The organism is Streptomyces sp. G-G2 (genome assembly GCF_030063135.1).
Classification (GTDB): domain Bacteria; phylum Actinomycetota; class Actinomycetes; order Streptomycetales; family Streptomycetaceae; genus Streptomyces.
Map to the genome: position 1 here is coordinate 11,868 of NZ_JASISO010000001.1, position 57,069 is coordinate 68,936.

The 57,069-nt window shown below is 72.3% G+C and carries 49 protein-coding genes (1 of these 49 cut by a window edge); 25 read left to right on the top strand and 24 right to left on the bottom strand.

The features are described from left to right. Nucleotides 1-63: 63 nt before the first annotated feature. The 3 genes from QMF80_RS00060 to QMF80_RS00070 form a co-directional block, all read right to left on the bottom strand. Entirely contained in the window at nt 64-261 is a 198-nt protein-coding gene (locus tag QMF80_RS00060; RefSeq protein WP_283448370.1) for a CstA-like transporter-associated (seleno)protein, read from the bottom strand. Continuing rightward, nucleotides 258-2,462: a carbon starvation CstA family protein gene (locus QMF80_RS00065; protein WP_502962732.1), complete on the bottom strand. Its 2,205-nt coding sequence runs from the start codon at nt 2,460-2,462 to the stop codon at nt 258-260. The genes QMF80_RS00060 and QMF80_RS00065 overlap by 4 nt, the downstream gene beginning before the upstream one ends. A gap of 359 nt (nt 2,463-2,821) precedes the next feature. Beyond that, entirely contained in the window at nt 2,822-3,586 is a 765-nt protein-coding gene (locus tag QMF80_RS00070; RefSeq protein WP_283448373.1) for a GntR family transcriptional regulator, read from the bottom strand. A gap of 291 nt (nt 3,587-3,877) precedes the next feature. Here QMF80_RS00070 and QMF80_RS00075 point away from each other — a divergent pair, with 291 nt between their 5' ends. The 4 genes from QMF80_RS00075 to QMF80_RS00090 all read left to right on the top strand — a co-directional run bounded on the left by QMF80_RS00075 (nt 3,878) and on the right by QMF80_RS00090 (nt 8,616). After that, nucleotides 3,878-5,161: an extracellular solute-binding protein gene (locus QMF80_RS00075; protein ID WP_283448374.1), complete on the top strand. Its 1,284-nt coding sequence runs from the start codon at nt 3,878-3,880 to the stop codon at nt 5,159-5,161. Between the two features lie 74 nt (nt 5,162-5,235). Continuing rightward, complete coding sequence (locus tag QMF80_RS00080) at nt 5,236-6,234, top strand: carbohydrate ABC transporter permease (RefSeq protein ID WP_283448376.1); 999 nt, start codon at nt 5,236-5,238, stop codon at nt 6,232-6,234. Further along, nucleotides 6,231-7,118, top strand: a complete 888-nt coding sequence (locus QMF80_RS00085; RefSeq protein ID WP_283448378.1) for a carbohydrate ABC transporter permease — start codon at nt 6,231-6,233, stop codon at nt 7,116-7,118. Before QMF80_RS00080 ends, QMF80_RS00085 begins: the two co-directional genes overlap by 4 nt. Before the next feature lie 7 nt (nt 7,119-7,125). Then, complete coding sequence (locus QMF80_RS00090; protein ID WP_283448379.1) at nt 7,126-8,616, top strand: glycoside hydrolase family 3 protein; 1,491 nt, start codon at nt 7,126-7,128, stop codon at nt 8,614-8,616. Nucleotides 8,617-8,695: 79 nt separating this feature from the next. Here QMF80_RS00090 and nagB read toward each other — a convergent pair whose 3' ends face one another. Next, nucleotides 8,696-9,481, bottom strand: a complete 786-nt coding sequence (nagB, locus tag QMF80_RS00095; protein WP_283448381.1) for a glucosamine-6-phosphate deaminase — start codon at nt 9,479-9,481, stop codon at nt 8,696-8,698. A gap of 817 nt (nt 9,482-10,298) precedes the next feature. Between nagB and QMF80_RS00100 the strand changes: the two genes are divergently transcribed. Beyond that, complete coding sequence (locus QMF80_RS00100; protein WP_283448812.1) at nt 10,299-11,777, top strand: PAS domain-containing sensor histidine kinase; 1,479 nt, start codon at nt 10,299-10,301, stop codon at nt 11,775-11,777. Between the two features lie 173 nt (nt 11,778-11,950). Here QMF80_RS00100 and QMF80_RS00105 read toward each other — a convergent pair whose 3' ends face one another. Next, a complete protein-coding gene (locus QMF80_RS00105; RefSeq protein ID WP_004937597.1) occupies nt 11,951-12,208 on the bottom strand; it encodes a WhiB family transcriptional regulator in 258 nt (85 codons plus the stop codon). A 317-nt stretch (nt 12,209-12,525) separates the two neighbouring features. Continuing rightward, nucleotides 12,526-13,494 carry a diacylglycerol/lipid kinase family protein gene (locus QMF80_RS00110; RefSeq protein WP_283448397.1) on the bottom strand — a complete coding sequence of 323 codons (969 nt, stop codon included), beginning with the start codon at nt 13,492-13,494 and terminating at the stop codon, nt 12,526-12,528. Nucleotides 13,495-13,588: 94 nt separating this feature from the next. Here QMF80_RS00110 and QMF80_RS00115 point away from each other — a divergent pair, with 94 nt between their 5' ends. Further along, entirely contained in the window at nt 13,589-14,023 is a 435-nt protein-coding gene (locus QMF80_RS00115; protein ID WP_283448399.1) for a hypothetical protein, read from the top strand. A gap of 16 nt (nt 14,024-14,039) precedes the next feature. Here QMF80_RS00115 and QMF80_RS00120 read toward each other — a convergent pair whose 3' ends face one another. The 3 genes from QMF80_RS00120 to QMF80_RS00130 all read right to left on the bottom strand — a co-directional run bounded on the left by QMF80_RS00120 (nt 14,040) and on the right by QMF80_RS00130 (nt 16,083). Further along, nucleotides 14,040-15,197 carry an RNA polymerase sigma factor SigF gene (locus QMF80_RS00120; protein ID WP_502962727.1) on the bottom strand — a complete coding sequence of 386 codons (1,158 nt, stop codon included), beginning with the start codon at nt 15,195-15,197 and terminating at the stop codon, nt 14,040-14,042. Then, nucleotides 15,194-15,607: an ATP-binding protein gene (locus QMF80_RS00125; protein ID WP_283448400.1), complete on the bottom strand. Its 414-nt coding sequence runs from the start codon at nt 15,605-15,607 to the stop codon at nt 15,194-15,196. Before QMF80_RS00125 ends, QMF80_RS00120 begins: the two co-directional genes overlap by 4 nt. Before the next feature lie 215 nt (nt 15,608-15,822). Further along, a complete protein-coding gene (locus QMF80_RS00130) occupies nt 15,823-16,083 on the bottom strand; it encodes a UBP-type zinc finger domain-containing protein (protein ID WP_283448401.1) in 261 nt (86 codons plus the stop codon). Nucleotides 16,084-16,138: 55 nt separating this feature from the next. Here QMF80_RS00130 and QMF80_RS00135 point away from each other — a divergent pair, with 55 nt between their 5' ends. Both QMF80_RS00135 and QMF80_RS00140 read left to right on the top strand, forming a co-directional pair. After that, nucleotides 16,139-17,719, top strand: a complete 1,581-nt coding sequence (locus tag QMF80_RS00135; RefSeq protein WP_283448402.1) for a Na+/H+ antiporter — start codon at nt 16,139-16,141, stop codon at nt 17,717-17,719. A 101-nt stretch (nt 17,720-17,820) separates the two neighbouring features. Further along, entirely contained in the window at nt 17,821-18,654 is an 834-nt protein-coding gene (locus QMF80_RS00140) for a hypothetical protein (protein WP_283448404.1), read from the top strand. On the opposite strand, the gene QMF80_RS00145 is transcribed toward QMF80_RS00140, so the two are convergent. The 4 genes from QMF80_RS00145 to QMF80_RS00160 all read right to left on the bottom strand — a co-directional run bounded on the left by QMF80_RS00145 (nt 18,629) and on the right by QMF80_RS00160 (nt 22,233). Next, nucleotides 18,629-19,546 (bottom strand): 1-aminocyclopropane-1-carboxylate deaminase/D-cysteine desulfhydrase, encoded by a 918-nt coding sequence (locus tag QMF80_RS00145; protein ID WP_283448406.1) that lies wholly within the window; start codon nt 19,544-19,546, stop codon nt 18,629-18,631. The genes QMF80_RS00140 and QMF80_RS00145 overlap by 26 nt on opposite strands. A gap of 79 nt (nt 19,547-19,625) precedes the next feature. Beyond that, nucleotides 19,626-20,225 carry an N-acetylmuramoyl-L-alanine amidase gene (locus tag QMF80_RS00150; RefSeq protein ID WP_283448408.1) on the bottom strand — a complete coding sequence of 200 codons (600 nt, stop codon included), beginning with the start codon at nt 20,223-20,225 and terminating at the stop codon, nt 19,626-19,628. Between the two features lie 201 nt (nt 20,226-20,426). After that, nucleotides 20,427-21,623, bottom strand: a complete 1,197-nt coding sequence (locus QMF80_RS00155; protein WP_283448410.1) for a globin domain-containing protein — start codon at nt 21,621-21,623, stop codon at nt 20,427-20,429. A gap of 157 nt (nt 21,624-21,780) precedes the next feature. Then, nucleotides 21,781-22,233 carry an RrF2 family transcriptional regulator gene (locus QMF80_RS00160; protein ID WP_283448412.1) on the bottom strand — a complete coding sequence of 151 codons (453 nt, stop codon included), beginning with the start codon at nt 22,231-22,233 and terminating at the stop codon, nt 21,781-21,783. Nucleotides 22,234-22,482: 249 nt separating this feature from the next. On the opposite strand from QMF80_RS00160, the gene QMF80_RS00165 reads away from it, so the two are divergent. From QMF80_RS00165 to QMF80_RS00180, 4 genes are all read left to right on the top strand, one after another. Further along, on the top strand, nt 22,483-23,892 hold the full coding sequence (locus QMF80_RS00165) for a family 2B encapsulin nanocompartment shell protein (protein WP_283448413.1): 1,410 nt from the start codon (nt 22,483-22,485) through the stop codon (nt 23,890-23,892). A gap of 25 nt (nt 23,893-23,917) precedes the next feature. Continuing rightward, nucleotides 23,918-25,087, top strand: a complete 1,170-nt coding sequence (locus QMF80_RS00170) for a family 2 encapsulin nanocompartment cargo protein polyprenyl transferase (protein ID WP_283448415.1) — start codon at nt 23,918-23,920, stop codon at nt 25,085-25,087. A 202-nt stretch (nt 25,088-25,289) separates the two neighbouring features. Continuing rightward, complete coding sequence (locus tag QMF80_RS00175) at nt 25,290-25,874, top strand: GNAT family N-acetyltransferase (protein WP_283448814.1); 585 nt, start codon at nt 25,290-25,292, stop codon at nt 25,872-25,874. Nucleotides 25,875-25,979: 105 nt separating this feature from the next. Further along, a complete protein-coding gene (locus tag QMF80_RS00180; protein WP_283448416.1) occupies nt 25,980-26,300 on the top strand; it encodes a dihydrofolate reductase family protein in 321 nt (106 codons plus the stop codon). 116 nt (nt 26,301-26,416) lie between these two features. Here the strand turns inward: QMF80_RS00180 and snpA are convergent, their stop codons facing one another. Beyond that, nucleotides 26,417-27,082, bottom strand: coding sequence for a snapalysin (snpA, locus tag QMF80_RS00185; RefSeq protein WP_283448417.1), 666 nt, complete (start codon nt 27,080-27,082; stop codon nt 26,417-26,419). Nucleotides 27,083-27,293: 211 nt separating this feature from the next. Here snpA and QMF80_RS00190 point away from each other — a divergent pair, with 211 nt between their 5' ends. The 3 genes from QMF80_RS00190 (at nt 27,294) to QMF80_RS00200 (ending at nt 30,650) form a co-directional block, all read left to right on the top strand. Further along, nucleotides 27,294-28,235, top strand: a complete 942-nt coding sequence (locus tag QMF80_RS00190; RefSeq protein WP_283448418.1) for a LysR family transcriptional regulator — start codon at nt 27,294-27,296, stop codon at nt 28,233-28,235. A 545-nt stretch (nt 28,236-28,780) separates the two neighbouring features. Beyond that, nucleotides 28,781-29,737, top strand: a complete 957-nt coding sequence (locus QMF80_RS00195; protein WP_283448421.1) for a DUF4097 family beta strand repeat-containing protein — start codon at nt 28,781-28,783, stop codon at nt 29,735-29,737. 1 nt (nt 29,738) lies between these two features. After that, complete coding sequence (locus QMF80_RS00200) at nt 29,739-30,650, top strand: PadR family transcriptional regulator (protein WP_283448422.1); 912 nt, start codon at nt 29,739-29,741, stop codon at nt 30,648-30,650. A gap of 160 nt (nt 30,651-30,810) precedes the next feature. Here the strand turns inward: QMF80_RS00200 and QMF80_RS00205 are convergent, their stop codons facing one another. From QMF80_RS00205 to sodN, 4 genes are all read right to left on the bottom strand, one after another. After that, entirely contained in the window at nt 30,811-31,362 is a 552-nt protein-coding gene (locus tag QMF80_RS00205) for a Clp protease N-terminal domain-containing protein (protein ID WP_283448423.1), read from the bottom strand. Then, entirely contained in the window at nt 31,362-31,571 is a 210-nt protein-coding gene (locus tag QMF80_RS00210; RefSeq protein WP_283448424.1) for an RNA polymerase sigma factor sigma-70 region 4 domain-containing protein, read from the bottom strand. Before QMF80_RS00210 ends, QMF80_RS00205 begins: the two co-directional genes overlap by 1 nt. Before the next feature lie 146 nt (nt 31,572-31,717). Continuing rightward, nucleotides 31,718-32,680: a zinc-binding dehydrogenase gene (locus QMF80_RS00215; protein ID WP_283448426.1), complete on the bottom strand. Its 963-nt coding sequence runs from the start codon at nt 32,678-32,680 to the stop codon at nt 31,718-31,720. Between the two features lie 354 nt (nt 32,681-33,034). After that, complete coding sequence (sodN, locus tag QMF80_RS00220; protein ID WP_283448428.1) at nt 33,035-33,430, bottom strand: superoxide dismutase, Ni; 396 nt, start codon at nt 33,428-33,430, stop codon at nt 33,035-33,037. Between the two features lie 153 nt (nt 33,431-33,583). Here sodN and sodX point away from each other — a divergent pair, with 153 nt between their 5' ends. Then, nucleotides 33,584-33,985, top strand: coding sequence for a nickel-type superoxide dismutase maturation protease (gene sodX / locus QMF80_RS00225; RefSeq protein ID WP_283448429.1), 402 nt, complete (start codon nt 33,584-33,586; stop codon nt 33,983-33,985). Here the strand turns inward: sodX and QMF80_RS00230 are convergent. Further along, a complete protein-coding gene (locus tag QMF80_RS00230; RefSeq protein WP_283448431.1) occupies nt 33,889-34,518 on the bottom strand; it encodes a CGNR zinc finger domain-containing protein in 630 nt (209 codons plus the stop codon). The genes sodX and QMF80_RS00230 overlap by 97 nt on opposite strands. Nucleotides 34,519-34,612: 94 nt before the next feature. On the opposite strand from QMF80_RS00230, the gene QMF80_RS00235 reads away from it, so the two are divergent. Then, entirely contained in the window at nt 34,613-35,374 is a 762-nt protein-coding gene (locus QMF80_RS00235) for a class I SAM-dependent methyltransferase (RefSeq protein ID WP_283448433.1), read from the top strand. Nucleotides 35,375-35,527: 153 nt separating this feature from the next. On the opposite strand, the gene QMF80_RS00240 is transcribed toward QMF80_RS00235, so the two are convergent. The 3 genes from QMF80_RS00240 to QMF80_RS00250 are packed head-to-tail and all read right to left on the bottom strand — an operon-like array spanning nt 35,528 to nt 38,221. Further along, nucleotides 35,528-36,280, bottom strand: coding sequence for an amino acid ABC transporter ATP-binding protein (locus QMF80_RS00240; RefSeq protein WP_283448815.1), 753 nt, complete (start codon nt 36,278-36,280; stop codon nt 35,528-35,530). Between the two features lie 11 nt (nt 36,281-36,291). After that, the gene (locus QMF80_RS00245) at nt 36,292-37,242 is read right to left on the bottom strand and encodes an amino acid ABC transporter permease (RefSeq protein WP_283448435.1); all 951 of its coding nucleotides are present in this window, start codon (nt 37,240-37,242) and stop codon (nt 36,292-36,294) included. Nucleotides 37,243-37,276: 34 nt separating this feature from the next. Further along, nucleotides 37,277-38,221 carry an ABC transporter substrate-binding protein gene (locus QMF80_RS00250; RefSeq protein WP_283448436.1) on the bottom strand — a complete coding sequence of 315 codons (945 nt, stop codon included), beginning with the start codon at nt 38,219-38,221 and terminating at the stop codon, nt 37,277-37,279. Between the two features lie 523 nt (nt 38,222-38,744). Here QMF80_RS00250 and QMF80_RS00255 point away from each other — a divergent pair. Next, nucleotides 38,745-39,947, top strand: a complete 1,203-nt coding sequence (locus QMF80_RS00255; protein ID WP_283448437.1) for an NAD(P)-dependent malic enzyme — start codon at nt 38,745-38,747, stop codon at nt 39,945-39,947. A gap of 163 nt (nt 39,948-40,110) precedes the next feature. On the opposite strand, the gene QMF80_RS00260 is transcribed toward QMF80_RS00255, so the two are convergent. After that, a complete protein-coding gene (locus QMF80_RS00260; protein ID WP_283448438.1) occupies nt 40,111-40,296 on the bottom strand; it encodes a DUF6104 family protein in 186 nt (61 codons plus the stop codon). 171 nt (nt 40,297-40,467) lie between these two features. Between QMF80_RS00260 and QMF80_RS00265 the strand changes: the two genes are divergently transcribed. From QMF80_RS00265 to fxsT, 7 genes are all read left to right on the top strand, one after another. Next, on the top strand, nt 40,468-42,576 hold the full coding sequence (locus tag QMF80_RS00265; protein ID WP_283448439.1) for a VMAP-C domain-containing protein: 2,109 nt from the start codon (nt 40,468-40,470) through the stop codon (nt 42,574-42,576). Between the two features lie 48 nt (nt 42,577-42,624). Further along, nucleotides 42,625-43,635, top strand: a complete 1,011-nt coding sequence (locus tag QMF80_RS00270; RefSeq protein ID WP_283448440.1) for an AAA family ATPase — start codon at nt 42,625-42,627, stop codon at nt 43,633-43,635. A gap of 6 nt (nt 43,636-43,641) precedes the next feature. Further along, complete coding sequence (locus QMF80_RS00275; protein ID WP_283448442.1) at nt 43,642-47,016, top strand: SAV_2336 N-terminal domain-related protein; 3,375 nt, start codon at nt 43,642-43,644, stop codon at nt 47,014-47,016. Between the two features lie 114 nt (nt 47,017-47,130). Further along, on the top strand, nt 47,131-47,319 hold the full coding sequence (fxsA, locus tag QMF80_RS00280) for an FxSxx-COOH cyclophane-containing RiPP peptide (RefSeq protein ID WP_283448444.1): 189 nt from the start codon (nt 47,131-47,133) through the stop codon (nt 47,317-47,319). Between the two features lie 131 nt (nt 47,320-47,450). Then, a complete protein-coding gene (locus tag QMF80_RS00285) occupies nt 47,451-48,767 on the top strand; it encodes an FxsB family cyclophane-forming radical SAM/SPASM peptide maturase (protein ID WP_283448445.1) in 1,317 nt (438 codons plus the stop codon). Then, nucleotides 48,764-50,122, top strand: a complete 1,359-nt coding sequence (locus tag QMF80_RS00290; protein ID WP_283448447.1) for an aKG-HExxH-type peptide beta-hydroxylase — start codon at nt 48,764-48,766, stop codon at nt 50,120-50,122. The genes QMF80_RS00285 and QMF80_RS00290 overlap by 4 nt, the downstream gene beginning before the upstream one ends. Nucleotides 50,123-50,196: 74 nt before the next feature. Further along, complete coding sequence (gene fxsT, locus QMF80_RS00295; RefSeq protein WP_283448449.1) at nt 50,197-53,199, top strand: FxSxx-COOH system tetratricopeptide repeat protein; 3,003 nt, start codon at nt 50,197-50,199, stop codon at nt 53,197-53,199. A gap of 244 nt (nt 53,200-53,443) precedes the next feature. Here fxsT and QMF80_RS00300 read toward each other — a convergent pair whose 3' ends face one another. Beyond that, nucleotides 53,444-57,069 carry the 3' portion of a multifunctional oxoglutarate decarboxylase/oxoglutarate dehydrogenase thiamine pyrophosphate-binding subunit/dihydrolipoyllysine-residue succinyltransferase subunit gene (locus QMF80_RS00300; RefSeq protein WP_283448450.1) on the bottom strand. 316 nt of this gene lie beyond the right edge of the window, so 3,626 of the gene's 3,942 nt are visible here — the last part of the coding sequence; the start codon falls outside the window, past its right edge; it ends in the stop codon at nt 53,444-53,446.

The following is a 57,069-nucleotide window of genomic DNA, read 5'->3' on the forward strand; positions in this document are numbered from 1 at the left end:
GTGAGAGGCCCGCGCCTTGACCCGGGCGGGGGCAACCCCGGCGGCCTGCCGCTCGGTCGCGCCTCAGCAGCAGCGGAAGCCCTCGCGGGGGTCCGCCTCGCGGGAGTCGGTGCGGGCGCGCTCGAAGGCGCGGCGGGTCGGGACCTGGGCGTGCGGGTCGTGGGAGCGGGCGTGGGCGATGTAGCGGTCGTACGCCGCCTCGCCCGAGAACTCGCGCACGTAGAACCGGATCCGGCCCAGGGCCCGCCGTACGGCGCTCACGCCACCGGTTCCTTGACCCGGCCGCCGCCCGAGTCCAGTCCGGCGGCGGCGAGTTCCGCCTTCTCGGCGGCCGTCGGGATCAGTCCGGCCGGAGCGATGATCTTCGACTCGGACCACGGGACCTCGGAGAGCACGGCGGACTCCGGGTTCCGGACGGCCTTGAGGCAGGTGCGGGCCGCGTCCAGCAGGACGATGACGATCAGCAGCGCGAAGAGGACCGAGAGCACCCCGTCGACCGTGGCGTTGGTGACCACGGTGTGCATCTGGTCCATGGTCTTGGCGGGCTTGAGCACCTTGCCCGCGTCGATCCCGGCCACGTACTTGTCGCGCTGGGCGAAGAAGCCGATCGCCGGGTCGCTGGAGAAGATCTTCTGGTAGCTGGCGGTGAGCGTCACCGCCACGTCCCAGGCCAGCGGTGCGGCGGTCACCCAGGCCCACTTCAGCCGCCCCGACTTGACCAGCAGCGTGGTGCAGACCGCGAGGGCGACGGCGGCGAGCAGCTGGTTCGCGATGCCGAAGAGCGGGAAGAGCTGGTTGATTCCGCCCAGCGGGTCCTTCACGCCGACCCACAGGAAGTAGCCCCAGCCGCCGACGACGATCGCGCTCGCGATCCACACGCCGGGCTTCCAGCTGATGTCCTTGAAGGACTTGTGCACATTGCCCAGGGTGTCCTGGAGCATGAACCGGCCGACCCGGGTGCCCGCGTCGACCGTGGTCAGGATGAAGAGCGCCTCGAACATGATCGCGAAGTGGTACCAGAAGGCCTTCATCGCGGTGCCGCCGACCACGGACGAGAAGATCTCCGACATCCCGAGTGCGAAGGTCGGCGCGCCACCCGTGCGGGAGAGCAGGCTGGTCTCGCCGATGTCCTTCGCCGCCTGGGTCAGCGCGTCCGGGGTGATCGAGAAGCCGAGGCCGCTGATCGCCTGGGAGGCCTCCAGGGCGGTGGTGCCGATCCGGCCGCTGGGGGCGTTCACCGCGAAGAAGAGGCCCGGCTCGATGATGCAGGCCGCGATGACCGCCATGATCGCGACGAAGGACTCGGTCAGCATGGCGCCGTAGCCGATGACCCGGACCTGGGTCTCCTTCTGGATCATCTTCGGGGTGGTGCCCGAGGAGACCAGCGCGTGGAAGCCGGACAGCGCCCCGCACGCGATGGTGATGAAGACGAAGGGGAACATCGAACCGGCGAAGACCGGTCCGTCGCCGCGCGAGGCGAAGTCGGTGACCGAGGGCATCTTCAGGGTCGGCATGGCGATGACCACGCCCACGGCCATCAGCCCGATGGTGCCGACCTTCATGAAGGTGGAGAGGTAGTCGCGCGGGGCGAGCAGCATCCACACCGGCAGCACCGAGGCGAGGAAGCCGTACCCGATCATCCAGATGACCAGGGTCTCCTTGTCGAGGGTGAAGACGTCGGCGAAGGAGGAGTCGGCGACCCAGCCGCCCGCGACGATGGCGAGCAGCAGCAGCGCGACCCCGATGAGCGAGACCTCGGTGATCCGGCCGGGCCGCAGCACCCGCAGGTAGAAGCCCATGAAGAGGGCGATCGGGATGGTCATGCCGATGGAGAAGACGCCCCAGGGGGAGTCCGCCAGCGCGTTGACGATGACCAGGGCGAGTACCGCCAGCAGGATGATCATGATGACGAACACGGCGACCAGCGCGGCCGCGCCGCCGACCGGCCCGATCTCGTCCCGGGCCATCTGGCCGAGTGAACGGCCGTTGCGCCGGGTGGAGAAGAAGAGCGTCACCATGTCCTGGACGGCGCCGGCGAAGATCACGCCCGCGACGATCCAGATCGTGCCGGGCAGGTAGCCCATCTGGGAGGCGAGCACCGGGCCGACCAGCGGGCCCGCGCCCGCGACGGCGGCGAAGTGGTGGCCGAAGAGCACCCGGCGGTCGGTGGGGTGGAAGTCGACACCGTTGTTGAGGCGTTCGGCGGGGGTGGCGCGGGTCTTGTCCACCTTCAAGACGCGGTTCGCGATGAAGCGCGAGTAGAAGCGGTAGCCGATCGCGTACGAGCCCAGCGCGGCGGCGAGCAGCCAGGCGGCGGAGATCTCCTCGCCGCGGGAGAGGGCGAGCACGCCCCAGCCGACGGCGCCGACGAGGGCGACCGCGGCCCAGACGGCGATCGACTTGGGGGTGAGTCCCCCCACCCCCGACCGCCCGGCCGTTGCTTTGGGTTCAGCTTCCGGCATCATCCTCGTCCCCTCGTTGATCAGCTGCGTGAGCGCAGGGAATCTACGGGGACCGCCCGGTGAACGAAAGCCCCCGTCCGCATAGCGGTACGGAGTCAACTACGGTTCTGCGGACCGGTCGACGGTCTCGGGCGTCGAACGTATAACGATGGCCGCGGCCGTGGCTCGGGAACGCGCGACGGCGATGCGCGACGGTGACGTAAGGCGGCGATGCGCAGGGGTGAGGTAAGGCGGCGATGCGCAGCGGTGGGGTGCCACCGTGACGCTCAGCGGTGGGGTGCCACCGCGACGCGCGAGGGCGCGTGTGGTGCGAACGTGCACCGGGAACGCGCGAACGGTCGCCGCGTTCCCGGCCGTGATCAGACCGCGGGCCGCTTGAGGCGCGCGACGAACTTGTAGCGGTCGCCCCGGTACACCGAGCGCACCCACTCCACGGGCTCCCCCTCGGCGTCCAGGGAGTGCCGCGAGAGCATCAGCATCGGCAGCCCGACGTCGGTGCCCAGCAGCCCCGCCTCGCGCGGGGTCGCCAGCGAGGTCTCGATGGTCTCCTCCGCCTCCGCGAGCCGTACGTCGTACACCTCGGCGAGGGCGGTGTAGAGAGAGGTGTACTTGACCAGCGAGCGGCGCAGCGCGGGGAAGCGCTTGGCCGAAAGGTGCGTGGTCTCGATGGCCATCGGCTCGCCGCTCGCCAGGCGCAGCCGCTCGATGCGCAGGACCCGGCCGCCGGTGGTGATCTTGAGCAGTCCGGCGAGGGTGTCGTCGGCCGTCACGTAGCCGATGTCCAGGAGCTGGGACGTGGGTTCCAGGCCCTGCGCCCGCATGTCCTCCGTATAGGAGGAGAGTTGCAGGGGCTGGGAGACCTTGGGCTTGGCGACGAAAGTGCCCTTGCCCTGGATGCGCTCCAGGCGCCCCTCGACCACCAGCTCCTGCAGCGCCTGGCGGACGGTGGTCCGCGAGGTGTCGAACTCGGCCGCCAGGGTGCGCTCCGGGGGTACCGGGGTGCCGGGCGGCAGGGTTTCGGTCATGTCGAGCAAGTGCCGCTTGAGCCGGTAGTACTTGGGCACGCGCGCGGTGCGGGTGGCTGCCCCGCCTTCCGGCTCCGTGGTCGCCCCTTCGGTGGCCATCGCCGCCCGCCTTCCAGACTCCAGTTTCGCTGCCGTCACCGGCTCCTCCGATATGTGCGGTCACATCGTGACACGGGCCGCGGGGCTGGCCTCGCCCCCACCACAGGTGTCGGTCCGGTAACGGACCGAGCACCCGCTCATTAGACCCTTGACACCCCTAAAGGTCTAGGCCAAGCTCCCGTTACTGGTCTAAACCAATATGGATCAGATCCCGGCCCCACGTGCAGTACTTCGCGTATGTCACCGCGGCGGGCAAGGGAAGTGCAGGCAGGCATCCCTGAGGAGGGTGGCGTGAAGCGCAAGCTCATCGCGGCGGTTGGAGTCGCGGGCATGGTTATCGGCCTGGCGGCGTGCGGTGGCTCCGACAGTAAGGGGGGCACCGAGACCGACAAGGCTTCCGGTGCCAAGGAGCTGACCGTCTGGTTGACGGTTGACGCCCAGAACAACTGGCCGGAGCTGGTGAAGGCGGCCGACGACGCGATTGTCGCGAAGCACCCCGGCCTCACGATCAAGCACGAGTACTACGGCTGGCCGGACAAGAACGCCAAGCTGGACGCCGTACTGGCTACGGACAAGGCCCCGGACGTTGTCGAAATGGGCAACTCCGAGATGATCGGCTACACGTCGACCGGCGCCTTCGCCGAGCTCGACGCGTCGAAGTTCGAGAACTCCGGCACCTGGCTGGACGCCCTCAAGGAATCCGTCACCTACGACGGCAAGAACTACGGCGTCCCCTACTACGCCGGTGGCCGTGTCGGCACCTGGCGCAAGGACCTCGCCGCCGAGGTGGGCGTCACCGCCGCCCCGAAGAGCTGGGCCGACCTGACCGGCGCCCTGGACAAGATCCAGACCGCCAAGGGCGACAAGTTCAGCGCGCTGTACCAGCCTTCGCCGGACTGGTACGCCGCGATGTCCTTCGTCTACGACGCGAGCGGCAGCATCGCCAAGAAGGACGGCGACAAGTGGAAGGCGAACCTGTCTTCCCCCGAGTCGCTGAAGGGGCTCAAGCAGTACAAGGAGCTCCTCGACAAGTACATGCACGCGGACAAGACCAAGGACGAGTCGGACCGTCCGGTCGTCTTCGGCCAGGGCAACTCCGCCGCGATCTTCTCGGCCGGCTGGGAGGGCGCCGACGCCGCGAAGAACGACAAGGTGGGCGGGCTCAAGGACAAGATCGAGACCTTCGTGATGCCCGGCCCGAACGGCAAGGCCCTGCCGGTCTTCCTCGGTGGCTCGGACCTCGCGGTCCCGTCCAAGTCCAAGGCCAAGGACGTCGCGGCCGAGTGGATCGGCGTCTTCACCGGCGCCCAGGGCCAGAAGGGCCTGGTCGCCAAGGGCAACCTGCCCAACAACAAGACGGACCTCGCTCCGCTGAAGGCCGACCCGAAGACCCAGGTCTCGGCCACCGCCGCCGAGTCCTCCTGGTTCGTCCCGACCGCTCCCGGCTGGGGCCAGGTCGAGAAGGGCAAGCTCCTGCAGACGATGCTCGCGGAGATCGGTACCGGCAAGAAGACGGTCGAGGCCGCGGCGAAGGACGCCGACGCCGCGATCGACAAGGTCATCAACACCAAGTGACCTGAAGTGCAGGGCCCCGCCGGATCGGCGGGGCCCTGCTGGCCGTCAAGAGAGGGACCCCCGAGGAGCACGCGATGAGTGCCGCACAGACAACCACCGCCGACCTGCCGTCGGCGAAGCAGAAGCCTTCCACCGCGGTGAAGGCCGGGAACACGGGCGAGCCGGGGAAGACGGGCTCCCGCAAGGGTCCCGGATCCACTCCCTGGCTGCTGCTGGCCCCCTGCCTGCTGATCATCGCCCTGGTGATGGGGTACCCCCTCTTCAGGCTCGTCTCGCTCTCGTTCCAGAGCTTCGGCAAGTCCGAGCTGTGGGGCTTCAAGGAAGCCCGGTTCGTGGGCTTCGACAATTTCTCGAAGGTCCTCGGCGACGGGGTCTTCTGGACCGTGGTCCTGCGTACGGTGATCTTCGCGGCCGGGGCGGTCATTCTGACCATGGTCATCGGCATGCTGATCGCCCTGCTGCTCCAGAAGGTCTCCGGCTGGGTCAAGGCCCTCATCAACATCGCCCTGGTGGCGAGCTGGGGCATGCCGATCATCGTCGCCACCGCCGTCTTCAAGTGGCTGTTCGACGCCGGCTACGGCGTCCTCAACTACCTGTTGAGCAAGCTGCCCGGCGTGGACATGATCGGGCACAACTGGTTCGCCAGCGGCCCCGAGGGCCTCGCGGTGATCATGCTCCTGGTGGTCTGGGGCGCGGTGCCCTTCGTGGTCATCACCCTCAGCGCGGGCCTGACGCAGGTGCCCAAGGAGCTGGAGGAGGCCGCGCGCCTCGACGGCGCCGGCGCCTGGGGTGTCTTCCGGCACGTCACCCTGCCCATCCTGAAGCCGATCCTCGTCATGCTGACGACCCTCTCGGTGATCTGGGACATGGGTGTCTTCCCGCAGGTCTTCGTGATGCGCAACGGCAACCCCGAGGCCGAGTTCCAGCTGCTGACGACCTACTCCTACCAGCAGGCCTTCGTGGTCAACGACTACTCGGGCGGCTCCGCCATCGCCCTGGTGACCGTCCTGCTGCTGCTCGGAGTGGTCGCCGTCTACATGCGCCAGATGCTCAAGATCGGAGAGGTGGAATGACCGCCACCACCGCGCCGCCCGCCGCGACCCCGCCCGTCGCCCGCCGCGTCCCGAAGGCGAAGACGAGGAAGAAGTCCAAGCTCGGCTGGAACCTGTCCGGCCTGCTGGTCTTCGCCATCGTGGGCTTCCCGGTCTACTGGATGCTCAACACGGCCTTCAAGCCGGAGAAGGACGCGATCGACCCGCATCCGCGCTTCTTCCCGACCACCTTCACGCTGGAGAACTTCAAGCGCGCCCTGGAGATCTCCGACTTCTGGGGGCCGGTCGGCCGGAGCCTGATCGTCTCCTCGGTCGTGGTCGTCATCGGCATCGTGGTCGGCATGCTGGCGGCGCTGGCCATCTCCCGGTTCGCGTTCCGCGGCCGCAAGATCGTCATCGTCGGCATCCTGGCCGTCCAGATGATCCCGCTGGTCGCCATGATCATCCCGGTCTTCCTGCTGCTGAACGACCTCGGGCAGTACGACAAGCTCACCGGCCTGATCATCACCTACCTGACCTTCATCCTGCCCTTCACCGTCTGGACGTTGCGCGGCTTCATCGTCAACATCCCGAAGGAGCTGGAAGAAGCGGCCCTGGTCGACGGCTGCACCCCGACCGGCGCCTTCATCCGCGTGGTCTTCCCGCTGCTCGCCCCCGGCATGGTCGCCACCTCCGTCTACGGCTTCATCCAGGCGTGGAACGAGTACCTCTACGCCCTGATGCTGATGAGCCAGCAGAACCAGACGGCCACCGTCTGGCTCGGCAACTTCACCACCAAGCACGGCACCGAATTCGCGCCGATGATGGCGGGCTCCACCATGATGGCGCTCCCGATCGTCGTGCTGTTCCTCATCGTCCAGCGGAAGATGGCCGCGGGTCTCACCGCCGGCGCTGTGAAGGGATAACGGCCCCATGACTGTCCTCGCGCACCGCACCGATACGGTCACCCGCGACGCCCTCGCGGTCCTCCAGCCCGGCTTCGAAGGCACCACCGCCCCCGCGTGGCTGCTGCGCCGGGTCGGCGAAGGCCTCGCCTCCGTGGGCCTCTTCGGCCGCAACGTCGCCTCGGCCGAACAGCTCGCCGTGCTCACCGCCCAGCTGCGGGCCGAGCGGGACGACGTGCTCGTCGCCATCGACGAGGAAGGCGGCGACGTCACGCGCCTGGAGGTCCGGGGCGGCTCGTCCTTCCCCGGCAACCTCGCCCTCGGCGCCGTCGACGACACTAGGCTCACCCGCGACGTCGCCCGTGAACTGGGCCGCCGCCTCGCTGAATGCGGGGTGAACCTCAACTGGGCCCCGTCCGCTGACGTCAACTCCAACCCGGACAACCCGGTCATCGGCGTACGGTCCTTCGGCGCGGACACCCACCTCGCGGCCCGGCACACCGCCGCCTACGTCGAGGGGCTCCAGGCCTCCGGAGTCGCCGCCTGCACCAAGCACTTCCCCGGGCACGGCGACACCAACGTCGACTCCCACCACGCGATGCCCCGCATCGACGCGGACCTCGACACCCTCTACGCCCGCGAACTGGTCCCCTTCAAGGCAGCCGTCGCCGCCGGGACCAAGGCCGTGATGAGCGCGCACATCCTGGTGCCCGCGCTCGACCCCGACCGGCCCGCCACCCTGAGCCCGCAGATCCTCACCGGCCTGCTGCGCAAGGAACTCGGCTACGAGGGCCTGATCATCACCGACGGCATGGAGATGAACGCCATCGCCGGTACGTACGGCATCGAGCGCGGCACCGTGCTCGCCATCGCGGCGGGCGCCGACGCGATCTGTGTCGGCGGCGGCCTCGCCGACGAAGCGACCGTCCTCGGCCTGCGCGACGCCCTCGTCGACGCCGTGCGCGAGGGCACTCTCCCCGAGGAGCGGCTCGCCGACGCCGCCGCCCGGGTACGGGCCCTCGCCGGCTGGGCCCGGCAGGGCCGCGGGACCACCGCGCCGGGCGCGCCGCAGGAGGGGAGCGCGCCCGGCATCGGTCTCACGGCCGCCCGCCGCGCGCTGCGGGTGACCGGCACCCCGGTCCCCGTGGCCAGGCCCTACGTCGCCACCCTGGCCCCCGTCGCGAACAGCGCGGTGGGCGACGAGACCCCCTGGGGCCTGGCGGCGGCCCTGGCCGCGCTGGTCCCGGACACCGCCTCGGGGACCTTCCCGGAGGGCGCCGCGGCCGCGGAGATCCTGGCTGCCGCGGGCGCCCGTACGGTCGTCGCCGTGGTCCGCGACGCGCACCGCCACCCGTGGATGACCGCGGCCCTCGACGCGCTCGTCGCGGCCCGGCCCGACACGGTGGTCGTCGAGATGGGCCTGCCGCGGGCCCGCCCGCGCGGCGCCGTCCACATCGAGACGCACGGTGCGGCGCGGGTCTGCGGCCAGGCGGCGGCAGAGATCATCGCGGGGGCCTGACCAGCCCCGCGTGCGCGAAAGGCCGGGCACCCGTCACGGGGGAGCCCGGCCTTTCGCGTGTGCGGGACGATCCCCGGTGCTACAGGCCCTGCCAGGCGGGCTTGTCGGCGAAGGTGTGGCGGAAGTAGTCGGCCAGCTTCAGCTTCGAGGCGGCCGCCTCGTCGACGACGACGGTCGCGTGCCGGTGCAGTTGGAGCGCGGACGCCGGGACCAGGGCGGAGAGCGGGCCCTCGACGGTCTGCGCGACCGCGTCGGCCTTGCCCTCGCCGGTGGCCAGCAGGACCAGGTGGCGGGCGTCCAGGATGGTGCCGATGCCCTGGGTGATGACGTGGTGGGGGACCTGGTCTATGTCGTTGTCGAAGAAGCGCGCGTTGTCGACGCGGGTCCGCTCCGTCAGCGTCTTGATCCGGGTGCGGGAGGCGAGGGAGGAACACGGCTCGTTGAAGCCGATGTGGCCGTCCGTGCCGATGCCGAGCAGCTGGAGGTCCACCCCGCCCGCCGCGGCGAGGGCCGCGTCGTACGCCTCGCACGCGCCCACGATGTCCTCGGCCGAGCCGTCGGGGCCCATGAAGGACGCCTCGGACAGGCCGAGCGGCTCGACGACCTCGCGCAGCACGACGGCGCGGTAGGACTCGGGGTGACCGGCGGGCAGCCCGACGTACTCGTCGAGCTGGCAGATGCGGGCGCGGGAGGCGTCGACCTCACCGGCCTTGACCTTCGCCGCGAGGGCTTCGTAGATGGGCAGCGGGGTGGAGCCGGTCGCCACTCCGAGCAGCGCGTCGGCCTTGCGGCGGACGAGGGCCGCCATGGCCTCCGCGATGAGGTCTCCGCCTGCCTTGGCGTCCGGGACGATGACAACTTCCACGCGGGGCCTGCCGATCTGAGAAGGTGCGTATGGTATAGACCAATCTAGCAGAGCTGCGCCTTGCTGCCCCTTCCATGGTGAGCGGTTTCCCCCGCCCCGTCCTGCGGAACCGGGCCCGTGGTGTCGTGCCCCCGGGGGGCGGATCCAGCCTGCCCGGCGTTTGAGGGCCCGCCGGAGGCGTCAGCAGCCTGCCCGGCGATTGAGGGCGGGGAGCGGGCCGGTGCGCCCGCCCGTGCCTCCGGCGGCGCCTCAAACGCCGGCGGGGCTGGATGTGGGCCGGTGGGGCGGGTGTGGGCTGGCGGGGCCGGAAGGGGGTCGTCGACGCTGCCGCGGGGGGGCGGGACGGAAGCCCTGGCGCGGTGATCCAGGGCGGGTCGCAGCGGTCGCGCGACGGCGCGATCCGGGCCGAACCGGAATCGATGGGCACGTGGCCGGGCCAGAGGCGGCGGGCGGCGTTCCGCGTGCGCGTTCCTCTGGGCCACGGTGCCGGGACAGGACCCTCAGCCCGTCCGGCACCGTAGCCCGGAGTACTTAACGGCCGGTCGGGTGTGCGGTGCCCGGCGGCCGGTGGGAGGTGCCGACGCGGTCAGGGCAGAACGCGCGGCTTACCTCGATCCGTCCTCCTGTGCGGGGAGGACGGAAGCTCTTCGGCAATTGTGGACTAGACCAATCTGTTCTGTCCATCCAATGGCGGGTACTGCGATCCCGTCACTTCCTCCAACATTACGCGGACTCCACCGCTCCTGGGTACTCCTGGGTAATCTCCACCGGGGAAGTCATGACCCGGGCCCGGGGTACCCTCGCTGACGTGCCCTCCATGAACGACCTCGTACGCCAGCACACCGCTCTCAGTGAAACCGACCTGGAGTGGCTCCATCTGCTGGTCTCGGAGTGGCAGCTGCTCTCCGACCTCTCCTTCGCGGACCTCGTGCTCTGGGTGCCCACGCTCGACGGCGCCCGCTACGTCTCGGTCGCCCAGATGCGCCCGAACACCGGCCCGACCTCCTACCAGGACGACATGGTCGGCCACCTGGTGCCGCGGGGCCGCCGCCCGCTGCTGGACGCCGCCCTCGACGAGGGCCGGATCGTGCGCGAGGGCGATCCCGAATGGCGCGAGGAGGTCCCGGTCCGCGTCGAGTCGATCCCGGTCCGCCGCGAGGGCCGGGTCCTGGGCGTGATCGCCCGGAACACCAACCTGCTCACTGTGCGTACACCGAGCCGTCTGGAGCTGACCTACCTCCAGTCCGCCTCCGACCTGGCCCAGATGATCGCGGCCGGGTCCTTCCCCTTCCCGGGGCAGCAGGTCGACATGGACGCCTCCCCCCGGGTCGGCGACGGCCTCATACGGCTCGACGCCGAGGGCGTGGTGACGTACGCGTCCCCCAACGCCCTCTCCGCCTACCACCGGCTCGGCCTCGCCTCCGACCTGGTCGGTCAGCATCTGGGCAACGCCACCGCCGAACTCGCCCCCTCCCGGGGTCCGGTGGACGAGGCCCTGGTCAAGCTCGCCAGCGGCTGGGCCCCGCGCGAGACCGAGGTCGAGGGCAGCACCGGAGTGATCCAGCTGCGCGCGATCCCGCTCAAGCCGAAGGGCACCCGGATCGGTTCGCTCGTGCTGTGCCGGGACGTCACCGAACTCCGTCGTCGCGAACGTGAATTGATCACGAAGGACGCGACCATCCGGGAGATCCACCACCGGGTGAAGAACAACCTCCAGACGGTGGCGGCACTGCTGCGCCTGCAGGCCCGCAGAATGGATTCCGCGCAGGGCCGCGAAGCCCTCAACGAGGCCGTCCGCCGGGTCGGTTCGATCGCGATCGTGCATGAGACGCTGTCTCAGAACCTGGACGAGCGGGTCGAGTTCGACGAGATCGCCGACCGGGTGATCGCGATGGTCGCCGAGATCTCGCCGGGCAACGTGGCCTGCCGCCGTACCGGCCGGTTCGGCATCCTGGACGCCGAGATCGCGACCCCGCTGTCGATGGTGCTGACCGAGATCCTGCAGAACGCCCTGGAACACGCCTTCGTCCAGGGCGTCCAGGGCGGGGGCGGCACGGTCGAGGTGTCCGCGACCCGCACCGGCAGCAGGCGCGACGACGCGCGACTGCTGATCACCGTGCTCGACGACGGCTGCGGGCTACCCGAGGGCTTCGACCCTCAGCGTGCGGGCAACCTCGGACTCCAGATCGTCCGCACCCTGGTCGAGGGTGAACTCGGCGGCACCTTCGACATGGTCGCGGGCGAGCCGCGCGGCACCAAGGTCGTCCTCGACGTACCGGTCAGCCCGCAGAAGTGACCCCGCGGGGGTAACCGTAAGTAACGGGAGCCGCCCGCCCCTTCGGGGGGGAGGCGCCCGGCACAGCACTGAGCCCCGGACCGAAGGTTCTCGGTCCGGGGCTCAAGAGCACGTTGCTGAGCGCTGGTTGGTGCGGGTACTACGCGCTGCGGCTCGAGGCTCGAAAGTCGAAATCAGGCGGTGGCGTTACGCGCCCGGTTGCGAGCGGCGCGGCGCTTCATTGCGCGGCGCTCGTCCTCGCTCAGACCGCCCCAGACGCCGGAGTCCTGACCGGACTCGAGCGCCCACTGCAGGCACTGCTCCATAACGGGGCAGCGGCGGCAGACGGCCTTGGCTTCCTCGATCTGCAGCAGCGCAGGACCGGTGTTGCCGATGGGGAAGAAGAGCTCGGGGTCTTCTTCGCGGCAAACGGCGTTGTGACGCCAGTCCATGGCTGCTCCATCTCCTTGTATTGCGGGCAGGTTGCTTGTGAATGTGAACGCTTTCACGAATCCCCTGATGGGGGAAGGGCCGACGCCCAGTTTCCTGGTGCGGTCCGTTTCGTGGAGGGGTTCTGGCGATCTGTGCGGGTGCCGGGTGCTGCGGGCTGTCCCGATCGCCATGTAGAGATTCGCAAACCTCGGACGGGGATACAACCCCTTCCGGAAAGTTTTTTTTGATTCGTCGGTGTCTAGTAGGTCACAGCCGTACTTCCTAGGGGTGGACCGACGTTAAAACGTTCGAGTGAAAGGACTTTCGCCCCTTCCACTCACACAATCACACGCAGTGCACGGCGTACGCCTGTGAACCGAACGCTGGTACGCAGACCAAGGTGGTCGCCGTCCATCTGGAAGGGGAGCGGAACCTTGGAATGCAAGGTGAAGTCGGTCAGATCGTGCAGAGACACCGCATGCTTTCCGCGCGGGCCCCGCTCAGGAGTCGAGGTCAGCAGCTGTGTCGCGTAGCGCCAGACCGACGGAGTTGACAAACGGTCGAGTGCGAGCACGTCAAGCGCGGTATCGAATGATGCCTCGGGAGACGCGTACAGCGGGCGATTTCCCAGATACGTCCAGGGTGACGTGTTGCACACTATCGACAGCACAAGATCCGTCACGGGATCCGCGCCGGGACGCTCCAGCGTCACCGTGCCGTGACGCCGGTTCGGTTCCTCGAAGAATTGGCGCAGGAGCTGTCGTACATACAGGGCATGAGTCGAACGCTTGCCGCGTTCCCGCTGCTGTTCCACCCGGCCGACCACACCCGCGTCGAAACCGAATCCGGCACAGAACGTGAACCAGCGCGCGGGCACCGATTCGTCCTCCGTGCCCGGCGCGCCCTCCGCCAGACCCAGGCCGACCGTCCGCTCGCGCCGCTCCCGCAGCGCGTCCAGCAGCGCGCCGGTCGCCTCGACCGCGTCGTTCGGCAGCCCCAGGGCGCGCGCGAAGACATTGGTGGACCCCCCCGGCACCACGGCCAGCAGGGGGAGGCGGTCCGGATCCGGCCCGTGGTGCAGCAGTCCGTTGACCACCTCGTTGACCGTGCCGTCGCCGCCCAGGGCGACCACGAGGTCGATGTCGTCGCTCTCGGCCGCCCGTCGTCCCAGGTCCCGGGCGTGGCCGCGGTACTCGGTGGTGATCGACTCCAGCTTCATCTCGCTGGCCAGGGCATGGGTCAGGACATCGCGCGTGCGCGCACTGGTGGTCGTCGCTGCTGGGTTGGCCACGAGAAGTGCACGCATGAGCAGCAGACTACCCACCCCCAGTAATGCTCACCGCACTGCCCGGTCTGGACCGCCAGGCCGGAGGCCCGGAGCGCGCGGCTACCCTGCTGGAGTGAGTACGAAGCAGACCCCCGCCGCCGGACCGTCCGCCACCACCCCGCCGGGCGCGCTGACCGCCGCCGCCGCGCTCACCGCGCTGGAGGGGCTGGCCCTGGCCGGGCTCGGCGTCTACATGCTGTTCGTGGGCGTCTTCGGCGACCCCGACTCCCCCCAGCAGGCCGAAACCGGCGGGATCACCCTGCTGGCACTCGCCGCGCTGCCGCTGATCGCGGCCCGCGGGCTGCGCCGGGGCCGCCGCTGGAGCCGCGGCCCGGCGCTGATCACCCAGCTGATGGCGCTGCCCGTGGCGTGGACGCTGTTCCACACCGGCGGCGCGATGATCGCCGCCGCGGTGGCGCTGGCGCTGGCCGCGGTGGCCGTCGTGGCGCTGCTGCTCAACCCGGCGACGACGGAGGCCCTGGGTATCGGGCCACGCGACGCCGGCTGAGCGGAGCCCCCTCCTCCTACTCCTCGACGAGGAGCTTCTCCCGCAGCTGGGCCAGGGTGCGGGCCAGTAGCCGGGAGACGTGCATCTGCGAGATGCCGACCTCCTGGGCGATCTGCGACTGGGTCATGTTCCCGAAGAACCGAAGCAGCAGGATCCGCTTCTCCCTCGGCGGCAGCCCCTCCAGCAGCGGCTTGAGCGACTCGCGGTACTCGACGCCTTCCAGCGCCTCGTCCTCGGAGCCCAGTGTGTCCGCGACCGCCGGGGACTCGTCGTCCGTGTCCGGCACGTCCAGCGAGAGCGTGCTGTAGGCGTTGGCGGACTCCAGACCCTCCAGCACCTCCTCCTCGGAGATCCCGAGGCGCTCCGCCAGTTCGTGCACCGTGGGCGAGCGCTGGTGCTGCTGCGACAGCTCCGCGGTGGCCGTGGTCAGCGCGAGGCGCAGCTCCTGGAGGCGCCGGGGGACCCGTACCGCCCAGCCCTTGTCGCGGAAGTGGCGCTTGATCTCGCCGACGACCGTGGGAGTGGCGTACGTCGAGAACTCGACCCCGCGGTCCGGGTCGAACCGGTCCACCGACTTGATCAGGCCGATCGTCGCCACCTGGGTCAGGTCGTCCAGCGGCTCGCCCCGGTTGCGGAACCGCCGCGCCAGGTGTTCGACCAGCGGCAGGTGCATCCGGACGAGCCGGTTGCGCAACTCCGCCCGTTCCGGGGAACCCTCCGGCAGGGTGCGGAGTTGGATGAAGAGGGCCCGGGCGGCGCTGCGGTCGCGCGGGTCGCGCGTGTCGCGGACCTCCCGAACCTCCTCGGGCTCGGCCACGATGTCGGCCGCGATGTCGGCCGCGATCTCCGCCATCGCGGCGTCGGCCAACGCGCCCTCGGCCAGCGCGCCGTCCACCGGCGCCCCGTCCGTCAGCGCGCCGTCCGCCGACGCGCCCCGCGCCACGGGGGTGACCGCCTCCGGGGCGGCCTCCCGTGGCTCGTGCCGCTGCGGCTCGTCCTGCTGGGTCTCGCTCATAGGGCCCGCCCGTCGCTCCGCCGAGTCCGAAAAGCCGTCTTCCGCATCCGCCTCGGCCGGGTGCGGGCGGGCGTCCTGCTGCTCCGGGATGCCGCCGTCGACCTCGTGCCGTACTCGGGGCCGTTCCCCGCCCCGCACCGGGGTCTCCCCGCCGCTCACGCCGGGCCTGGTCCCGCGCCGCGCTGTTTGTAGAGACTGATGCTGACCGTGCGGTCCTCCTCGACCGTGGCCTCGACCTTGCCGGCCAGCGCCGACAGCACCGTCCACGCGAACGTGTCGCGCTCGGGCGCACGTCCGTCCGTGGTCGGCGCCGAGACGGTCACCTCCAGTGAGCCTTCCACCAATCGGAAGACGCAGCTGAGGACGGATCCTGGCACGGCCTGCTGGAGCAGGATCGCGCAGGCTTCGTCCACCGCGATGCGGAGGTCCTCGATCTCGTCGAGGGTGAAGTCCAAACGTGCCGCGAGTCCGGCCGTGGCCGTACGCAGCACCGACAGGTAGGCACCCGCAGCCGGCAGCCGGACTTCCACGAAGTCCTGGGTCCCGGGCTCGCCTGCGATCTGGGACACCCTCACCTCCAAGGTGGTACGAGCTGTGTTCGCCGGTGACGCTATCGCGATCCGGGTGATTGTGTCGCGGCACCCCTCGCGGACCGACAGCAGTGCACCCTCGGAGCACCCGTACCTACGGCCAGTGACTGATGGTAGGTCAACAGGTACACACAGTGGCTAGGGGTCTGCGGGCCCAAATCGGGGGAACCGGCGGAGGGTTGACCTACCCCACCTCAGACGATCGAACCGTCGGCGAAGCACCATCGCCAGGACTCGCCCGGTTCGAAGCTCCGCATCACGGAATGACCGGTCGACTCGTAGTGTGCCGTCGCGTGCCGGTGGGGTGAGGAATCGCAGCACGCCACGTACCCACACACCAGACACAGCCGCAACTGCACCGGGTGGCTGCCCAGCACCTCGCATTCCGGGCAGGTCAGGGCATGTGGGACCGGCTCGGGGCGCGGCAGTTCGGGAACATGCGTGCACTCGCTCATGATGGCCAGCGTACGACGACGGCGCGGGTGCGGGACGACTGAGAATGGATCTTCGATGGAGGTATTGCCGCTGGTGGCACTGGTGGCGGGTAGCGCCGCCATCGCCGGGCTGTCCCGCCGGACGCCGATTCCGGCGCCCCTGCTCCTGGTCGCGGCCGGGCTGATCGCCGCCTACGTCCCGGGCGTGCCGTCGTACGCCCTGGACCCGCACATCGTGCTGCCCCTGCTGCTCCCGCCGCTCCTGCACACCGCGGCCGTGGACAGCTCGTACCTGGACCTGCGGGCGAACTTCCGGCCGGTCGCGCTGCTCTCGGTGGGGTACGTGCTCTTCGCGACCCTCGCCGTGGGCTACGCCGCCTACCTGGTGGTGCCGGGCCTGTCGCTGCCCGTGGCGCTGGTGCTCGGCGCGGTGATCGCCCCGCCCGACGCGGTGGCGGCCACGGCGATCGCCCGCAAACTCGGGCTGCCGAGCCGGATCACGACCATCCTCCAGGGCGAGTCCCTGGTGAACGACGCCACCGCGATCACCGCCTACAAGGTGGCCCTGGCCGCTGCCGTCGGCGTCGGCGCGGGCTGGACGGAGGGCGTGACCGAGTTCCTGCTGGCCTCGGTGGGCGGGGTCGGGGTCGGCCTGGTGCTGATGGTGCCGATCCACCACCTGCGCAAGCGGCTGCGGGAGCCGCTGCTGCAGAACACCCTGTCGCTGCTGATCCCGTTCGTCGCCTACGCGGCGGCCGAGCGGGTGCACGCGTCCGGGGTGCTGGCCGTGGTGGTCGTCGCCCTCTACCTCGGGCACCGCAACTGGCAGGTCGACTTCGCCACCCGGCTCCAGGAGGAGGCGGTGTGGAAGGTGGTGGCCTTCGTGCTGGAGTCGGTGGTGTTCGCGCTGATCGGCCTCCAGCTGCCGGTGGTCCTCAAGGGGCTGGCGGAGTACGAGGGCCTGGACGCGGCCTGGTACGCGCTCGCCGTGTTCCTGGCGGTGGTCCTCGCACGGTTCGCCTGGGTCTTCCCGGCCACCTTCCTGCCCCGGGTGCTCTCGGAACGCATCCGCGGCCGGGAACCGGACACGAACTGGAAGGCTCCGGTGGTCGTGGGGTGGGCCGGGATGCGCGGGGTGGTGTCGCTGGCCATCGCGTTCTCGGTGCCGGTTCCGGTGCCGCACCGGAACCTGATCCTCTTCCTGACCTTCACGACCGTGATCGGCACGCTGGTGGTGCAGGGGCTGACCCTGCCCCCGCTGATCCGGCTGCTGAAACTGCCGTCGCGTGACACGCACGCGGAGACCCTGGCCGAGGCGCAGGCCCAGAGCGAGGCCTCGCGGGCGGCGGAGGAGCGGCTGGCCGAGCTGCTGGCCGCGCCGGAGAACGCGCTGCCGCCGCCGCTGGCCGAACGGCTGCGGACGGTGCTGGAGCGGCGCCGCAACGCGATCTGGGAGCGCCTCGGCGAGGTCAACGCGGTGACGGGGGAGTCGGCGGACGACGTCTACCGGCGCCTCTCGCGCGAGATGATCGCGGCCGAGCGGGAGGTCTTCGTCTCCCTGCGCGACGCCCGGCGCATCGACGACGAGATGCTGCGGGCGCTGCTGCGGCGCCTGGACCTGGAGGAGGCGGCGGCCTACCGCGAGGACGCGCCTTAGGTGTTTTGCCCCGGGAGGGCGTGCCCTGCCCCCCCGCGCGGGGGAGACGGATGGCCCCGGGGGCTGACGCGCGGCGGCGCGCCCGCCGCGAGTCTCGGGGCATGACGGTTGACGCGCCGGGTGCGCTGAGTGCGGGACTGCTGGTGGCGGCGCTGGCCGTGCTGGCGGTGACGGTGTCCGGGCGGGTCCCGGCCGGGCGGCGGCCGCCGCTGTGGGTGGCGTGCGGGCTGTTCGCGGCGGCGGGGTGCACCCTGCTGATGGACGTGGTCGGGCTGCTCTTCGGGCAGGGGGTCGACAGTTGGTTCGGCGCCGCCGTGCATGCGCTCGGGCTGGCGGGGGCCGTACGGACCGCGGTGGCCGCGGGCCGGGAGCCTGGCCGGGAGCGGGCCGCCGTCCCCGTCCGGCCCGGGCGGTGGACCGGGTACGTGGGAGTGGTGAGCTTCCTGCCGTACATCGCGATGAAGCTCCACTGGGCGCTCGGCGGCACCTTCGCGGGGGTCCGCGGCGACGAGGTGCTGGCCGCCTCCGAGCGCAACGGCGCCTCGGGGCTGTGGCTCACGCTGGAGTGGTGGGGCCTGGACGGCACCGTGCTGCTGGCCCTGGCCGGGATCCTGCTGCTGTTCTGCCTGCTCCGGCCGTGGGGGCCGCGGCTGCCGCGGTGGCTGGTGCTGACCCCGGCCCTGATCGGGGCGGGGACGCTGGTGCCGTACGGGCTGCTGGGGCTCGGCTACCTGGTACTGGCCCAGGCGGGGGTGGTCACCGTGCGCACGGGGGACTTCCACTCGACCGGCGCCGTGCTGCTGGTGGGGTGGATCGGGTTCGCCGCCTTCGCGGGCTACGGGGTTGCCCTGCTCTCGGCGACCCGCTGGTACTGGCGGCGTACGCGACCCGGCGCGGGGGCGGGCGCGGTCAGACCGCCGCGGGGCGCCCGGTGATCACCGCGGTCAGGGTGGTGCCGCGGGGGAAGGCGGCCGCCTCGGTGAGGGACGCCAGGGCCCAGAGCAGCTTGGCGACGTAGATCCGCTCGACCGGCAGCCCGTGCCGGTCCTCGAACCCGGTGGCGAAGGCCTCCAGGGCGGCGGGGATCCGGGCGTAGCCGCCGTGGTCGAAGCCCTCCGCCAGGGTCCACCGCCCGGCCGGGCCGCCGAAGGCCGCCTGCTGGAGGGAACGTATCTCCCCGGCCAGGAAGCCGCCCGCCAGCACCGGGACCCCCAGCGCCCGCTGCCCGGGCGCGAGACCCGCCGCGAGCCCGGCCAGGGTCCCGCCCGTACCGCAGGCCACCGCGGCGACGTCGCAGCGGCCCCGCAGTTCCCGGCCCAGTCCGGCGCAGCCGTGCAGGGCGAGGGCGTTGCTGCCGCCCTCGGGGACGACGTACGCGGCTCCGGCGCCCGCCGCCGCCAGCAGCCGGGCCAGCACCTCCGGTTCGGCCTTGCGTCGGTACTCGGCGCGGGTCACGAAGCGCAGCCGCATCCCGTCCGCCGCGCACCGGGCGAGCGAGTCGTTGAGCGGGCGGCCCGCCAGTTCGTCGCCGCGCACGATGCCGAGGGTGGGCAGGCCCAGCAGCCGCCCGGCCGTGGCGGTGGCCCGCAGGTGGTTCGAGTACGCCCCGCCGAAGGTGGCCAGCTCCGGGAAGCCCCCCTCGACCGCGGCCCGCAGGTTCGGCGCGAGCTTGCGCCACTTGTTGCCGGGCAGCTCGGGATGGACCAGGTCGTCGCGTTTGAGCAGCAGCCGGACGCCGTACCGGTCGAACCGCTCGTCGCGGATCTCTCGCAGCGGAGAGGGCGGCCGGGGCCGGAGCAGCGCGTCGGGGTTCGGGGAACGGTCCACCCGCCCATTGTGTCCGCCGGGGGCGCGTGGTGATCGGCCATGCCCCGCGCCCCCGGCGGTCACCTCAGGAGTCCGGCCTTCAGGAGTCCGCCTTCAGGCGTTCGGCGACGCGCTCGCGCATCGACGCCATGGTGAAGCCCTTCGGGTCGATCTTGCCGGGCTGCCATTCCAGGTGGCCGATCACCGAGCGCGCCGTCCAGCCGTGCGCCCGGCAGACGGCCGCCGCCGCGCGGGCGATGGCGTCGAGCTGAACCTCGGGCCACGGGTCGTCGCCGTCGCCGAGGTTCTCGCACTCGAAGCCGTAGAAGTGGCTGTTGCCGTCGGTGTTCGCGTGGTGGTCCGGCGGCAGGGCCTTCTCGGCCACGACCGCGGCCAGGACGTCCGCGTCGCCCGCGCCCGCGTGGTTGGCGCGGCCGTATCCGACGAGGTGGACCCTGCCGTCCTTGGTGATGACCCCGTGGCACAGCGGGCCGGGGAGTTCGCTGTAGCCGTCTCGGCAGATCGCCACGGTGCGGTCCGTGCCGTGGGTGACGGTGTGGTGGATCATCACCCCGTTGACCGGCCCCCAGGGGCCCTTGTGGTTGCGGTTGTGGGTGCGCCAGGACCCGACTTCGACGACGGTCAGCTCCTCGCCCCGTAGTGCCCCGAGGAACCGGTCCGCGGACATGGGTGCGGCCATGAACGCCTCCTTCGCGGTGCGCGGACGGTCACCTTCCGTGTCCGTCCCGTTACGCCACGGGTGTAGCGGAGGTGCTCCCGCGGCGGCTACGGCGCTCGTACGGTGTGCGAGCGCCGTGCGAGCGGATCCGGCCATTGGCCCCGGCCGCCCCTCGCACCCCTTGCGGCGCTCACGTCCCCCGCACCCCGTCCGTCACCCGGTTCACGCCGTGGCGAGCCACAGGTCCGGGCCGAACACCTCGTAGTGGATGTCGGCGGCCGCGACGCCCTTGGCGAGCAGCTGCTCGCGGGTCGCCCGCATGAAGGGCAGCGGTCCGCACAGGTAGGCCCGGGTGCCCGGGGCGAGCGGTACGTCGCTCAGGTCGACCCGGCCCGCGCGGTCACCGGCCTCGGGCGCCTCCTCGTACCAGAACAGGGCCTCGCAGTCGGCGAGCTTGCCCGCCAGCGCCCGGTGCTCGGTGCGCAGGGCGTGGTCGGCCGGGGAGCGGTCGGCGTGGACGACGGTGACCGGAGCCGTGTGACCGGTGTGGGCGAGGTGGTCCAGCATCGACAGCATCGGGGTGCAGCCGATGCCGGCCGAGGCGAGCAGGAGCGGTGCTCCGGAGTCCTGGAGGACCAGGTCGCCGTAGGGGACCGAGACGCGCAGCCGGTCGCCGGGGTGGACGTGGGCGTGCAGGTGGTTGGAGACCTCGCCGTCGGGGCCCTGGGCGGCCGGGCCGTGCACCCGCTTGACGGTGATCGCCAGCTGCGGTGAGCCGGGGGCGTTGGTGAGGCTGTACTGGCGGATCTGGCGGGCGCCGTCGGCGAGGGCGACCTGGACGGAGACGTACTGGCCGGGCTTGAACTCCGGGGCCGGGGCGCCGTCGGCGGGGGTCAGCCGGAAGGAGGCGCAGTCGGCGGTCTCCTCGGCCCGGCCGCTGACCGTCCACTCCCGCCACACGTCACCGGCGGCGACGCGCGCCCCGGCGTACAGGCGGTCCTCGAGGGCGGCGAGGGCGTTGGCCATCAGCCAGTAGACCTCGTCCCAGGCCTCGGCCACCTCGGGGGTGACGGCCTCGCCGAGCACCTCGGCGATGGCCGCGAAGAGATGGGTGCGGACCACCGGGTACTGCTCGCGGGTGACGCCGAGCGAGGCGTGCTTGTGGGCGATGCGGTGCAGCATCACGTCGGGGCGGGTGTCGGGGTGCGCGAGGAGGTGGGTCGCGAACGCGGCTATGGAGCCCGCGAGGGCCTGCTTCTGGAGACCCGCGGCCTGGTTGCCGCGGTTGAAGAGGTCGCGCAGCAGCTCCGGGTGGGCCTCGAACAGCTTCTCGTAGAACAGCTCCGTGATGTCGCCGATCGCCGCCCCGACGGCGGGCAGGGTGGCGCGGACGGTCGCGGTCGACTTCTCGGAAAGCACCTGGACACCTCGTGTTCGTCTGGTCGATCTGAATTGGCATCTGAAAGTCACATTTAAAGCCGTGCGGAGGTCCTGAGGTGACGCGCAATCATGTTCGAACGACCCTTTCGGAGTCGGCCCCGACGGCCGGACGGCCGCTCGATACCGGCCAGCGGCGCTACCGCTCCAGCGTCCGGGTCCCGACCCCGCCGATGCCCAGCAGGAGCGGGCCTGTCGGCGCCGCCACCAGGCTCTCCACCGTCAGCGGGTCCAGCGCGGCGAAGAACGCCTCCTGGGCCCGGCGCAGCGCGCCGCGCAGGACGCACGCGGAGCGCAGGGGGCACGGAGCCGCGCCGTCGCAGTCCACGACGTCGCCCGCGCCCTCCAGCTCGCGCACGAGCCCGCCGACGGACGCCGAGCGCCCGGCGGCGGTGAGCGTGAGCCCGCCGCCCCGGCCGCGCCGTGCCTCGACCAGCCCCAGGTGCTGCAACTTCGCGACCACCTTGGCCGTGTGGGTGTACGGAACCTCCATGGCGGCCGCCACCTCGCGGGTGGTGGGGAGGTCCGCCTCCTCGACGGCGAGGCGCATCAGGACGCGCAGTGCCAGGTCGGTGAATCGGGTGAGCCGCATGCCGTCACCCTAGGAAACTTGCATCTGATAGGCAAATTAACGGGCGGCACATTGGCAGGTGCGGGGAGGCGGGTCCGCGAGGTGGCCGGAACAGGTGGGTTCCGGGGACAGGGCGGGGCGCAGGGGAACTCAAGAGAGTGCCCATCCCCCGGAAGGAGTAGTCCCACCCTTTTGTGTAATGGTCCCACCACGCAACGTACTGGAAAGCTTCCGTCCCGCAGACCCATGGAGTGATCGAAAGGGAAATACATGTCGGTCCAGGCAGGTTCCGAGTCCGAGGCCCAGCCTCAGCCGCAGCGCAGTCTCGCGACAGCAGCCGCGCGGAACTTGGCAACCACCACCAAGTCCAAGCCGCAGATGCAGGAGATCAGCTCGCGCTGGCTGCTGAAGATGCTGCCGTGGGTCGCGGTGCAGGGCGGTACCTACCGGGTGAACCGCCGCCTCAGCTACTCCGTCGGCGACGGCCGAGTGGAGTTCATCAAGACCGGCACCCAGGTCCAGGTGATCCCGGCCGAGCTGGGCGAACTGCCCCTGCTGCGGGACTACGAGGACCTCGACGTCCTCACCGAACTCGCACAGCGCTGCCAGCAGATCGACTTCGAGGCCGGCCAGGAGCTGACCTCCTTCGGCAACACCTCCGACCAGGTGTTCCTGCTCGCCCACGGCCGCGTCGACCAGATCGGCCCGGGCCCCTACGGCGAGGACGCGGTCCTGCGCACCGTCGCCGACGGCGCCTACTTCGGCGAGGGCGCCCTCACCGACGAGGAGGCGATCTGGGAGTACACCGCCCGCGCCGCCACCTCCGGCACCGCCCTGGTCCTCTCCCGCCAGGACTTCCAGCTGCTGGCCGACCGGGTGGACTCGCTGCGGGCGCACGTGGAGCGCGTACGCTCCCAGCCCGCGCACGACACCAACAAGCACGGCGAGGCCGCCATCGACCTCTCCGCGGGCCACAGCGGCGAGGCCGTCCTGCCCGGCACCTTCGTGGACTACGAGGCCCGGCCCCGCGAGTACGAACTCAGCATCGCCCAGACCGTCCTGCGCGTGCACACCCGCGTCGCGGACCTCTACAACCAGCCGATGAACCAGACCGAGGAGCAGCTGCGGCTCACGGTCGAGGCGCTGCGCGAGCGCCAGGAATTCGAAATGCTCAACAACACCGACTTCGGCCTGCTCCACAACGCCGAGTACGACCAGCGCATCCAGCCGCACGACGGCGCGCCCAGCCCCGACGACATGGACCAGCTGCTCAGCATGCGGCGGGGGTCCAACATGTTCCTCGCGCACCCCAAGGCCATCGCCGCCTTCGGCCGCGAGTGCAACAAGCGCGGCCTGTACCCGGAGTCGGTCGACGTCGGCGGGCACCGGCTGCCGTCCTGGCGCGGGGTGCCGATCTTCCCGAGCAGCAAGATCCCGGTCAGTGACGCCCGTACGACCTCCATCCTCTGCATGCGTACCGGTGAGGACAACGCGGGTGTGATCGGCCTGCACCAGCCCGGGATCCCGGACGAGATCGAGCCGAGCCTGTCGGTCCGCTTCATGGGGATCAGCGAGCAGGCGATCATCTCCTACCTGGTCACGGCGTACTTCTCGGCCGCCGTGCTGGTGCCCGACGCGCTCGGTGTGCTGGAGAACGTCGAGATCGGGCGCTGGCGCTGAGCGGGCGCCCGGGGGAGGCGGCGGGATGACGGCCACCGAGGAGAGGCCGGTCGGCGCGGGAGTGCCGACCGGCGGCGGGGGACCGGCGGCCGTCGACGGGCTGCCGACCGCCGGAGGACCGTGCGCGCAGGACGGGCCGTCCGCCGGGGACGGGCACGGGGAGGGCGACGGGCCGGCCGCCGGGGACGGGCAGGAGGCCGCGGTTCTGCTGGCCCGCACCAGGGAAACGGTCGACCCGCGCCTGCGCCGCACCGTCGAGAGCCTGCCCGGCTCGATGCGGCGCGTGGCGATGTACCACTTCGGCTGGGAGCGGGCCGACGGGAGCCCGGCCGAGGGCCAGCCGGGGAAGGCCATCCGGCCCGCCCTGGTCCTCGCCTCCGCCGAGGCCCTCGGCGGCCGCGCCGAGGACGCCGTACCCGCGGCGGTCGCGGTGGAACTGGCGCACAACTTCACCCTGCTGCACGACGACGTGATCGACGAGGATGCGCGCAGGCGCGGCAGAGCCACGGCGTGGACCGTGTTCGGGATACCGGACGCGATCATCTCCGGGGACGCGATGATGGCGCTGGCGCTCCAGCAGCTCGCGCAGGACCCGCACCCCGCCTCGGCCCGGGCCTCGGCCCGGCTCGCGGCCTGTGTCATCGAACTCTGCGGGGGACAGCAGGCGGACATCGCCTTCGAGCGGCGCGATCACGTCGCGCTCGACGAGTGCCTCGACATGGCTATGGCCAAGACCGGCGCGCTGCTGGGGTGCGCGTGCGCGCTCGGCGCGCTGTACGCCGGGGCCGGGCCCGAGGAGGTCGACGCGATGGACGCGTTCGGCCGGGAGGCGGGACTGGCCTTCCAGTTGATCGACGACCTGATCGGCATCTGGGGGGATCCGGAGCACACCGGCAAGCCCGCGGGCGCCGACCTGCACGCCCGCAAGAAGTCCCTGCCGGTCGTCGCCGCCCTCACCTCGGGCAGCGCGGCGGGCGCGGAACTGGCCGCGCTGTACGCGGGCCCGATGGACGCCGACGACGTACGGCGCGCCGCGGACGCGGTGGACCGCGCGGGCGGGCGGGACTGGGCGCAGGCCCATGCCGCCGACCGGATGGGCCGGGCCGTGCAGCAGCTGGCGCGGGCCGTGCCGGATCCCGGGGCGGTGGGCGGGCTGCTGGCCCTCGCCGAGTTCGTGACGCGCAGGACGCGGTGACGGGACTGACGCGCGGGACGCGTTGACGGGCGTGACGCGCGGGACGCGTTGACGGGACGGATGTCCGGGAGGCCGGTTCCGGTACCGCATGGTGCCGGAACCGGTCTTTCCGCATGTCCGGGGCCAACTTTAGGATCACGCACAGCCGTTGACGAGGGTCGGCGCGTGATGAAAGGTGAGGCCGATGGGTGCGGAGACGATCATGGAGATACGTTCCGGCGGGCCGGCGGACCGGGACGCGGTGGCCCGCCTGCTCGACGTGGCGTTCTTCGACGACCCGGTGAGCGGCTGGGTCTTCCCCGATCCGGAACACCGGCGCGCCGTCCACGGCACGTTCCTCGGGGTCTTCGTGGACGTCGCCCTCGCCGAGGGCCGGATCGACCTCGCGGCGGACGGCTCGGCGGCGGCGCTGTGGCTGCGGATCCCGGCCGGTGAGCCGGAGGGCGAGGACGAGATCCCGGCCCGGATGCGGGAGGCCGCCGACCCGGGCAACGAGCGCTGCGAGCTGGTCGGACGGCTCACCGGCGAGGTGCACCCCACGTCCGAGGAGCACGAGTACCTGCTGATGATCGCCGTCGCGCCGGACCGGCAGGGCGAGGGCCTCGGCAGCGAGCTGATCCGGCCGGTGCTGGAGCGCTGCGACCGGGACGGCGTACCGGCGTACCTGGAGGCGAGCAGCGAGCGCAGCATGCGCCTCTACGAGCGGATGGGCTGGGAGTTCACGGGGACGCCGGTCCAGCTGCCGGAGGGGCCGCTGATGTGGCCCATGTGGCGCAAGCCGCGCTGAGCGGGGCCGCGCGGCCGCACGACGCACGGCCGCGTCGGGTAAGGCCGCGACCGCATCACCTGGGAGCCCGGTTTCAAGGCGGGCGTCACCAGCCCGTACGGCCACATGCGCGAGCGGTACGCCGTCTCCCGCTCCCTCGCGGCCCCGCCGGACCCGCGGGTGCGGCTGCTCGGTGGGGACCTGGTGGCGCAGGTGCGCGAACTCAAGTCCCGGGACGGCATGGACATCCGGCTGTGCGGCGGCGCCGACCTCGCCGGGCAGCTCGCGGACGAGATCGACGAGTACGTCGTGAAGACCTGCCCCGTCGTCGTCGGCACCGGAATGCCCATGTCGCGGGCGGGCTTCGGGGTGCGCCGGCTGGAGCTGACCGGCGTCAAGGCCCTCGGCGGGGGCCGGGTCGTCACCTCGTACTCCGTCACCCGCTAGCGGCGTACGGGCGGCGTACGGGCGGCGTACGGCACGCGGGCGCGCGCACGGCACGCCGGAACGGCCCGGATCCCTGGCGGGGACCCGGGCCGTTCCCGTGGGGGCGTGGGGCCGGATCAGCCCTTGGTGTCCAGGCCCGCGGCGATGCCGTTGGCCCACAGCTGGTTCACGCGGGAGCGCTCGGCCGAGTTCGGGTTGGTGTTCTGGCAGGAGGTGCCGGGACCGCCGCCCGACATCAGCTCGCTGCACGGGCCCGAGTAGTGGTCCGGCAGGCCGAGCACGTGCCCGGTCTCGTGGGCGGTGACGCGGGTGGAGTTGTACTGCTGGTTCTGCGCGTAGTCGAGGAAGATGTACCCCCGGCCGTGCCCGTCGGTGCTGGCGTACGAGCCGCGCGAGTCGTTGCCCTCGTAGTACGCGAAGTTCCCGCCCGAGGACACCTCCTGCAGCTTGACGTTGGCCACCGAGGAGTTCCAGATCTGCGTGGAGCGGGATATCTGGCTGCGGAAGCTGGGCGCGCTGAGGGTGTTGTAGGTGACCGTGACGGCCCGCAGACCGGGGTTGGCGGCGCGCTGCTCGGCGACCGAGCGCTGGACGGCCTCGAAGAAGGCCCGGTTGGCGTTGGCGTTCTCCTGCGAACGCTCGTAGGCGGAGAACGTGGCGGGGCTGCCGGTGGGGGCGGCGGCCGGGGCGGCGCTGGCGCTGGCGGCGGGCAGGACACCGAGGGCGGTGGCGAGTCCGAGTCCGATGACGGAAGCGAGCGCGGTCCTGCGGGAGTGGCGCATGTGGGGGCTCCTGCTCATCCGGTGCGGGGGGTGGGGATGGTCGTTCGGTACCGGAGTCTGCGGGAGCCGGAGCGGGCTGGGGATGATGTCAGAGGCCGATAGCGCGGGGCTATCGGCAGGTTTTCGGAACGGCAACTTCCGTGAGAATGGCGGGATTCGGGGGGCTATCAGTGGCTGGTGCGCTCCACGAGGACCGCCCTACTCTCGGGTCATGGAGCTCGAGGTGAGGCACTTGCGCGCGCTGTGCGCCATCGCCGACGCCGGCAGCCTGCACAAGGCCGCCCGGCAGCTCGGGGTGAGCCAGCCCTCGCTGACGACCCAACTGCGCCGGATCGAACGGGCCCTGGACGGTGAGCTGTTCCTGCGGGAACGTACCGGCTGCCGGCCCACGCCCTTCGGCCGGACCGTACTCGGCCGGGCACGGCCGCTGCTGGAGGACATGGCGGCCCTGGTGGCCGAGGCGCGGGCGCTCGCGCACGGGCCCCGGCTGCGCATCGGCTCCACCGCCAGCCGCGCGCTGCCTGGCTGGCTGCGTCGGCTGCACCGGCGGCTGCCGGACACCGAGACCTCGCTGGTGGTCGACGTATCGGCCAACGCGCTGCTGCGGATGGTGGCGTCGGGGCAGCTCGACGTGGCCTTCGTGCACGAGGTGGAGGGGTTCCCCCTACGGGTGCCGCCGGGGCTGGAGGTGCGCGTGCTGATGGAGCGCGAACCGCAGTTCGTCTCCATGGCGCGGGACCATCCGGCGGCGCGCAAACCGGTGGTGGAGCTGCGGGAGTTCGCCGCCGACCGGTGGACCGTGGACCCGTCGGTGGACGGCGAGTGGGACGGGCTGCGGCGGGTCCTGGCGGGCGCGGGGCTACGGCCCGCCGTGCTCCACGCCGACTATCACACCGCCGCCTCGCTGATCGTCTCCGGCGAGGCCGTCGCGCCCTGCCAGCCGACCGCGGGGCCGCGCGAGGACATGGCGATCCGGCCGCTGTACGGCGACCCGCTCGCGGTACGGCTGCTCCTGGCGACCGGGCCGGGGGCGGGCACGGAGGTCTACGACGACCTGCGCGCCGCCTACCGCGAGGCGGCCCTCGGTACCCCGCCGTACCGCGCCTGGCTCCACCACCACGCCAGCCCCCTGCTGGAGGCGGACGCGGCCTGACCCGACGGGACCGCGGCGGCCGGGCCCTGCGTCGGCGGGCCCTGCGTCGGCGGGGCTTAGGCCGGGCCCGCCTCCCGCGGCCGGTCGGCGGGCTCGCCGGGGGACAGCCCGGCGGGTGGCGACAGGCCGGCCCGGGCCGGCGGGGCGATCGGCCCGAACAGCCGGGTCCCGTCGTCGGCGGCCTCGTCGGGGCGGGTGAGGTGCTGCAGTTCCTCCAGGTCGAGTACGGGGTCCGGGCCGAGGCGGACGGCGAGGGTCCGCGGGGCGCCCGGGCCGCCGTGCGGGGTCCCGTCCGCGGCCCATCCGTACGCGACGGACCTCCGCAGCCCCGACGCGAGCGCGAAAACCGGTCCCGCCCGGCTCCCACCGCAGGCCCGCCACCGGCCAGGTCGCGCCGACGCCGGCGCCGAGGTGCCGGGCCGCAGGAGGAGCGGAGTCGCTTGACTTCCGGCAACCGCGATATATCGTGTTAACGAGAAGACGCGATATGTTGCGTCACGCCGAACCCCGGCACCCACGCGCTCCGCCCGAGGAGGATCAGCACCATGGCACACCAGACGACCTGGTCCATCGCCGAACCCCAGCAGCTCACCTTCGAGGAGCCGGTCACCGAGCTCCGCGTCCGCGTCGTGGGCGGGACGGTGAACGTCGTCGCCGCCGAGGGTCCCGCGAAGCTGGAGGTCGGCGAGGTGTCCGGACCGCCGCTGCACGTGGTGCAGGAGGGCGGCACCCTCACCATTTCCTACGAGGACCTGCCCTGGAACGGTTCCCAGAACCTGCGCAAGTGGTTCGAGAGCAAGCCGTGGAAGGCCTGGACCGGCTCGGGTTCCGCCTCCGGCGAGGGCGCGGGCGAGGGCGGCGGCGGGGGCCGCAAGGCCTGGGAGCGCAGCGCCGTCATCTCGCTGACGCTCCCCGCCGCCAGCCACGTCCAGGTCGCGACGGTCAGCGCCACCGCCTTCGTCTCCGGCATCGCGGGCGGCACCGATGTCAACGGCGTGTCCGGTGACGCCACCCTCGTGGGGCTGTCCGGGACCGTCAAGGCCAACACCGTCTCCGGCGCCGTGGAGGCCCAGGCCCTGCGCGGGAGCCTCGGCTTCCACTCCCTTTCCGGCGGCCTGACGGTGGTCGACGGCGCGGGCGGCAGCGTACGCGCGGACTCGGTCAGCGGGGACATGCTCCTCGACCTCGACCCGGATCCGGCCGCCCCGCAGCCCGTGGACATCGCGCTCAACTCGGTCTCCGGCCAGGTCGCGATCCGCCTTCCGCACCCCACCGACGCCCGGGTGGAGGCCAACACCGCCACCGGCGGGGTCTCCAACGCCTTCGAGGACCTGCGGATCTCCGGCCAGCTGGGCGCCAAGCGGATCACCGGGACCCTCGGCGCCGGTACCGGCACGCTGCGCGCCACCACCGTCTCCGGCTCGATCGCGCTGCTGCGCCGCGAGCCCGCCGACACCGACGCCTCCTCCGCCCCCCTCGAACTCGACAAGAAGGTGCTCTGACATGCCGCCCGTCTTCGCCCACGGCCGCCTCCGGCTCTACCTCCTGAAGCTGCTCGACGAGGCCCCGCGGCACGGCTACGAGGTGATCCGCCTCCTGGAGGAGCGCTTCCAGGGGCTGTACGCGCCCTCCGCGGGCACCGTGTACCCGAGGCTGGCCAAGCTGGAGGCCGAGGGGCTGGTCACGCACGCCACCGAGGGCGGGCGCAAGGTGTACTCGATCACCGAGGCGGGCCGGGCCGAACTGGCCGACCGCAGCGGTGAACTGGCGGACCTGGAGCTGGAGATCCGTGACTCGGTCTCCGAACTGGCCGCCGAGATGCGCGACGACGTCCGGGGCGCCGCGGGCGACCTGCGGCGCGAGATGCGGGCCGCGGCCGCCGCCTCCGCGTCCGACACCCCGCTGGAGGACGAGACCTGGCGGCTGGCCAAGGAGGAACTGCGCCGGGCCCGCCAGGAGTGGAAGGAACAGGCCCGCCGGGCCAAGGACGAGAGCCGCCGGGCCCGCGAGGAGGCCCAGCAGGCGCGCCGCCAGGCGAAGGAGGCCCAGGACCGGGCGCGCGAGGAGGTCCAGCGGATCGCCGGCCAGCTGCAGGAGCAGTTCGCGAAGTCCGGGGTCCGCGAGGGGCTCTCGGAGTTCACCGACAGGATCGGCAGCCTGGCGGGGGTCTGGCTGGGCTCCGCCGCCACCCACGACGGGGCCGGGGCGCGGGCCGCCGAGTCCGGTTGGGCGCAGGACCTGGGCCCCACGGAGGACCCGGCCCGGGACTTGGACCGGCTGCTCGACCGCTTCCGCGACGAGGTGCGCGACGCGGCTCGCGATCACGGTCTGAGCGCGGCCCAGCTGAAGGAGATCCGCGCCGACCTCGCCACGGCCGCGTCCCGCATCACCACCACGGTCCGCGTCCCCCGCTGACGCGGGCGGCTGACGCGGAGCCGGGCGCGGAGCCCGGCCGGGACCCGGACGCGCCGCCCGGCTCCGGGCCTCACCGCCCCCGGGCCTCATCGCCTCCGGTCCTCACCGCCCCCGGTCCTCACCGCCCCGGGGCGGCTCCGGCCGGAGCTCGGCGCGTGGTTCAGGCGGCGGGCGGGACGGCCGCTTCCGTACGGGCGTAGGTGACGCCGTGGGCGGTCAGGACGTCGGCCACCGGGCCCGGGGCGGAGAGCAGCGCCAGCAGGAGGTGGGTCCGGGTGATGCTCTTGTCCCGGCGGCCCACGGCGATGCGGAGCGCGTGCTCCAGGGTCTTCTTCGCACCCGGGCCGAAGCGGACGTGACCGCCGCCCTCTCCCAGGGCCGAGCGCAGACGGCCCCCGCGCGTCCCGCCGCCCGCGGCGGCCAGCGCACCCTCGCCGTGGGTCTCCTCGACCCGGGCGATGATCTCGGAGAGGTCGATGCCCAGGCCCGCCAGGGCCTCCTCGTCGGCCTTCGACATGCCGCCCCGGCGCCGCGCCTCGGCCAGGGAGGCCGCGACCGAGGCGCGGTCCACGCCCAGCGGGTCGAGGGCGCCCAGTTCCAGCAGGGCGAGCAGCAGGTGTTCCTCGGTGACCCGGGCGGCCCCGGTGCTCCGGGCCTGCGTGACCGCGCCCGAGACCGTGTCCCGCGCCTCGGCCGTGAACCTCTCGAACATCAGAGCCTCCCGTGCTTCTTGTGTACGGCCTGCCTGCTGACACCCAGCTCGGCCGCGATGTCCTGCCAGGACCAGCCCTGGAGGCGGGCACCGCGCACCTGTACGGCCTCCAGCTGCTCCAGCAGCCTGCGGAGGGCGGCCACGGCACGCAGGCCTACCCGCGGGTCACGGTCGCCGGCCCGCTCGGCGAGATCGGTTGCTTCCGTCATGCTGTCAATTTAGGTTGACGGGGGAGGCGTGTCAACCCGAGTTGACGTCGAGGGCGTGGTCCGGATCCGGCGGCGCCCCCCGCGTCCGGACCCGGCGGCACCCGCGTCGGACCGCCAGGGGCAGCCGCAGGGGCCGCCGGTGGTCGTCAGACCGTCAGGACCACCTTCCCGAACAGGTCGCCCGACTCCAGTTTCTCGAAGCCCTCCCGCGCCCGGTCCAGCGGCAGCACCTCGTCGATGACCGGGCGGACGCCCGTGGCCGCGCAGAACGACAGCAGGTCCTCCAGCTCGTCCTTCGTCCCCATCGTCGAGCCGACCACCTTCAGCTCCAGGAAGAAGATCCGGGTCAGCTCCGCGTGCGCGGGCCGGTCACCGCTCGTCGCGCCCGAGATGACCAGAGTGCCGCCGGGCCGCAGGGACTTCACCGAGTGCGACCAGGTCGCGGCGCCCACCGTCTCGATCACCGCGTCCACCCGGCGGGGCAGCCGTGCGCCCGGCTCGTACGCCTCCAGCGCGCCCAGTTCCACCGCGCGCGCGCGCTTCGCCGCGTCCCGGCTGGTCGCGAACATCCGCAGCCCGGCCGCCTTGCCGAGCACGATCGCGGCGGTGGCCACCCCGCCGCCCGCGCCCTGTACGAGGACCGAATCCCCGGGCCGCACACCGGCGTTGGTGAACAGCATCCGGTAGGCGGTGAGCCAGGCCGTCGGCAGGCAGGCGGCCTCCTCGAAGGACAGTTCGGCGGGCTTGCGCAGGACGTTCCAGGCCGGGACGGTGACCTGCTCGGCGAAGGTGCCCTGATAGCGCTCCGTCAGGATCGAGCGCGGCTCGTCGGGTCCCACCCCGTGGCCGCTCTGGCCGATGACGGAGTGCAGGACGACCTCGTTGCCGTCCTGGTCGGTCCCGGCCGCGTCGCAGCCCAGGATCATCGGGAGTTTCTCCTCGCCGAGGCCGACTCCGCGCAGCGACCACAGGTCGTGGTGGTTGAGGGAGGCGGCTTTGACGTTCACGGTCACCCAGCCGGGCCGGGCCTCGGGCGCCGGGCGCTCGCCCAGCTCGAGGCCGCTCAGCGGCTGGTCACGGTCGATTCGGGCGGCGTAGGCAGCGAACATGCGGCCAGACGCTACCGTCCAGTAGGTCGCCGCCGCCAGGGTTCCCGGGGTGCGCGGCCTGTCTTTCGGATCACGTCGGCCGTAGCCCGAAGCTCCCGAACGGAACCCTAGGTCCTCACTCAACTACCCGCTTGAGCAGTGCTCTTGCGTGTATCCGGCACTGATCCGGAACGTCATTCACTGGCCAGAAACCACGGTACGATTCAGGCCAGGCAACCGCATGACACCCCTCCCGGCACGGGGGCCAGGAGGGCTGAACGCAGAGCTGAACACAGAGGGGCGGGGGGGGGGGGGGGAACGCGACCGGGCCCCTCTGTGCGCGGACCGTGCGGTCCGGTCCGATCACCAGGGTGATCAGGCGGCCTTGGTCTCCCAGAAGATCTTGTCGATCTCCGCGATGAGCTCAAGGGCCTTCTGGCCGGTCGCCGGGTCGTTCGACGCCTTGGCGGCCGAGAGGGCCTTCAGGGTGTCGTTGACCAGGGTGTGCAGCTGCGGGTACTTCTCGAAGTGCGGCGGCTTGAAGTAGTCGCTCCACAGCACCGAAACGTGGTGCTTCGCGAGCTCCGCGCGCTGCTCCTTGATGGTGATGGCGCGCGCGCGGAAGTCCGCGTCGTCGTTGGCCTGGTACTTCTCCTGCACGGCCTTGACGGACTCGGCCTCGATGCGGGCCTGGGCAGGGTCGTAGACGCCGCACGGCAGGTCGCAGTGGGCGCTGACCTTCACCTTGGGGGCGAAGAAGCGGGAAAGCATTGGAGTGGGTCCTCCTCGTGATCGTCTTCTCAAGGGGGAGATTACTCCGTGAGAAAGCGGATTTCGCGGGCGCCCCCGTGGGCTTAGGACAAAAGTCCAGCGTCACGATGGTGTCGGTGAGCGAATGTACGGACGAACGCGGGAAGGTGTCGCATGCACGTGCCGATCGGAATCGTCGAGGTGGAGGGGCCCTCGATGGCCCCCACCCTGAACGCGCGCGACCGGGCGCTCATCCACTACGGGGGCCGGGTGCGCCCCGGTGACGTCGTGGTCCTGCGCCATCCGCTCCAGCAGGACCTGCTCGTCGTCAAGCGCGCCGCCGAACGCCGCCCGGGCGGCTGGTGGGTGCTCGGGGACAACGGCTTCAACGACAGCGGGGACAGCGAGGACTACGGGACGGTCCCCGACGAGCTGGTGCTGGGCGTCGCCCGGCTGCGGCTGCGCCCGCCGGAGCCCGGTCAGACCTCGCTGGCGGCCCGGGCCGCGTGGCTGGCCGCCGCGGTGCGTCCGCTCTTCGCCGACCCCTCCGCCTCCACGCGCTTGCGGGCCCGGTAGGCGGCCACGTTGGCGCGGGTGGCGCAGCGGTCCGAGCAGTAGCGCCGGGACCGGTTGGTGGAGGTGTCGAGGTAGGCGTTGCGGCACGGCGGCGCCTGGCACAGGCCCAGCCGGTCGGCGCCGTACTCGGTGAGGTGGAAGGCGAGGCCCATCGAGGCGATCGCGGCGTAGCCCGCCGAGGCGTTGGAGGGGTGGTCGGCGAGGTGCATGTGCCAGTGCGGCTCGCCGTCCGGTCCGGGCGTTTCGTGCCCGGAGATCTGCGGGCTCACCGGGAACTCCATCAGCAGCGAGTTCAGCAGGTCCACCGCGAGGACCCGGTCGCCGGAGTCGGCCGCCTCGAAGATCGAGCGCAGCCTGCCGCGCACGTTGCGGAAGCGGGTGACGTCCGCGTCGGTGACCCGGCGGGCGTCCTGGAGGCTGGCGCCGAACAGGGCTCGGGCGGTCTCCGCCGACGTCAGCGAGTCCTTGCCGCGGGACGGCTCCTCGGTGTTCACCAGACGCACGGCGTAGTCCGAGTAATGGGCCAGTTCCACTTGTAGTCCTTACGGCTGCGGATTAGTGTGCGGGTGTGCCGTTCGGGTAACGGCTGATGCACCTTCGAGGGTATTACGTGTGGAGGCGTTCGGGATGACGGATGTGGCGACCGGTACGGACTGGCAGGCATGGCAGGACAGCTGGGACCGCCAGCAGGAGTGGTACATGCCCGACCGGGAGGAGCGCTTCCGGGTCATGCTGGACATGGTCGAGGCGACCGTGGGCACGGCCCCCCGGATCCTCGACCTGGCCTGCGGTACGGGAAGTATCACGGACCGGGTCCTCAAACGGTTCCCGGACGCCACCAGTACGGGCGTCGACCTCGACCCCGCCCTGCTGGCCATCGCCCAGGGGTACTTCGCGGGCGACCGGCGGGTCGGCTTCGTCACCGCGGACCTCAAGGATCCCGACTGGACCGCGAAGCTCCCGTACGACACCTACGACGCGGTCCTGACCGCCACTGCCCTGCACTGGCTGCACAGCCCGCGGCTGGCCGTGCTGTACGGACAGCTCGCACCCCTGGTGCGCCCCGGCGGGGTCTTCATGAACGCCGACCACATGCCCGACCCGTCCAGCCCCCTCATCGGCGCCGCCGAGCGCGCCCACCGGCACGCGGGCATGGACCGGGCCCGCGCCGAGGGCGTCCTCGACTGGGCCGAATGGTGGGCCCTGGCCGCCGCCGACCCGGTCCTCGCCGAGCCGACGAAGAAGCGGTACGAGATCTACGGCGAACACGCCGACGGGGACACCCCGGACGACGCCTGGCACGCCCGCACCCTGCGCGGGGCGGGCTTCACGGAGGCCCGTACGGTCTGGCGCTCCCCGTCCGACGCCCTGGTCCTCGGCCTGAGGTAGACCGGGACGACGGCGGGACGTCTCCGACGCGGCACTAGGACCAGCGGAGGGGATCCAAATGCTCCGGAGGTCCACCGCACGCTGAGGTCCGCCGCACATGGCGGAAGGGGCGGTACGGGAATCCCGTACCGCCCCTTCCGTGTGCTCGCGCGGCTACAGCACCTTCGACAGGAACGCCTTCGTCCGGTCGTGCTGCGGGTTGCCGAGGACGTCGCGCGGGTTGCCGGACTCGACGACCACACCGCCGTCCATGAAGACCAGGCTGTCGCCGACCTCGCGGGCGAAGCCCATCTCGTGCGTGACCACGATCATGGTCATGCCCGATTCGGCCAGGTCGCGCATGACGTCGAGGACGTCACCGACCAGCTCCGGGTCGAGCGCCGAGGTGGGCTCGTCGAAGAGCATCAGCTTCGGCTCCATGGCCAGCGCGCGGGCGATCGCCACGCGCTGCTGCTGGCCGCCGGAGAGCTGCGAGGGGTAGTTGCCGCCCTTGTCGCCCAGGCCGACCCGGTCGAGCAGCCGGACGGCGCGCTCGCGCGCCACCGCCTTGCTCTCGCCCTTGACCATGACCGGGGCTTCCATGACGTTCTCGACGGCCGTCATGTGGGGGAACAGGTTGAAGCGCTGGAAGACCATGCCGATGTCCCGGCGCTGGGCCGCGACCTCGCTGTCCTTCAGCTCGTAGAGCTTGTCGCCCTTCTGGCGGTACCCGACCAGCTCACCGTCGACCGAGAGACGGCCGGAGTTGATGCGCTCGAGGTGGTTGATGCACCGCAGGAAGGTGGACTTGCCGGAGCCGGACGGGCCGACCAGGCAGAACACCTCGCGCGGGGCCACCTCCAGGTCGATGCCGCGCAGGATGTGAGCGGCGCCGTACGACTTGTGGACGGCCTCGGCCTTGACCATCGGCTGGGCGGTCACTTCGCCACCTCCGTACGGCGGAACATGTTCAGGTTGTTGCGCAGGCGCTGGAACGGCGTGGGCGGCAGCGAGCGCAGCGAGCCACGGGCGTAACGGCGCTCAAGGTAGTACTGCCCGACGCTGAACACGCTGGTCAGGGCCAGGTACCAGATGGAGGCCACGAACAGCATCTCCATGACGGCGCCCGCCGTGGACCCGATGTTCGACGAGGCGCGCAGCAGTTCGGTGTACTGCACCGCCGAGACCAGGGACGAGGTCTTCAGCATGTTGATGAACTCGTTGCCGGTCGGCGGGATGATCACCCGCATCGCCTGCGGCAGGACCACGCGGCGCATCGTCTGCAGCTGGGTCATGCCGAGCGCGTGCGAGGCCTCGCTCTGGCCCTCGTCGACCGACTGGATGCCCGCCCGGACGATCTCCGCCATGTACGCGCCCTCGTTCAGGCCGAGGCCCAGGAGCGCGACCATGAACGGGGTCATCAGGTCGACGGTCTCGTTCTTGTAGATCGGACCGAGGTTCACGTACTGGAAGATCAGCGAGAGGTTGAACCACACCAGGAGCTGTACGTACACCGGGGTGCCGCGGAAGAACCAGATGTAGAGCCAGGCGACGGAGTTCGTCACCGGGTTCTTGGAGAGACGCATCACCGCGAAGAGGATGCCGAGCACGAGGCCCAGCGCCATGGAGGTGACGCTGATCACGACCGTGTTGCCGAGGCCGCTGATGATCGAGGGGTCGAAGACCTTGTCTCCGACGGTCTTCCAGACGACGTTGCCCTGCGAGAAGGCGTACACCAGCCACAGCAGCAGCGCGATGACGACCGCACCGCTGACATAGCGGCCGTAGTGCCGCACCGGAATGGCCTTGATGGCCTCGTAGGGGGTGCCCGAGGCGCCGGGTCCGGCCGGCGGGGTTGCGGCCGGACCCTTTTCGATCTTGTCAGTCACGATGACTGCCCTTGCCCTTCAGTGGAGCTTCGGTTCACTGACCGGCGTTGACAGTGGCCTGCTTGACGGCGCTTTCCTTGACGTTCCACTTCTCCAGGACCTTGCCGTAGGAGCCGTCCTTGATGATGGCGTCGAGGGCTTCCTTGAGCGCGTCGCGCAGCTGGGTGTTGTCCTTCGAGACGCCGATGCCGAAGACGCCGACGTCGCTCTGCGAACCGGCGACCTCGAAGGTGGCGCCGCCGTCGGTGGTCTTCGCGATGTACGCGGCGACCGGGTAGTCGTTCAGGTCGGCGACCGCGCCGCCGGACTTCACACGGGTCTGCGCCTCGGCGTCGGTGTCGAAGGCCTGGATGGTGAGCTTCTTGTCACCGCACTTGTCGGCCTGCGCCTTGAAGGTGTCCTCGTAGATCGTGCCGCGCTGGACGGCGACGGTCTTGCCGCACAGGTCGTCGAGGGACTTGATCGCCTGCGGGTTGCCCTTCTTGACCAGCAGGGAGACGCCGGAGCTGAAGTAGTCGACGAAGTCGACACCCTTGCCGATCTTGTTGCCCTTGTCGTCCAGGCCGTCCTGGCGCTTCTTGTTGTCGGTGATCGACGACATGATCGCGTCCTGGCGGCCGGTGTAGACCGAGGTGATCAGACCGTCGAAGGTGCCCGAGGCGAACTCGAACTTCACGCCGAGCTGCTTGCTCAGCGCCTCGGCGATGTCGGGGTCGACGCCGGTGACCTTGCCGCCGTCGGTGAACTCCATGGGCGCGTAGGAAGCGTCCGTGCCGACCTTGATCACGCCCGCGTCCTGGATCTTCTTCGGGAGCTTGGAGAACAGCGGGGCGCTGCTCGTCTTCGTTCCCGTGTCGGAGCCCTTGTCGGTCTGGTCGCCGCAACCGGTGAGGATCAGGGCGCCGGCGACCGCGATCGCGCCGACCGCGGCGAACCGGGACCGGGCGGCGGTCGTACGACAGGTGGTGCTTGCGGTCATGAGCTGGTTCCTCCGACGGGGGTGGAAAGGATCCGGTGGCGGTCCGGCACGCACCTTCGAGTGTCGCGACCTTGTGTGATTACGGCATCTTGCCATTCGGACTGACGCATTCAGGATGCCCATCAGGTCAAAATCGCATAACGGGCGCCACCGGGAACCCCACATCACTGCGGGTACGGGGCATCGCGGCAGGACTATGGCCCGTACGGGGGCCCTCTTGCCGGAGTTTTTACGGGCCGTCTCGGCCACTGGACACAGACTGTTGGACTTTTCGCCGAAACCCGGACAAGAGGCCTATGGTCGAGCAGGAATCGACTCGTCTGGGTGAGCGTTCTTCGGGTAGAACAGATCCTTACACCCCTCATCCGGGGCTCAGGGCGCGCGTGCGGCGCGCCCGCGCGTACGAACCTCCCCTTCGCGGAGACGGTCCAACCGTCGACGCGGAGTACGGACGCGGTGCCCGCCCACCCCTTAACAAGGAGTGGTCACCCTCAACGATTCAAAGACTTAAGGGGTCAAGAAAGTGGCAGCGGAGATCGTCAATCCTCGCAGCGACAGCGTCACGGACAACAACCCGGATGCGGTGTTCGCGCTCCACCGGGGCGGAAAGATGGCCATCGTGGCCACCGTGCCCGTCCGCGACAAGGACGACCTGTCCCTCGCATACACGCCCGGCGTGGCCAAGGTGTGCACCGCCATCGCCGAGCAGCCCGACCTGGTCAACGAGTACACCTGGAAGTCCAACGTGGTCGCCGTCGTCACCGACGGTACGGCCGTGCTCGGACTCGGTGACATCGGGCCGGAAGCCTCCCTCCCCGTGATGGAGGGCAAGGCCATCCTCTTCAAGCAGTTCGGCGGTGTCGACGCGGTTCCGATCGCGCTCGCCACCAAGGACACGGACGAGATCATCGAGACCATCGTCCGGCTCGCCCCCTCCTTCGGCGGGGTGAACCTGGAGGACATCTCGGCGCCCCGCTGCTTCGAGATCGAGCGCCGCCTCCAGGAGCGCGTGGACATTCCGGTCTTCCACGACGACCAGCACGGCACGGCCATCGTCACGCTGGCCGCGCTGCGCAACTCCGCCAAGCTCACCGGACGCACCCTCGCGGACCTGCGCGCCGTGATCTCGGGCGCGGGCGCGGCGGGCATCGCCATCGCCAAGATCCTGGTGGACGCGGGCATCGGCGACGTCTGCGTCACCGACCGCAAGGGTGTCGTCTCCGCGGACCGCTCCGATCTGACGGACGTCAAGGCGGAGATCGCGGGCCTGACCAACAAGACCGGTCGGACCGGTTCCCTGGAGGACGCCCTCGCCGGCGCGGACGTCTTCATCGGCGTCTCCGGCGGTACGGTCCCCGAGCCCGCGGTGGCGACGATGGCGAAGGACTGCTTCGTCTTCGCGATGGCCAACCCGAACCCGGAGGTCCACCCCGACGTCGCGCACAAGTACGCGGCGGTCGTGGCCACGGGCCGCTCGGACTTCCCGAACCAGATCAACAACGTGCTGGCCTTCCCCGGCATCTTCGCGGGCGCCCTCAAGGTCCGGGCCTCCCGGATCACCGAGAACATGAAGATCGCCGCCGCCGACGCCATCGCCGGTGTCGTCGGTGACGAGCTGGCCGCCGACTACGTGATCCCGTCGCCGTTCGACGAGCGCGTGGCCGAGGCCGTCACCGCCGCGGTCGCCGCGGCGGCCCGCGCGGACGGTGTGGCGCGCCTCGCCTGACCCGCCCCGCCGAACACGTGAGCCCGCCGAGCACGTGACCACACGACGAAGGCCCCGCCGGAACGATCCGGCGGGGCCTTCGTCGTCGTACCCCGTGACCCGATACGGAGTACGGGGACCGCCCGGCGAGGAGTTCCGGGCCCGCCGGCAAGGAGTACGGGGACTACTCGTCCTCGTCGTCCTCGTCGTCGAGCCGCGCCAGCCAGGTGGCCAGCCGCTCGACCGGGACCTCGAAGTCCGGGTTCAGGTCCACGAAGGTGCGGAGCTGCTCGGCGAGCCACTCGAAGGTGACCTCCTGCGCGCCGCGCCGCTTCTCCAGCTCCTCGATGCCGCGATCGGTGAAGTACACAACAGGCTCCGTGCGTGGAAGGGGGTGTTTCCCGGCCAGGATAATCCGCTGTGTCCGGACACCTCCCGCCGGGCAGCGGGCGGGGCTAGCCTGGACGTCTTCAACACGCTTGGCGAGGGCGCCCTGTCGGCCCCCGGCGGGGCGGGGTTTCACCGGACCGGGGGGCGGGGGATGGCGGACGGGCGCTCGGACGGCTCCGCGCGCGCCTTCGAGCTCCTTGAGCCCCTCCTCCAGGCCGCGACCGTACGCGTCCACGCCCCGCCGAACGGGTATGAGCGTCCTGGGACCGGGGCCACCTGGGGCAGCGGGTTCTTCATCGCCCCCGGCTGGGTCCTGACGTGCGCGCACGTGGTGGGCGAAGGGGGTGCCGGGATGCGGCTGACGGGCCGGGAGGTCGGCATCACCTTTTCCTCCGGCGGCGACGGCGCCACCGGGACCGTCGCCGGGCGCGTGGAATGCGTCATGCCCGAACGGCTGGAGCAGCGGCGGGCCGCCGGGCCCGGGCTGTGGGAGCTGCCCGACCTGGCCCTCGTCCGGGTCCTGGCACCCGTCTCGCACGCCTGCGTTTGGCTCACCGACCGGGCCCGGCCCCGCTTCGACGAGGTCGCCTACTTCGGCTGCACCGAGGACCTGGGCGCCCCCGAGATCACCGGACGCACCACCCGGCTGCGCGGCACCGCGGGCAACGGGGCCGCCATCCGGCTCGGCTCGGACGACGACATCGAGCACGGGATGTCCGGCGGACCGGTCGTGGACCTGGCCCGCGGCGAGGTCGTCGGCGTGGTCAAGGCCCGGGGCCGGGGAGGCGGCGGGCTCGCCGTCTCCGTCGTCCAGCTGCGGACCCTGCCGATGGCCGCCAAGAGCCGGATCGGCCTCTACCGCCGGGTCATGCAGGGCCACGACCTGCACCACTACGACCAGCACCTCAGCGACGTGGACAACCGCCGGACCTGGACCGACGTCCACGACGAACTCCCGCGCACCGACCCCGACCCCTTCGGCGGGCGCCAGCGGCTCTCGCCCGGCGAGCGCACCACCCTGTGCGGGCTGCTGGCCGAGCTGCCGCCGCCCGGCTCCTCGGAAGCCGTACGGCAGCTCGTCGAGGCCGCCCGCGGCGAGGAACCCGACCCGGGCCCGCTCGCCCCGCTGAGCTGGCGCGACGGCCTCGGGCTGCTCTACGACCCGCCCGGCGGGGTCAGCGAGGCCGCCGCCATGCTCCGCTACGCCACCGACGTCAGCGTCGCCGAGCACCGCGAGCCGCCCGCCCCCGGCGCCGACGAGGAACTGTGGGACTGGGTGCGGGCCACCGCCGAGCGGCTCTGGCGGCCGCTGCGCCGCGAGCTGGGAGAGCGCCACGAGCGGGGCCTGGCCGAACGCGAGGCCGACCGGGAGGGGCGCAGGCTGGCCGCGGCCGGACTGCCGGTACCGCTCGGGCCCGCCCGGACGCCCGAAGTGCTGCCACCGGGCCCCTCGGTGCTGCTGGAGGTGTGGGCGCACGGCTGGGAGGACGTCTACGACTGGCGGGTGTCGGTGCTCCTGGGCACGGACCACGTGAGCCCGGTCGACGCCGGGGAGCGGGCCACCCGGCCCGCGCTGCCCGACGTCCTGCGGGCCCCGCTCGCCGAGGCCTTCCGGCGCTGCGACACGCACGAGGCGGCCGCACTGCTGGAGGTGGCCGTCGCGCCCGAGCTGTTCACCCTGCCCGTCGACCAGTGGGTGGTCTCGGAGGGGGTCCCGCTGGGTACCCAGCGGCCCCTGGTCTTCCGCCACCCGGGCGGGTCCGGGAGGGCCGGAGCCGACGACGACGGCGAGGCCGACGAGGAGGAGGCCGGGCACCGCAGGGCGGACCGCTGGGCACGGGTCATGGCCGGGCCGCTCCTGGACGAACGGGCCGACTGCGACCGGGGCCGCAAGCGCACCCCCAGCTACGCCTGGTTCGACGGACAGCCCGACAACATCGTGCCCGTGCACTGCCGGGCCGCCGACCTCGACCCCACCCTCGGCTCCCTGCACAGCGCGCAGCGCGCCGGGTACGGGGTGGTGCTGTGCCGAAGACCCCCGGCGGACCCCACCGTCACGTGCGCGCCCTTCCACCGCGCGCTGCGGGAGGAACTCGCGGACGCGCGGCACGCCGGGGTGCTGGCACTGCGCCTGCAGTCCCTGCGCGGGCGGGCGCACGGGCGCGACCCCGACGCCTACTGGGCCGACGGGCTCGGGCTGGTCTGGGACGACCCCGGGCGCCCGCTGCCCGACGACGAGCCGTTGCAGGGGGATCTGTGAGCGTCCACGTACGCCGGAAGCGTCCGAACGAAGGGCGGGAGCGTCCGCATGAATGACGAGTGGCTCATCTACCGGGGCGTCGGCGAGCCCCACGACGGGATCGACGCGCTGCCCGACCCGCCGCCCTGGCGGGACTTCGACGGCGGGCCCCCCGCCGACCCCGGCGAGGCGGCCGCCGTCGCCGACAGCGCGGCCACCCGGCGGCTCGGCGCGCACCGGCACGCCGCCGAACTGCACCGGCCCGAACCGGAGGAACTCGAAGCCATCAACGCCGCGCTCTACCTGCGGCGGCCCCTGCTCGTCACCGGCTATCCCGGCACCGGCAAGTCCACGCTCGCCCACGCCGTCGCGCACGAGCTGAAACTCGGCCGTGTCCTGCGCTGGCCCGTGGTCTCGCGCACCGTGCTCCAGGAGGGCCTCTACCGCTACGACGCCCTCGCCCGGCTCCAGGACGTACAGATCTCCGCGAGCGGCGGCGAGCCCGGCGGGGCCCCGGGGATCGGCAAGTACATCCGGCTCGGGCCGCTCGGCACCGCGCTGCTGCCCACCGAGCGCCCCCGGGTCCTGCTCATCGACGAGCTGGACAAGAGCGACATCGACCTGCCCAACGACCTGCTCAACGTCCTGGAGGAGGGCGAGTTCGCGCTGCCCGAACTGGAGCGGGTCGCCGACCGCGAACCCGAGGTGCGGGTCCTCACCGACGACGGCGCGAAGGCCACCGTCCGCGACGGCCGGGTGCGCTGCCGGGCCTTCCCCTTCATCATCCTGACCAGCAACGGCGAACGGGACTTCCCCGCCGCCCTGCTGCGCCGCTGCATCCAGCTCAAGCTCGGCCAGCCCGGCGAGAAGCGCCTGGCCACCATGGTCCGGGCGCACCTGGGCGAGGAGGCGGCCGCGCTCGGCGCCGACCTCATCCGGGAGTTCCTCAGCCGCTCCCAGACCGAACTCGTCGCCGCCGACCAGCTCCTCAACGCCATCTACCTCACCCACTACGCGGCGCCGCCCACCCGGGAAGACCTCGCGGACCTCATCATCCAGCGGCTCGACCGTTCGAGGTGAGCGCCCGTGACCGCCGCCGACCCCGGTCCACCGCCCGCCGTCCGTGAGCTGGCCGCGCTGCTGCGCGCCGCCGGACTCGACCCGTCCGCCGGGGAGATCGCCGACGCGCTCTGGCTGGCCGGGCGCACCAGAGCGGCCGCGCGGGCCGCGGACGGGGCGTTACGGGCGCCAGTGGACCCGTCCGCCGGGCCGGGACCGGACCGGACCGAGCGGACGGACGGCGGACGGCGGGCGGCGGCCCCGCCGGACCCCGGGCCCCCGCGCCCGGCGGCCCCCGGGGAGGAACCGGTCGACCTGGTCGTCCCCCGGCGGCCGGGCGGCCCCGGCGGCGCCCGGCAGCCGACCGGCGCGCACGCCGATCCGGAACCGGGCCCGGAGGGCGTAGGCGGTTTCCCGGTCCGGGTCCCCACGGCCACCGCGCTGCCCCGGATCCTGGACATCCAGCGGGCCCTGCGCGCCCTCCAGCGCCGTCGGCCGCCCGCGCCCCGGGCCCGTACCGTGCTGGACGAGACCGCGACCGCCGAGGCCAGCGCCCGCGCGCTCGGCCTGGTCGTCCCGGTGCTGCGGGCCGAGACCCGGCGCGAGAACACGATGCGGCTGGTCCTGGACGCGTCCCCCTCGATGGCGGTGTGGCAGGACATGTTCGACGAGCTGCGCGCGGTCTGCGAGCGGCTCGGGGCCTTCCGGGACGTCCAGGTGCACTACCTGCACCGGCTCGCCGACGGCACCCCGGCGGTCGGGAGCGGACCCGAACCGGGCGGCCGGACCCGGTCCGCCGACCAGCTCCGGGACCCGACCGGGCGCGGGCTGACCATGGTGGTCTCCGACTGCACCGGCCCGCTGTGGCGCGAGGGCGCGGCGCAGCGGCTGCTGTACCGGTGGGCGCAGTGCACGCCCTGCGTGGTGGTGCAGCCGCTGCCGCAGCGGCTGTGGAGCCGCAGCTGGCTGCCCACCGAGCGCGGCACCCTGGCGCGCGGCGGGGGCGACGAGCGGCACCTGGAGTTCCGCTCCGACCGGCCACCGCGGCCCGGGCGGCCCACCGGCGGGCTCACCGTGCCCGTACTGCCGCCCAGCGCCCGCGCGCTCGGGGCCTGGGCCCGGCTGGTGGCCGGGCTGGGCAGCGGGCCGGTCCCGGCCGAGGTGGGGCGCGTACTGGCCGACCATCCCGCCGCGCCCGTACCGCTGCCGAGGGCCGCGCGGCCGCCGCGCGAACTGGTGCGCCGCTTCCGGTCCTCGGCCTCGCCGCGCGCCGTGCAGCTCGCCGTGTACCTGTCGGCGACCCCGCTCACGCTGCCCGTGATGCGGCTGGTGCAGCGCACGATGCTGCCCGACTCGGAGCCCTCCGACCTGGCGGAGGTGCTGCTCAGCGGGCTGCTGCGGCGCAGCGGACCGGCGCCGGGGCAGTGGTACGAGTTCGTGCCGGGGGTGCAGGACGTGCTCCTCGGGCCGCTGGGGCGCGACGACGCCGCGCTGGTGCTCAAGCACTGCTCGGAGTACGTGATGGCGCACTTCGGGAGGGGCGTGCGCAACTTCCCCGCGCTCGCGGTCGCCCAGCTCACCGGGGTCCCCGCGGCCGGGGCGGCGGAACAGGACACGGGGGCCGGGGAGGAGCCGGGGCGGCTGTCCGCCGCGCGGCTGCCGCAGGCCTTCGCGCAGGTCTCCGCCAAGGTCGTACGGCGCTACCTCCCCGGACCGCCGGACGCGCCGCCCGGACCCCTGGAGCCCGCCCCCGGAACGGGCGCCGCCGCGCCCTCCCGGACCTGGGCCGTGCGCACCGCCCGGATCCGGCTCGCGGCCTACGACCGCGACCACGAGGGCGGGCGGCGCGGGCTGTACGAGGCCGTCGCGGTGCTGCGCCGGGCGGCGTCGGCCCCCGCCGGGCCCGCGGACCCGCCCGGCGAGGCCGAGTTCGAGCTGGCCGGGGCGCTGCTGCGGCTCTGGGGGGTGCAGCGGGATCCGGAACTGCTGACCGAGGCCGAGCGCACGGCCCGCGCGGTGAGCGCCCTGCCCGGCATGGTGCGGGCCCGCGCCCTGCTGGGCCGGGTGCTGTACGAGCGGGCCGTGGCCGCCCTGCCCGGATCCAGGCCGGAGGCGGAGGAGCTGCTGACCGCCGCCGAGCGGGAGTTCGCGGCGGTCGGCGCGGTGCCCGAGCTGGAACGCGAGCTGCTCCTGGACTGCGCGATCCGGCGGGCCCGGACCCTGATGCGGCTGTGCGAACTGCGCGACGATCCGGCGGCTCTGCGGGACGCGCTGACCGCCCTGGAGGTCTTCGCGGGCGCCGAACGGGCCGCCGGGAGCAAGCCCGACGGGGGACTCCAACTGGCCCTGGGCCGGGTGCTGCTGGCCCTGGCGGACCGTGAGGAGGACCCGGCCGGGCGGATCCCGCTCGCCGAGCGCGCCGCCGCCCGGCTCGCGGCGGGCCTCGCCTCCCTGACCGCCCCGGCCGCCGGCGCGGACCTGGGCGCGGAGCCCGCCCCGGGCGCCGGAGCAGGTCAGGGCGCGGGTTCCGCCGCGGGCGCGGGGGAGCGGGGCTGGGTCCGGGTGGAGCTGGCGCGGGCCCTGCGGTACCTGCCCGAGCGGCTCGACGAGGCCCCCGGGGTGCTGGAGCGGGCGCTCGCGGAGGCCACCGGGGAGCCGGAGCTGCGGCTCGCGGCGCTGGTGTGCCTGGCCAGGGTGCACCGCGCCCGGAACGCGCGGGACGGCGGCCCGGCCGGCCTGGACGCGGCCGCCGAGGCCTACGGGCGGGCCCGGCGGCTGATCCCCCGGGACGGGGACGCCTACGGGGAACTGCTGCCCGAGTGGGGCGACGTACTCCTGGAACGGGCCCGGGGGGCGGACGGGCGGCGGTTCGTGTCCACCGCGGTGCGCGTGCTGCGCGACAGCCGCGCCGCCGTCCCGCAGTCCGACCCCCGCGCGGCCCACCGGCTGCTGCGGCTGGCGACCGGGCTGCGGCTGCGCCACTCCTACGAGGGCGACCTGGTGGACCTGCGCGAGGCGGAGTACCTGCTGGAGCTGGCCGTCCGGCACGGCCGCGGCCCCCTGGCGCAGGCGCACGCCTGGCGCGAGCACGGCGACGTACAGCAGGAGATCCACGCCCACACCCGGGCCCCCGACCGGCTCGACCGCGCGGCCGACTCCTACCGGCGGGCCTGGCGGGCCGCGATGGAAACGGACGGGGCCGGGCGGACGGACGCCGCCGTCCAGCTGGCCGCCCGGGTCCAGGAACTGCGCGGCGAGGTGCTGGAGCGCCTCGCCCGGCCGCGCGCCGCGCTGGACGCCTTCCGGGCGGCCCTGGAGCTGTGGCAGCGGCTGCCGGAAGCCGACACCGACCGGCGTACGGCGGTGCGCGCGCGGGTGCGTGCGCTGGAGGCGTCCCTCTGACGCGCACCGGAGCGCCCTCCTGTGCCTGTTTCCGTTCCCCGGGCGCAGGGAAAGGGCAGTGAACCCATCGAACACACGACGGAACGCATGACGCGACAGGGGGGCAGCACAACCATGGTGACAAAGCATCAGGAACTGGTCGCACACCGCTGTCCGGCGCAGTTGCCGGACCTCTCCGGGCTCGATCTGGCCGCACTGCGGGGCATCGACCACCCGGTGCTGGCCGATGTGCTCGAGGGCATGGTGGAGCGCGTCACGCACCCGGCGGAGATACTGAACGCCTTCGATTCCGGCGTCGACTGAGCGGACCCGCCGGGGCTCGCCGGATCCGGCCCGAACCGGATGAAACCACGCCGGAGTTGACCACTTTCCGCCGTTAGCCGCACACATCCACCGGGCAGGGATGGACCGTCCGCAGCGGGAGGAACCGTCGAATGAGGCACACGACCACGCGCGACGCCGTGCTGCCCGCGCACCGCGTCCACGCGCCCTGGCCCTACACCGGGCTCGACGTCCCCGCCCTCCGGGCGGCCGGTCACCGGTCGTACCCCTTACGGCAGTTCGTCCTCAAGACCCGCAGTCGCTGCAACCTCGCCTGCACCTACTGCTACGTCTACTCGATGGCCGACGAGGGCTGGCGCGCCCAGCCCGCCGTGATGTCCGCCGCCACCGCGGCCCGCGCCGCCGACCGGATCGCCGAGCACGCCGCCGCCCACGCCCTGACCCGCGTCGACCTCGTCCTGCACGGCGGGGAGCCGCTGCTGACCCCGCCCGCCGGACTCGCCGCACCCGTCCAGGCGGTACGGGCGGCCCTCGCCCGACGCTCCCCGGGCACCCGGGTCACCGCCACCGTGCAGACCAACGCCACCCTGCTCACCCCGGGCCGCCTCGACGCGCTGGCCGCCGCCGGGATCCGGGTCGGCGTCAGCCTCGACGGGGGTCTCCCGGCGCACAACGCCCGGCGCGTGGACCATGCCGGGCGCCCCGGCTTCAGCGCCGCCGCGCGGGGCCTGCGGCTGCTGGCCCAGCACCCCGGGAGCTACGCCGGGGTGCTCTGCGTGGTGGACACCGCCCAGGACCCGGTGGAGACCTACGAATCCCTGCTGGCCTTCGCGCCGCCCACCCTCGCCCTGCTGCTGCCCCTGGCCAACTGGGCCGAACCGCCGCCCGGTTCGGCCCCCGGCACCACCCCGTACGCCGACTGGCTGACCGCCGTCTTCGAACGCTGGTGGCACGACGGGGTGCGGCGCACCCGGATCCGGCTCTTCGAGGAGATCATCGCCCTGCTGCTCGGGCTGCCCGCCGCCAACGAATCCCTGGGCCTGGCCCCGGTCACCACCGCCGTCATCGAGACCGACGGCAGCATCGAACAGGCCGACTCCCTCAAGTCCGCCTACGAGGGTGCCGCCGCCACCGGCATGACCCTGGACACGCACAGCTTCGACGAACTCCTCGACCACCCCGGGCTGGCCGCCCGCCAGCTCGGCCGGGCCGCGCTGGCCGGGGGCTGCCGCTCCTGCGAACTCGTCGAGGTCTGCGGCGGCGGTCACTACCCGCACCGCTACCGGCCCGGCCAGGGCTTCCAGCACCCCTCCGTGTACTGCGAGGACCTCCAGGTGCTCATCCGGCACATCGCGGCGGCCCTGCACCACGCCGCCACCGCCGCGCCCCGCGCCGCCGCGGCCCCCGCCCCCGTGCCCGCCCCGCGTACGGACGTCCACGGGCAGGGCCCCGAGCGGGCCGCCTCATGACCCGCCCCGTCCCGCTGCCGGGCCCCCGCTCCAGCTCCGGCCCGGAGCCCGCTACCGCACCCGCGCCCGGATCCGGCCCCGCGCCCGTGCCCGGCCCCCGCTCCGGGGCCGGCCCGCTGCCCGGCTTCGCCATCACCTCCCACCTGCTGCGCGCCCTGGCCTCCACCGAACCCGGAGCCGAGGGCGCCCGCCTGATCCGTGACATCCGCCGCTCCAAACGCCTGGTCCTGCTGCGCGCGGTCCTCGACGCGGCCCCCGGCGGCCCCGACGGGGAGACCGGCCGCCACTGGGCGCTCCTGGAGGAGGCCGAGCGGCGCGCCCCCGGCGCCGTGCGCGACGTACTGCACTACCCCGCCACCGGGACCTGGGCCGAGGAAACCCTGCGCCGCCTGCACGAACCCCACGGGCCCGCCCCCGACCTCGCCCACCTCGGGGCCCTCGCCGCGGCCGCGGCCCTGCGCGCCGGGCTCGACTTCAAACTCACCCTGCGCCCGCTCCACGGCCGCCTGGTGCTGCCCACCCTCGGCCTGCTGCGCCCCGCCCGCCCCGGGCCCGTCACCCTGACCCAGCGCTCCTGGGACCCCGCCGACCCCGCCGTCCTCGCCCTGCACACCCTGCCCGGCGGCGGGGTCGCCCTGGACGACCTCGATCCGTACCGGGCCCTGGGCCACCCGGTCTCCGTACGCCCCGCCCGCAGGCTTACCCCCAAGGGGCACAAGCGCTGGGACATCCAGTGGACCGGCGCCCTGACCCTGCTGGAGCGCTACGACTCCACCCGGGCCCACGAGGTCGGCGAACTGCTGCGCACCCTCGTCCCGCTGGCCGGGGGAGCCCGCTCCACCGGGGCCACCCTGCCCGCCGCCGCCGGATCCGTCCTGGTCCGCGGCCAGACCCCGCCCGCGCTCGCCGCCACCCTGGTCCACGAGGTGCAGCACGGGAAGCTCACCGCGCTCGCCGACATCCTCACCCTGCACACCGCCGACCGCACCCCCTGCTACTGGGCCCCCTGGCGGGCGGACCCCCGCCCGTTGGAGGGACTCCTGCACGGCGCGTACGCCCACCTGGCCCTCGCCGGGTACTGGCAGCGCGCCGCCCTCTACGGCGCCCGCGGCGCCTGGGCGCGGCACGCCCGCAGCCGGTCCCAACTGGCCGCCGTCCTCCCCGTACTCCAGGGTGCCCGCGAACTGACCGTGACCGGACGGGAGTTCATCGCCGGGATGACCGCCGCCGAACGCGCCATGGACGACCTGCCGCCCCCCGGCGACCAGCACGCCACCGCCCGCCGGGCCATCGACCACGAACGCCGCGCCTGGTGCGCGGACCACCCCGAACTCGCCGCATTCGCCGCGACCTGACACAGGCTGAGCACCCGTCACCTGCGGTACCTTTTCAACCCCGTCCACCGCCCGGATTCCAGGGAGACGGCCGCATGACCACCGGAACTCGGCAGGACCGCGAGAACGCGGCGCAGCCGCAGCGCTTCGTCATCAGCTTCGCGGGATTCAACCGCCCCTGGGCGGTGTGGATCGCCCACCGGCTGGAGGAACACGGACACCGCGTCGCCCTCCAGCGCTGGGACCCGAAGAACAGCAACGGACTGGCCGAGGCCCTCGACGACCTCGCGCGCGCCGGCGGCCGCGTCCTGGTCGTCCTCAGCGAGCGGTACTTCTCCGCGGGCACCCACACCGACGAGGAGTGGAACGCGGCGCTGCGCACCGTCACCGAGGCCCACCCCGACCGGTTCGCGGCGGTCTGCCTCACCGACGCCCCGCTGCCCAGCGCCGTCGCCGCGCTGGAGAAGACCGACCTGTGGGGCCTGGACGCCTACGAGGCCGAGTACCGGGTCCTGCGCAGGCTGGAGCTGCCCACCGAGCGGATCGGCACCGAGACCGGCCGCCGCGGCCCCCGCTTCCCCAACGACCCGCCCGAGATCTGGGGCCGGGTCCCGCGCCGCAACCCCCGCTTCACCGGCCGCAACGACGTCATCGGCAAACTCCGCGCCGCCCTCACCGAGGCCCCGCCCGGAGCGGCCACCGTCACCCTGCTCGGGCTCTCCGGCGTCGGCAAGACGCAGGTCGCCACCGAGTACGCCTACCGCTTCGCCTCCGAGTACGACGTGGTGTGGTGGGTGCCCGCCGAGGACCGGCCCACCCTGCGCGAACGGCTCGCCGACCTCGCGCCCGCCCTCGGCCTGCCGCGCGGCGCGGGCAGTTACGGCGAGCAGATCCGGGCCGTCCTCGAAGCGCTGCGCCGCGGCTCCCCGTTCAACCGCTGGCTGATGGTCTTCGACGGCTGCGACAACCCCGACGACCTCACCGACCTGCTGCCGGGCGGCGCGGGCGACGTCATCATCACCTCGCGCAACCGCGAATGGGGCAACCGGCACACCAGCCTCGTCGAAGTCCCCCTCTACGCCCGCCCCGAGTCCGTCACCTTCATCCGGCGCCGGGCCCGCCGCCTCACCGCCGACGAGGCCGACCTGCTCGCGGAGGCCCTGGAGGACTACCCGCTCGCCCTCGACCAGACCGCGGGCTGGCTCGCCGACTCCCCGCTGAGCGTGGGCGATTACCTCGCGCTGCTCCAGCGGCGGCTGGACACCCGGGAGGCGGTCGCCGTCTCCGAGGACTATCCGCTGCCCTTCCCGACCGCCCTCGCCATACTCCTCAACAACGTCCGGGAGAACTTCCCCGACGCCCTGGCCCTGCTGCGGCTGTTCGTGTTCTTCGCGCCCGGCCCGGTCCCGCTGCGGCTGCTGCGGGAGTTCCCCGCGGAGGATGTACCGGAACAGCTCGCCGGGCTGATCAACGACCAGATCCGGTGGAACGCGGCCCTCAACAAGCTCGTGCAGTTCTCCGTGGTCCGCCTGGAGTACTCCGACCTGCCCGTCGAAGAGGGCGGCGGCGGCCTGGAGACCGTCCAGCTGCACCGGATGGTCCACGGCATCGTCCGCGAGAACCTCGCCGAGGACGAGTCCGAACCGCTCTCCCGGGCCGTCCGCCAGGTACTCGCCGAGGCCGACCCCGGGCGGCCGTCCGACTCCCGGCTCTGGCCGAGGTACGCCGAACTCATCCCGCACCTCGACACCGCGGGCGTCCTCACCAGCACCAACCCCCGGATCCAGACCTTCCTGCTGCGCTGTCTGCGCTACCTGATCCTGGCCGGGGAGTACCGCACCTGCCTGCGCCTGTGCGAACAGACCGACCTGGCCTGGCGCTCCATGCTCGGCGACGACCACGACCGGGTGCGGGAGCTGAGCTACCAGTACGGCGGAGCGCTGCGCAACCTCGGGCTGTTCCGTCGCGCCGAGGTCCTCACCAAGGCCGTCGCCGACCGGCTCGTCTCCGAACGCGGCGACCGCGACCTCGAAACCCTGCGCGCCACCAGCGCGTACGGCGGGGTCCTGCTGTGCATCGCCAAGTTCGAACCGGCCCGCCAGCTCTTCGAGCACTGCCTGGCCACCTACCGCGAACTCCTGGGCGAGGACGACTCCACCACCCTCAACGCCCAGAACAACCTCGCCGCCACCTTCCGGCTGCTGGGCCGCTACCAGGAGGCGTACGACCTCGACCTCGACACCCTGCGACGGCGCGAGCGGGTGCTGCGCGCCCAGCACATCTCCACCCTCTCCTCCGGCATCGCCTGCGCCATGGGCCTGCGCCTGATGGGCCGCTACCGGGAGGCGCAGACCCGCCAGGAACAGGGCGTCAAGCTCAACAACCAGATCCTGGGCGTCAACCACCCGCAGACCCTGCGCGCCGAACACAACCTGGGCCTGTGCCTGCGCCGTTCGGGCGACATCCCCGGCGCGGGCACCCGGCTGCGGACCGTGTGGGAACGCGCCACCCGGGTCTTCGGGGCCGACTACCCGTGGACCCTGATGGTGGCCTCCGACTACGCCACCTACCTGCGTGAATACGGAGACGTCGAGGAGGCCCGCCGGATCTCCGAGGCGGTGGTGCGGGGCTACCAGTCCCAGCTGGGGCTGGCCCACCCGTACAGCATCGGTACGGTCGGCAACCTCGGGCTGGTGCTGCGGGCCCAGGGGGAGCGCGAGGAGGCGCTGAGCCTGTGCGAGCAGGCCCTGGTCGGGATGCGCAACGCGCTCGGGGAGCGGCACCCCTGGGCGCTGGGCAGCGCCCTCAACGCGGCGGGCTGCCGCAACATCACCGGGAGGCTCGACGACGCCGTCCAGCTGAGCCGGGACACGCTGCGCACGGCCGAGCAGGTGCTGGGGCCGGACCACCCGATGGCGCTGAGCGCGCAGATCGCGCTGGCCGCGGACCTGCGGGCGCTCCAGCACACGGACGAGTCCCGCAAGAACGAGGACGACGCGCTGAAGGGGCTGGCCCGGACGCTGGGCACGCAGCACGTCCACACCGTCTCGGCGCGCCAACGGGTCCGCCCGTACTGGGACTTCGAGCCCCAGCCGTAGGCCTGGCCGGCCGACCCGACCGGGCCTGGCTGAGCCACCTTCAGCAACGCCGGCGGCCTACCTTCAGCCTGCCCGGCGGAGCCGGGTTCCCCGGGGCTCCGCCCCAGACCCCGCGCCTCAAACGCCGGCGAGGCTGGGTCGGGACGGCGGGGAGGCTGGGTCGGGCCGGGGACACTGGAAGGCCCGGTCCCCGTTCGGCGGTTTCTAGGGGCCGGGCCTTCCAGTGTTCAGCTCAGCGCGGCGACTAGGCCTCGTAGACCTCGTTCATCAGCAGCTGCTGCTCCGCCTGGTGACGCTTGGCGGAGCCCACGGCCGGGGACGAGCCGTGCGGGCGCGAGACGCGGCGCAGGCGCTCGCCCGCCGGGACGTCGGCGCCGACGGCCAGGTCCAGGTGGTCGATCAGGTTCAGCGCGATGAACGGCCACGCGCCCTGGTTCGCCGGTTCCTCCTGGGCCCAGATGTACTTCGCCGCGTTCGGGTACTTGGCGATCTCGGCCTGGATCTCGGCGCCCGCCAGCGGGTACAGCCGCTCGATGCGGATGATCGCCGTGTCCGTGACGCCGCGCTTCTCCCGCTCGGCCTCAAGGTCGTAGTAGACCTTGCCCGCGCAGAAGACCACCTTGCGGACCGCGTTCGGGTCCACGGTGGAGTCACCGATGACCGGACGGAAGGAACCGGTCGTGAACTCCTCCGCCTTCGACGCCGCCGCCTTCAGACGCAGCATCGACTTCGGGGTGAAGACGATGAGCGGCTTGTGGTGCGGGTTGTGGACCTGCCAGCGCAGCAGGTGGAAGTAGTTCGACGGCAGGGTCGGCATCGCGACCGTCATGTTGTCCTGCGCGCACATCTGGAGGAAGCGCTCGGGACGCGCGGACGAGTGGTCCGGGCCCTGGCCCTCGTAACCGTGCGGGAGCAGGAGCGTGACGCCGGACGTCTGGCCCCACTTCTGCTCGGCCGAGGAGATGAACTCGTCGACGACGGTCTGCGCGCCGTTGACGAAGTCACCGAACTGGGCCTCCCAGAGGACCAGCGCGTCCGGGCGGGCCAGCGAGTAGCCGTACTCGAAGCCCATGGCCGCGTACTCGGAGAGCAGCGAGTCGTAGACGTTGTAGCGGGCCTGGTCGTCCGCGAGGTAGAGCAGCGGGGTGTAGTCCTCGCCGGTCTCCCGGTCGATCAGCACGGCGTGCCGCTGCCCGAAGGTGCCGCGGCGCGAGTCCTGCCCGGACAGCCGGACCGGGGTGCCCTCCATCAGCAGTGAGCCGAAGGCCAGGGTCTCGCCCATGCCCCAGTCGATGGTGCCCTCGTCGATCATCGACGCGCGGCGCTGCAGCTGCGGCAGCAGACGCGGGTGGACGGTGACGTTGTCCGGGATGTTGACCTGGGACTCCGCGATCCGCTTGACGACCTCCTGCGAGACCGCCGTGTCCACCTTGACGGGGAACTCCTGCGCGGTCTGCGTGGGCGGCACCGGGTTGCCCGCGGGCTGCGTGGCGGCCTCGCGGACCTCCGCGAAGACCTTCTCCAGCTGGCCCTGGAAGTCCTGGAGCGCCTGCTCGGCCTCTTCCAGCGTGATGTCGCCGCGACCGATGAGGGACTCGGTGTAGAGCTTGCGCACCGAGCGCTTCTTGTCGATCAGGTCGTACATCAGCGGCTGGGTGAAGGCCGGGTTGTCGGACTCGTTGTGGCCGCGACGGCGGTAGCAGATGAGGTCGATGACCACGTCCTTGTTGAACGCCTGACGGAACTCGAAGGCCAGGCGGCCGATACGGACCACCGCCTCCGGGTCGTCGCCGTTCACGTGGAAGATCGGCGCCTCGATCATGCGGGCCACGTCGGTCGCGTACATCGACGACCGCGAGGACTCCGGGGCGGCGGTGAAGCCGACCTGGTTGTTGATCACGACGTGGACGGTGCCGCCGGTGCGGTAGCCGCGCAGCTGCGACATGTTCAGCGTCTCGGCGACGACGCCCTGGCCCGCGAAGGCCGCGTCACCGTGCAGGGCGACGGGCAGGACGGTGAAGTCGGTGCCGCCCTTGTTGATGATGTCCTGCTTGGCGCGGACGACGCCCTCCAGGACCGGGTCCACCGCCTCCAGGTGCGAGGGGTTGGCGACGAGCGAGACCTTGATCTGCTCGCCGTCCAGGCCGGTGAAGGTGCCGTTGGCGCCCAGGTGGTACTTGACGTCGCCGGAGCCGTGCATCGACTTCGGGTCGAGGTTGCCCTCGAACTCGCGGAAGATCTGCGCGTACGACTTGCCCACGATGTTCGCGAGGACGTTCAGGCGGCCGCGGTGGGCCATGCCGATCGCGACCTCTTCGAGGCGGGCCTCGGCGGCCGAGTCGATGACGGCGTCGAGCAGCGGGATGACCGACTCGCCGCCCTCCAGGGAGAAGCGCTTCTGGCCGACGTACTTCGTCTGCAGGAAGGTCTCGAAGGCCTCGGCGGCGTTCAGGCGGCGCAGGATGCGCAGCTGCTCCTCGCGCTCCGGCTTGGTGTGCGGGCGCTCGATGCGGTCCTGGATCCAGCGGCGCTGCTTCGGGTCCTGGATGTGCATGAACTCGACGCCGGTGGTGCGGCAGTACGAGTCGCGCAGCACGCCGAGGATGTCGCGGAGCTTCATCATCGACTTGCCGGAGAAGCCGCCGACCGCGAACTCGCGCTCCAGGTCCCACAGGGTGAGGCCGTGCTCGGTGATGTCGAGGTCGGGGTGCTTGCGCTGCTTGTACTCCAGCGGGTCGGTGTCGGCCATGACGTGGCCGCGGACCCGGTAGGAGTGGATCAGCTCGAAGACGCGGGCGGCCTTCGTGACGTCGTCGTCGTGCGAGGCGTCGATGTCCCGGAGCCAGCGGACCGGCTCGTACGGGATGCGCAGCGCCTCGAAGACGTCGTCGTAGAAGCCGCTCTCGCCGAGCAGCATGTTCGCGACGACGCGCAGGAACTCGCCGGAGGCCGCGCCCTGGATGACCCGGTGGTCGTAGGTCGAGGTCAGGGTCATGACCTTGGAGATGGCCAGCTTGTTCAGGGTGTCCTGGGAGGTGCCCTGGAACTCGGCGGGGTAGTCCATGGAACCGACGCCCATGATGACCGACTGTCCGGGCATCAGGCGGGGCACGGAGTGGACGGTGCCCAGGCCGCCGGGGTTGGTCAGCGAGACGGTGACGCCGGTGAAGTCGTCCATCGTCAGCTTGCCGACACGGGCCCGGCGGACGATGTCCTCGTAGGCCTGCCAGAACTCGAAGAAGTTGAGGGTCTCGGCCTTCTTGATGCCCGCGACGACGAGCTGGCGGTCGCCGTTCGGCTTCACCAGGTCGATCGCCAGGCCGAAGTTGATGTGCTCCGGCTTGACCAGGGTCGGCTTGCCGTCCTTCTCCGCGAAGGAGTAGTTCATGGTCGGCATGGCCTTGATGGCCTGCACCATCGCGTAGCCGATGAGGTGGGTGAAGGAGATCTTCCCGCCCCGGGCCCGCTTCAGGTGGTTGTTGATGACGATGCGGTTGTCGAACAGCAGCTTCACCGGGACGGCGCGGACGGACGTGGCCGTCGGCACCTCCAGCGAGGCGTTCATGTTCTTGACCACGGCAGCGGCGGGGCCGCGGAGCGTCACCAGCTCGGGGCCCGCGGGGGCCTCGGTGGAGGGCGCGGCCTTCGGGGCTGCGGCGGGAGCGGCGGCGGCCGGAGCCGGTGCCTGAGGGGAGGGCGCGGCCGGCGCGGCGGAAATTCGCACGCCGGTAGGCGTTCCGGTGGAGCCGGTGCTCGCACCGGTCTGGGAGGTGACAGTCACAGCAGGGGCACCAGAGGGGGTGGCAGGAGCAGGGGCAGGAGCTGACACGGGCGTGGGCGCTGGCGCGGGAACCGGCGAGGCAGCCGGGG

Coding starts and splice junctions, on each gene's coding strand:
- QMF80_RS00250 (WP_283448436.1), bottom strand. CDS start 38,221: ATGACCGCAAGCACCACCTGTCGTACGACCGCCGCCCGGTCCCGGTTC.
- QMF80_RS00195 (WP_283448421.1), top strand. CDS start 28,781: ATGGCACACCAGACGACCTGGTCCATCGCCGAACCCCAGCAGCTCACC.
- QMF80_RS00240 (WP_283448815.1), bottom strand. CDS start 36,280: ATGGTCAAGGCCGAGGCCGTCCACAAGTCGTACGGCGCCGCTCACATC.
- QMF80_RS00085 (WP_283448378.1), top strand. CDS start 6,231: ATGACCGCCACCACCGCGCCGCCCGCCGCGACCCCGCCCGTCGCCCGC.
- QMF80_RS00180 (WP_283448416.1), top strand. CDS start 25,980: ATGCGCGAGCGGTACGCCGTCTCCCGCTCCCTCGCGGCCCCGCCGGAC.
- QMF80_RS00170 (WP_283448415.1), top strand. CDS start 23,918: ATGACGGCCACCGAGGAGAGGCCGGTCGGCGCGGGAGTGCCGACCGGC.
- QMF80_RS00070 (WP_283448373.1), bottom strand. CDS start 3,586: ATGGCCACCGAAGGGGCGACCACGGAGCCGGAAGGCGGGGCAGCCACC.
- QMF80_RS00110 (WP_283448397.1), bottom strand. CDS start 13,494: ATGCGTGCACTTCTCGTGGCCAACCCAGCAGCGACGACCACCAGTGCG.
- QMF80_RS00160 (WP_283448412.1), bottom strand. CDS start 22,233: ATGCGGCTCACCCGATTCACCGACCTGGCACTGCGCGTCCTGATGCGC.
- snpA (WP_283448417.1), bottom strand. CDS start 27,082: ATGCGCCACTCCCGCAGGACCGCGCTCGCTTCCGTCATCGGACTCGGA.
- QMF80_RS00065 (WP_502962732.1), bottom strand. CDS start 2,462: ATGCCGGAAGCTGAACCCAAAGCAACGGCCGGGCGGTCGGGGGTGGGG.
- QMF80_RS00190 (WP_283448418.1), top strand. CDS start 27,294: ATGGAGCTCGAGGTGAGGCACTTGCGCGCGCTGTGCGCCATCGCCGAC.
- QMF80_RS00130 (WP_283448401.1), bottom strand. CDS start 16,083: ATGAGCGAGTGCACGCATGTTCCCGAACTGCCGCGCCCCGAGCCGGTC.
- QMF80_RS00265 (WP_283448439.1), top strand. CDS start 40,468: ATGGCGGACGGGCGCTCGGACGGCTCCGCGCGCGCCTTCGAGCTCCTT.
- QMF80_RS00080 (WP_283448376.1), top strand. CDS start 5,236: ATGAGTGCCGCACAGACAACCACCGCCGACCTGCCGTCGGCGAAGCAG.
- fxsA (WP_283448444.1), top strand. CDS start 47,131: ATGGTGACAAAGCATCAGGAACTGGTCGCACACCGCTGTCCGGCGCAG.
- sodN (WP_283448428.1), bottom strand. CDS start 33,430: ATGCTTTCCCGCTTCTTCGCCCCCAAGGTGAAGGTCAGCGCCCACTGC.
- QMF80_RS00150 (WP_283448408.1), bottom strand. CDS start 20,225: ATGGCCGCACCCATGTCCGCGGACCGGTTCCTCGGGGCACTACGGGGC.
- QMF80_RS00105 (WP_004937597.1), bottom strand. CDS start 12,208: ATGGACTGGCGTCACAACGCCGTTTGCCGCGAAGAAGACCCCGAGCTC.
- QMF80_RS00290 (WP_283448447.1), top strand. CDS start 48,764: ATGACCCGCCCCGTCCCGCTGCCGGGCCCCCGCTCCAGCTCCGGCCCG.
- QMF80_RS00165 (WP_283448413.1), top strand. CDS start 22,483: ATGTCGGTCCAGGCAGGTTCCGAGTCCGAGGCCCAGCCTCAGCCGCAG.
- QMF80_RS00235 (WP_283448433.1), top strand. CDS start 34,613: ATGACGGATGTGGCGACCGGTACGGACTGGCAGGCATGGCAGGACAGC.
- QMF80_RS00285 (WP_283448445.1), top strand. CDS start 47,451: ATGAGGCACACGACCACGCGCGACGCCGTGCTGCCCGCGCACCGCGTC.
- QMF80_RS00210 (WP_283448424.1), bottom strand. CDS start 31,571: ATGACGGAAGCAACCGATCTCGCCGAGCGGGCCGGCGACCGTGACCCG.
- QMF80_RS00100 (WP_283448812.1), top strand. CDS start 10,299: ATGAACGACCTCGTACGCCAGCACACCGCTCTCAGTGAAACCGACCTG.
- QMF80_RS00140 (WP_283448404.1), top strand. CDS start 17,821: ATGACGGTTGACGCGCCGGGTGCGCTGAGTGCGGGACTGCTGGTGGCG.
- QMF80_RS00270 (WP_283448440.1), top strand. CDS start 42,625: ATGAATGACGAGTGGCTCATCTACCGGGGCGTCGGCGAGCCCCACGAC.
- fxsT (WP_283448449.1), top strand. CDS start 50,197: ATGACCACCGGAACTCGGCAGGACCGCGAGAACGCGGCGCAGCCGCAG.
- QMF80_RS00175 (WP_283448814.1), top strand. CDS start 25,290: ATGGAGATACGTTCCGGCGGGCCGGCGGACCGGGACGCGGTGGCCCGC.
- QMF80_RS00205 (WP_283448423.1), bottom strand. CDS start 31,362: ATGTTCGAGAGGTTCACGGCCGAGGCGCGGGACACGGTCTCGGGCGCG.
- QMF80_RS00215 (WP_283448426.1), bottom strand. CDS start 32,680: ATGTTCGCTGCCTACGCCGCCCGAATCGACCGTGACCAGCCGCTGAGC.
- QMF80_RS00135 (WP_283448402.1), top strand. CDS start 16,139: ATGGAGGTATTGCCGCTGGTGGCACTGGTGGCGGGTAGCGCCGCCATC.
- QMF80_RS00200 (WP_283448422.1), top strand. CDS start 29,739: ATGCCGCCCGTCTTCGCCCACGGCCGCCTCCGGCTCTACCTCCTGAAG.
- sodX (WP_283448429.1), top strand. CDS start 33,584: ATGCACGTGCCGATCGGAATCGTCGAGGTGGAGGGGCCCTCGATGGCC.
- QMF80_RS00090 (WP_283448379.1), top strand. CDS start 7,126: ATGACTGTCCTCGCGCACCGCACCGATACGGTCACCCGCGACGCCCTC.